This is a genomic window from Varibaculum vaginae (assembly GCF_900604285.1).
Classification (GTDB): Bacteria; Actinomycetota; Actinomycetes; order Actinomycetales; family Actinomycetaceae; genus Varibaculum; species Varibaculum vaginae.
On the sequence record NZ_UWNY01000001.1, the window covers coordinates 1,267,603 to 1,325,273 of the forward strand.

At 50.6% G+C, this 57,671-nt stretch carries 50 protein-coding genes and 1 other RNA gene (1 of these 51 running past the window's edge); 42 read left to right on the forward strand and 9 right to left on the reverse strand.

Annotated elements, in window-relative coordinates:
- From EFB02_RS05440 to EFB02_RS05470, 7 genes are all read left to right on the forward strand, one after another.
- Window positions 1-411, forward strand: partial view of a DUF5692 family protein gene (locus tag EFB02_RS05440; RefSeq protein ID WP_122820508.1) — the 3' end only. Its footprint begins 930 nt before the window's first position; only the last 411 of its 1,341 coding nucleotides appear in the window; its start codon lies beyond the left edge, outside the window; the stop codon is at window positions 409-411.
- A gap of 52 nt (window positions 412-463) precedes the next feature.
- Window positions 464-3,298 carry an excinuclease ABC subunit UvrA gene (uvrA, locus tag EFB02_RS05445; RefSeq protein ID WP_122820509.1) on the forward strand — a complete coding sequence of 945 codons (2,835 nt, stop codon included), beginning with the start codon at window positions 464-466 and terminating at the stop codon, window positions 3,296-3,298.
- Between the two features lie 445 nt (window positions 3,299-3,743).
- On the forward strand, window positions 3,744-4,997 hold the full coding sequence (locus tag EFB02_RS05450; RefSeq protein ID WP_234992744.1) for an MFS transporter: 1,254 nt from the start codon (window positions 3,744-3,746) through the stop codon (window positions 4,995-4,997).
- Between the two features lie 108 nt (window positions 4,998-5,105).
- Entirely contained in the window at window positions 5,106-6,134 is a 1,029-nt protein-coding gene (locus EFB02_RS05455) for a LacI family DNA-binding transcriptional regulator (protein ID WP_122820511.1), read from the forward strand.
- Between the two features lie 18 nt (window positions 6,135-6,152).
- Window positions 6,153-7,226 carry a nucleoside hydrolase gene (locus EFB02_RS05460; protein WP_122820512.1) on the forward strand — a complete coding sequence of 358 codons (1,074 nt, stop codon included), beginning with the start codon at window positions 6,153-6,155 and terminating at the stop codon, window positions 7,224-7,226.
- Between the two features lie 47 nt (window positions 7,227-7,273).
- Entirely contained in the window at window positions 7,274-7,978 is a 705-nt protein-coding gene (locus EFB02_RS05465; RefSeq protein WP_122820513.1) for an MgtC/SapB family protein, read from the forward strand.
- 358 nt (window positions 7,979-8,336) lie between these two features.
- Entirely contained in the window at window positions 8,337-10,154 is a 1,818-nt protein-coding gene (locus EFB02_RS05470; RefSeq protein WP_122820514.1) for an AMP-dependent synthetase/ligase, read from the forward strand.
- On the opposite strand, the gene rnpB is transcribed toward EFB02_RS05470, so the two are convergent.
- An RNA gene (gene rnpB / locus EFB02_RS05475) (RNase P RNA component class A) lies at window positions 10,155-10,505 on the reverse strand.
- Between the two features lie 111 nt (window positions 10,506-10,616).
- Here rnpB and EFB02_RS05480 point away from each other — a divergent pair.
- From EFB02_RS05480 to hisG, 27 genes are all read left to right on the forward strand, one after another.
- A complete protein-coding gene (locus EFB02_RS05480; protein ID WP_122820673.1) occupies window positions 10,617-11,240 on the forward strand; it encodes an L-threonylcarbamoyladenylate synthase in 624 nt (207 codons plus the stop codon).
- Window positions 11,240-12,592: a replication-associated recombination protein A gene (locus tag EFB02_RS05485; protein ID WP_122820515.1), complete on the forward strand. Its 1,353-nt coding sequence runs from the start codon at window positions 11,240-11,242 to the stop codon at window positions 12,590-12,592. The genes EFB02_RS05480 and EFB02_RS05485 overlap by 1 nt, the downstream gene beginning before the upstream one ends.
- Window positions 12,593-12,705: 113 nt before the next feature.
- The gene (rpsD, locus tag EFB02_RS05490; RefSeq protein ID WP_122820516.1) at window positions 12,706-13,329 is read left to right on the forward strand and encodes a 30S ribosomal protein S4; all 624 of its coding nucleotides are present in this window, start codon (window positions 12,706-12,708) and stop codon (window positions 13,327-13,329) included.
- Window positions 13,330-13,457: 128 nt separating this feature from the next.
- The gene (locus tag EFB02_RS05495) at window positions 13,458-13,808 is read left to right on the forward strand and encodes a DUF948 domain-containing protein (protein WP_122820517.1); all 351 of its coding nucleotides are present in this window, start codon (window positions 13,458-13,460) and stop codon (window positions 13,806-13,808) included.
- 2 nt (window positions 13,809-13,810) lie between these two features.
- Window positions 13,811-13,987, forward strand: coding sequence for a hypothetical protein (locus EFB02_RS08715; RefSeq protein WP_160115376.1), 177 nt, complete (start codon window positions 13,811-13,813; stop codon window positions 13,985-13,987).
- A gap of 50 nt (window positions 13,988-14,037) precedes the next feature.
- On the forward strand, window positions 14,038-16,719 hold the full coding sequence (alaS, locus tag EFB02_RS05500) for an alanine--tRNA ligase (protein ID WP_122820518.1): 2,682 nt from the start codon (window positions 14,038-14,040) through the stop codon (window positions 16,717-16,719).
- Window positions 16,719-17,195 carry a Holliday junction resolvase RuvX gene (gene ruvX / locus EFB02_RS05505; protein ID WP_122820519.1) on the forward strand — a complete coding sequence of 159 codons (477 nt, stop codon included), beginning with the start codon at window positions 16,719-16,721 and terminating at the stop codon, window positions 17,193-17,195. The genes alaS and ruvX overlap by 1 nt, the downstream gene beginning before the upstream one ends.
- Entirely contained in the window at window positions 17,195-18,457 is a 1,263-nt protein-coding gene (gene mltG / locus EFB02_RS05510) for an endolytic transglycosylase MltG (protein ID WP_122820520.1), read from the forward strand. The genes ruvX and mltG overlap by 1 nt, the downstream gene beginning before the upstream one ends.
- A complete protein-coding gene (locus EFB02_RS05515; protein WP_122820521.1) occupies window positions 18,445-19,278 on the forward strand; it encodes a shikimate dehydrogenase in 834 nt (277 codons plus the stop codon). The genes mltG and EFB02_RS05515 overlap by 13 nt, the downstream gene beginning before the upstream one ends.
- An 11-nt stretch (window positions 19,279-19,289) precedes the next feature.
- The gene (locus tag EFB02_RS05520; protein ID WP_327395337.1) at window positions 19,290-19,934 is read left to right on the forward strand and encodes a prepilin peptidase; all 645 of its coding nucleotides are present in this window, start codon (window positions 19,290-19,292) and stop codon (window positions 19,932-19,934) included.
- A gap of 84 nt (window positions 19,935-20,018) precedes the next feature.
- Window positions 20,019-21,230 (forward strand): chorismate synthase, encoded by a 1,212-nt coding sequence (gene aroC, locus EFB02_RS05525; protein WP_122820674.1) that lies wholly within the window; start codon window positions 20,019-20,021, stop codon window positions 21,228-21,230.
- Entirely contained in the window at window positions 21,227-22,936 is a 1,710-nt protein-coding gene (gene aroB / locus EFB02_RS05530; RefSeq protein WP_122820523.1) for a 3-dehydroquinate synthase, read from the forward strand. The genes aroC and aroB overlap by 4 nt, the downstream gene beginning before the upstream one ends.
- Entirely contained in the window at window positions 22,929-23,450 is a 522-nt protein-coding gene (locus EFB02_RS05535) for a shikimate kinase (protein WP_160115377.1), read from the forward strand. Before aroB ends, EFB02_RS05535 begins: the two co-directional genes overlap by 8 nt.
- Before the next feature lie 90 nt (window positions 23,451-23,540).
- Window positions 23,541-24,104: an elongation factor P gene (gene efp, locus EFB02_RS05540; protein WP_122820675.1), complete on the forward strand. Its 564-nt coding sequence runs from the start codon at window positions 23,541-23,543 to the stop codon at window positions 24,102-24,104.
- Window positions 24,105-24,110: 6 nt separating this feature from the next.
- Window positions 24,111-24,563 (forward strand): transcription antitermination factor NusB, encoded by a 453-nt coding sequence (gene nusB, locus EFB02_RS05545; protein WP_122820525.1) that lies wholly within the window; start codon window positions 24,111-24,113, stop codon window positions 24,561-24,563.
- A gap of 65 nt (window positions 24,564-24,628) precedes the next feature.
- Window positions 24,629-25,927: a dihydroorotase gene (locus EFB02_RS05550; RefSeq protein ID WP_122820526.1), complete on the forward strand. Its 1,299-nt coding sequence runs from the start codon at window positions 24,629-24,631 to the stop codon at window positions 25,925-25,927.
- A 10-nt stretch (window positions 25,928-25,937) separates the two neighbouring features.
- Complete coding sequence (gene pyrF / locus EFB02_RS05555; protein WP_122820527.1) at window positions 25,938-26,792, forward strand: orotidine-5'-phosphate decarboxylase; 855 nt, start codon at window positions 25,938-25,940, stop codon at window positions 26,790-26,792.
- Window positions 26,793-26,892: 100 nt separating this feature from the next.
- Window positions 26,893-27,204 (forward strand): integration host factor, actinobacterial type, encoded by a 312-nt coding sequence (gene mihF, locus EFB02_RS05560; protein ID WP_122820528.1) that lies wholly within the window; start codon window positions 26,893-26,895, stop codon window positions 27,202-27,204.
- Between the two features lie 87 nt (window positions 27,205-27,291).
- Entirely contained in the window at window positions 27,292-27,849 is a 558-nt protein-coding gene (gmk, locus tag EFB02_RS05565) for a guanylate kinase (RefSeq protein ID WP_122820529.1), read from the forward strand.
- A gap of 53 nt (window positions 27,850-27,902) precedes the next feature.
- Window positions 27,903-28,178, forward strand: coding sequence for a DNA-directed RNA polymerase subunit omega (gene rpoZ / locus EFB02_RS05570; protein ID WP_122820530.1), 276 nt, complete (start codon window positions 27,903-27,905; stop codon window positions 28,176-28,178).
- A 7-nt stretch (window positions 28,179-28,185) separates the two neighbouring features.
- Entirely contained in the window at window positions 28,186-29,397 is a 1,212-nt protein-coding gene (gene coaBC / locus EFB02_RS05575; protein ID WP_122820531.1) for a bifunctional phosphopantothenoylcysteine decarboxylase/phosphopantothenate--cysteine ligase CoaBC, read from the forward strand.
- Complete coding sequence (locus EFB02_RS05580) at window positions 29,394-31,475, forward strand: primosomal protein N' family DNA-binding protein (protein ID WP_122820532.1); 2,082 nt, start codon at window positions 29,394-29,396, stop codon at window positions 31,473-31,475. Before coaBC ends, EFB02_RS05580 begins: the two co-directional genes overlap by 4 nt.
- A 42-nt stretch (window positions 31,476-31,517) precedes the next feature.
- Window positions 31,518-32,480 (forward strand): methionyl-tRNA formyltransferase, encoded by a 963-nt coding sequence (fmt, locus tag EFB02_RS05585; protein ID WP_122820533.1) that lies wholly within the window; start codon window positions 31,518-31,520, stop codon window positions 32,478-32,480.
- Entirely contained in the window at window positions 32,471-33,994 is a 1,524-nt protein-coding gene (locus EFB02_RS05590; protein WP_122820534.1) for an RsmB/NOP family class I SAM-dependent RNA methyltransferase, read from the forward strand. Before fmt ends, EFB02_RS05590 begins: the two co-directional genes overlap by 10 nt.
- 2 nt (window positions 33,995-33,996) lie before the next feature.
- On the forward strand, window positions 33,997-34,656 hold the full coding sequence (gene rpe, locus EFB02_RS05595) for a ribulose-phosphate 3-epimerase (protein WP_122820535.1): 660 nt from the start codon (window positions 33,997-33,999) through the stop codon (window positions 34,654-34,656).
- A 126-nt stretch (window positions 34,657-34,782) separates the two neighbouring features.
- Complete coding sequence (locus EFB02_RS05600; RefSeq protein WP_122820536.1) at window positions 34,783-35,046, forward strand: phosphoribosyl-ATP diphosphatase; 264 nt, start codon at window positions 34,783-34,785, stop codon at window positions 35,044-35,046.
- A gap of 7 nt (window positions 35,047-35,053) precedes the next feature.
- Window positions 35,054-35,896, forward strand: a complete 843-nt coding sequence (gene hisG / locus EFB02_RS05605) for an ATP phosphoribosyltransferase (protein ID WP_122820537.1) — start codon at window positions 35,054-35,056, stop codon at window positions 35,894-35,896.
- A gap of 71 nt (window positions 35,897-35,967) precedes the next feature.
- Here hisG and EFB02_RS05610 read toward each other — a convergent pair whose 3' ends face one another.
- Window positions 35,968-37,098: a DUF3866 family protein gene (locus tag EFB02_RS05610; RefSeq protein WP_200831543.1), complete on the reverse strand. Its 1,131-nt coding sequence runs from the start codon at window positions 37,096-37,098 to the stop codon at window positions 35,968-35,970.
- Window positions 37,099-37,160: 62 nt separating this feature from the next.
- Between EFB02_RS05610 and EFB02_RS05615 the strand changes: the two genes are divergently transcribed.
- From EFB02_RS05615 to EFB02_RS05630, 4 genes are read left to right on the forward strand one after another with little or no spacing between them, the layout of a single operon-like run.
- Window positions 37,161-37,487: a 6TM ABC transporter family protein gene (locus EFB02_RS05615; protein WP_122820538.1), complete on the forward strand. Its 327-nt coding sequence runs from the start codon at window positions 37,161-37,163 to the stop codon at window positions 37,485-37,487.
- Entirely contained in the window at window positions 37,488-40,292 is a 2,805-nt protein-coding gene (locus EFB02_RS05620; RefSeq protein WP_122820539.1) for a DEAD/DEAH box helicase, read from the forward strand. It begins immediately after the preceding gene.
- Window positions 40,277-41,884: an apolipoprotein N-acyltransferase gene (gene lnt, locus EFB02_RS05625; protein ID WP_122820540.1), complete on the forward strand. Its 1,608-nt coding sequence runs from the start codon at window positions 40,277-40,279 to the stop codon at window positions 41,882-41,884. Before EFB02_RS05620 ends, lnt begins: the two co-directional genes overlap by 16 nt.
- Window positions 41,881-42,630: a polyprenol monophosphomannose synthase gene (locus EFB02_RS05630; RefSeq protein ID WP_122820541.1), complete on the forward strand. Its 750-nt coding sequence runs from the start codon at window positions 41,881-41,883 to the stop codon at window positions 42,628-42,630. The genes lnt and EFB02_RS05630 overlap by 4 nt, the downstream gene beginning before the upstream one ends.
- On the opposite strand, the gene EFB02_RS05635 is transcribed toward EFB02_RS05630, so the two are convergent.
- Window positions 42,627-42,989 (reverse strand): RNA polymerase-binding protein RbpA, encoded by a 363-nt coding sequence (locus tag EFB02_RS05635; protein ID WP_122820542.1) that lies wholly within the window; start codon window positions 42,987-42,989, stop codon window positions 42,627-42,629. The two genes, EFB02_RS05630 and EFB02_RS05635, sit on opposite strands and share 4 nt — an antisense overlap.
- 123 nt (window positions 42,990-43,112) lie before the next feature.
- Window positions 43,113-45,212: a transketolase gene (tkt, locus tag EFB02_RS05640; protein WP_122820543.1), complete on the reverse strand. Its 2,100-nt coding sequence runs from the start codon at window positions 45,210-45,212 to the stop codon at window positions 43,113-43,115.
- Window positions 45,213-45,513: 301 nt separating this feature from the next.
- Between tkt and EFB02_RS05645 the strand changes: the two genes are divergently transcribed.
- Window positions 45,514-47,499, forward strand: coding sequence for a solute carrier family 23 protein (locus EFB02_RS05645; RefSeq protein WP_122820544.1), 1,986 nt, complete (start codon window positions 45,514-45,516; stop codon window positions 47,497-47,499).
- Between the two features lie 20 nt (window positions 47,500-47,519).
- Here EFB02_RS05645 and EFB02_RS05650 read toward each other — a convergent pair whose 3' ends face one another.
- The 4 genes from EFB02_RS05650 to EFB02_RS05665 form a co-directional block, all read right to left on the reverse strand.
- Complete coding sequence (locus EFB02_RS05650) at window positions 47,520-49,085, reverse strand: alanine/glycine:cation symporter family protein (protein ID WP_122820545.1); 1,566 nt, start codon at window positions 49,083-49,085, stop codon at window positions 47,520-47,522.
- A gap of 151 nt (window positions 49,086-49,236) precedes the next feature.
- Window positions 49,237-49,788, reverse strand: a complete 552-nt coding sequence (locus tag EFB02_RS05655; RefSeq protein ID WP_200831544.1) for a MerR family transcriptional regulator — start codon at window positions 49,786-49,788, stop codon at window positions 49,237-49,239.
- Between the two features lie 103 nt (window positions 49,789-49,891).
- Complete coding sequence (gene ftsR, locus EFB02_RS05660; RefSeq protein ID WP_160115378.1) at window positions 49,892-50,659, reverse strand: transcriptional regulator FtsR; 768 nt, start codon at window positions 50,657-50,659, stop codon at window positions 49,892-49,894.
- A 2-nt stretch (window positions 50,660-50,661) separates the two neighbouring features.
- Window positions 50,662-51,090: an FHA domain-containing protein gene (locus EFB02_RS05665; protein ID WP_122820547.1), complete on the reverse strand. Its 429-nt coding sequence runs from the start codon at window positions 51,088-51,090 to the stop codon at window positions 50,662-50,664.
- Window positions 51,091-51,247: 157 nt separating this feature from the next.
- Between EFB02_RS05665 and purU the strand changes: the two genes are divergently transcribed.
- A complete protein-coding gene (gene purU / locus EFB02_RS05670) occupies window positions 51,248-52,102 on the forward strand; it encodes a formyltetrahydrofolate deformylase (RefSeq protein WP_122820678.1) in 855 nt (284 codons plus the stop codon).
- Window positions 52,103-52,158: 56 nt separating this feature from the next.
- Here the strand turns inward: purU and EFB02_RS05675 are convergent, their stop codons facing one another.
- Complete coding sequence (locus EFB02_RS05675; RefSeq protein ID WP_122820548.1) at window positions 52,159-53,019, reverse strand: Fpg/Nei family DNA glycosylase; 861 nt, start codon at window positions 53,017-53,019, stop codon at window positions 52,159-52,161.
- A 62-nt stretch (window positions 53,020-53,081) separates the two neighbouring features.
- On the opposite strand from EFB02_RS05675, the gene EFB02_RS05680 reads away from it, so the two are divergent.
- Together EFB02_RS05680 and pepN are read left to right on the forward strand one after the other, a co-directional pair.
- The gene (locus EFB02_RS05680; RefSeq protein WP_122820549.1) at window positions 53,082-55,061 is read left to right on the forward strand and encodes a M13 family metallopeptidase; all 1,980 of its coding nucleotides are present in this window, start codon (window positions 53,082-53,084) and stop codon (window positions 55,059-55,061) included.
- Between the two features lie 48 nt (window positions 55,062-55,109).
- A complete protein-coding gene (pepN, locus tag EFB02_RS05685) occupies window positions 55,110-57,668 on the forward strand; it encodes an aminopeptidase N (RefSeq protein ID WP_122820550.1) in 2,559 nt (852 codons plus the stop codon).
- Window positions 57,669-57,671: the final 3 nt, after the last annotated feature.

A 57,671-nucleotide genomic window follows, 5' to 3' on the forward strand; every position in this document is an offset into this window, starting at 1 on the left:
ACTAACTATGCGACGATGAACCCGCTGGCAAACATTATTTGCGCTTGGCTGGCACTAATTTCTAACGTGCTGCTGTTTATATATTGGCTATATAAGATGCTTAAGCATCACCGCAATCCTTGGACAAACTGCTTGTTCTTCGAGTTGGGGGCCTTTAGAAAAGTAGTAAAGCTCTATGCAGATGACAAAGACAAGTATTTCCTAACCGACTTCATCCCCGAAACTCCTACTCAGCTTGGTTTCGAACCGGAATCCACATTGCCACCAGCGGAAGGATACGTAGGATGGATGCCCTGGTGGAAGCAGGATAAACGCTATCCGAAGCCCCGCACTCCACTCTCGGCTGACCCTAAACTGGTAGAGAAAGGGGTTAAGTCTGATTCTAGCTGGGACGTCAGCAAGTCTGAGTAAATATATCCGCCGCTAAAATGCGAAATAGAACGTTTGTTCGTAAGATAGGGGTGTGGATGAAAAACTGGTAGTTAAAGGAGCAAGGGAACACAATCTACGTAATGTAGGCATTGAGATTCCTCGCGACAAAATGGTGGTGTTCACGGGGCTTTCAGGCTCAGGAAAGTCTTCGCTTGCCTTCGACACGATTTTTGCCGAAGGGCAACGGCGCTATGTTGAGTCGCTGTCCTCCTATGCTCGCCAGTTCCTGGGGCGCCTGGATAAGCCGGATGTGGATTTTATCGCGGGGCTGTCTCCGGCGGTTTCTATCGATCAAAAATCTACCTCCCGGAATCCCCGTTCTACAGTAGGTACTATTACCGAGGTCTACGACTACTTACGTTTGCTTTTTGCCCGCGCTGGGCAGGCTTACTGCCCGGTGTGCGGGGAAAAAATCCAAGCCCAAACTGCGCAACAAATCGTAGATCGCCTGCTTAAGCTACCAGAAAAAACTCGATTCCAAATTTTGGCTCCGGTGGTGCGCGGACGCAAAGGCGAATACACCGAGCTATTTGCGGATCTAGTAACCCAAGGCTTCTCGGCAGCAGTGGTGGACGGGGAAACCGTGCGTCTTACCCAGCCTCCCAAGCTGGAACGCAAAATTAAGCATGATATTTCCGTGCGGGTTGATCGCCTGGTAATGAAAGCAGGGATACGCACTCGGCTTTCCGACTCAATAGAAACCGCGCTCAAACTGGCAGATGGGTTAGTGGTGGTTGATTTCGTGGATCGAGATGAATCTGATCCCCAGCGTTACCAGCGTTTTTCTGAAAATCGCGCCTGTCCCAATGACCATCCGCTGCTCTTAGAAGAAATCGAGCCGCGTACTTTTTCCTTCAACGCCCCCTATGGGGCTTGTCCAGACTGTTCCGGCCTGGGATCCCATCTGGAGGTTGACCCGGAACTGGTGGTTCCCAACCCGGAGCTCTCTCTTTCCGAGGGCGCGATTCGTCCCTGGTCAACCAAAAATAAATATCTAATGCATATGCTTTCTGGCTTGGGCGAGGAACTAGGATTCGACCTGGACACTCCGTTCCGTAAGCTTTCGGCCTCCCAACAGACGGCTCTTTTGCGCGGTCGCGACTACCAGGTGAAAGTGAAGTTCCGGAATCGTTGGGGGAGGATGCGTACTTATTCTTCCGGATTCGAGGGGGCTATTCCTTGGATTATGCGCAAGCGCGAAGAAACTGAATCCGAGGTGATGCGCGCGCGTTACGAGGGGTATATGCGGCAGGTTCCCTGCTCAACTTGCAACGGGGATCGCTTAAAACCTGAGGTTCTGGCGGTAAAAATCGGAGAATTAAATATCGCGCAGCTAACTAAACTATCAATTACCGCCAGTTGCAAATATTTGGCGGAAGTAGAACTGACCGGATCGGCCAAGAAGATCTCCGAACCGATTTTAAAAGAAGTCCAGGTGCGTCTGCAGTTCCTGCAAGATGTGGGTTTGGGATATTTAACCCTAGCTCGGGGAGCAGCTACGCTTTCCGGGGGGGAAGCTCAGCGGATCCGCCTGGCTACCCAGATAGGATCGGGACTGGTTGGGGTGCTTTACGTACTCGATGAACCCTCAATCGGGCTACATCAACGTGATAACCACAAGCTAATCGAGACTCTAAAAAAGCTGCGCGATTTAGGGAACACTTTACTGGTGGTAGAACATGACGAAGACACTATCCGTGCTAGCGATTGGATAGTCGATATCGGTCCGGAAGCGGGCGAACATGGGGGAGAAGTTCTCTACTCGGGGCCGGTAGCAGGGATTGCGGATTGCAAGCGTTCGCTGACTGGACAGTATTTGTCCGGAAAAAAACAGATTGCAGTCCCTAAAAAACGGCGCAAGATTGAAAAAGATCGGCAGCTAAAGATCATTGGTGCGCACGAAAACAACCTCAAAAATTTAAACGTTTCTATCCCCTTAGGTAAGTTAGTTTTGGTTACCGGGGTGTCGGGGTCGGGCAAATCTACCCTGATTAACCAGGTAATGTACGAAGCTTTAGCGGCAAAGTTACAGCGGAAAAGAGTCGTTCCTGGTCGCCATAAAGCTATCGAGGGCATTGAGCAACTAGATAAGGTCGTGCACGTAGACCAAAGCCCGATTGGACGTAATCCCCGCTCTAACCCGGCTACCTATACCGGGGTGTGGGATGCAGTGCGCACCCTATTCGCACAAACCCCAGAAGCACAGTTGCGTGGCTATGGGCCTGGACGTTTTTCCTTTAATGTGAAGGGGGGACGCTGCGAGTCTTGTAAGGGGGACGGCACCCTGAAGATTGAAATGAACTTCCTGCCGGATGTGTATGTACCCTGCGAGGTGTGTGCAGGAGCCCGGTATAACCAGGAAACTCTAGAGATTAAATATCGGGGCAAATCGGTAGCTGAAGTCCTGGATATGCCCATTAGTGAAGCGGCAGAATTTTTTGCTCCCATAAATAAAATTTCTCGCCACCTGAATACCTTGGTTGAAGTGGGATTGGGGTATTTGCGGCTAGGGCAGAGCGCTACCACTCTTTCCGGAGGGGAAGCCCAACGGGTAAAATTAGCTAGTGAACTACAGCGTCGCTCTAATGGACGCACCATCTATGTGCTCGATGAACCCACCACTGGGCTACACCTGGAAGATATCCGCAAACTAATGCTGGTATTGCAGTCCTTGGTTGACAAAGGTAACTCCGTAATTGTGATCGAACATAATCTGGATGTAATCAAATGTGCTGATTGGGTGATTGATTTAGGTCCCGAGGGCGGAGACGGTGGGGGAACAGTGGTGGCGCAAGGTACCCCGGAGCAAGTGGCAAAGGTACAAGCCTCCTACACCGGGCAGTATCTGCGCGCAATGCTGAAGTGATGTTCTCTTTGGTGTCAAAATCATTCTGGTAATTCTTGACATTTTTTGGATACAGTTAGCGTGAGAGAGTCGAACCTGCAGGTATTCTCCATCTGTGATTCTGACAGTTGTATTAAATTCTTAATAGCATGCTTGACAGTCGCAGCAGATAGCTAAGATCAATCGGCGCTGATTCCAGTGACGTTTATTTTTTAGCTACATCTTCTGCTTTCTTAGTCATATTCGTGTCCTAGACATTAATGCTCGAGCTTTGTGTAAAAGTGCTTGCACTTTTTATATCTATACGTATAGACTTTCATTGTTGCTTCAAAGAGGAAGACGTTATATTGGAGGAAATATGAGACGTAGCCACAAGACAGAGCAAGTTACGGACGAACATTTCGCAACTAGCCACGGAAAAAAATCTTTTTGGTCCGCAGTCGTATCCATTTGGCTCGGTACCACTATGGAGTACGTTGATTTTGCGCTATATGGTTTAGCCGCAGGCCTAGTATTTAGCGATGTGTTCTTTCCTGAGCAAACAAAAATAATTGCTCTACTCTCTTCATTTATTACCTATTCTGTTGGATTTTTGGCAAGACCTGTTGGAGCGTTTGTATTAGGCCGCTTAGGAGATCGTCTCGGGCGGAGAAAAATACTAATTTTTACTGTTGCTCTGATGGGAATAGCGACCTCTGGGATTGGCCTGATTCCCTCCTACGCTGCTATTGGTATTTGGGCACCGATTACTTTGGCTGTTTTGCGGATATGCCAGGGATTCGGTGCAGGAGCAGAATTGTCTGGAGGTGCAGTAATGCTTGCGGAATATGCTCCTACTCGGCATCGAGGATTGGTGTCTTCTTTGATCGGGGTAGGATCCAATAGCGGCACCTTACTTGCGTCAATAGTATGGCTTTTGGTGTTACTGCTTCCGCATGACCAGGTTATCGCTTGGGGATGGCGTATCCCATTTCTTTGTTCTATCTTGGTAGCCTGTTTGGCTTTATTACTTCGTCGTACAATGGACGAAAGTCCGGTCTTCCGCTCTTATCAGGATAAAAAAGCTCAGGAACTATCCGAATTGGAATCTGCAGATGCTGCTTCCACGGTGTCAGGGTTTGGATGGAAAGCCTTTTTCGTGATGCTTGGGTTGCGTATCGGTGAAAACGGACCTTCATATATGGCTCAGGGATTTTTAGTTGGATACACAGTTAACGCCCTGGGTATGAATAAAGGAGTTCCGACTACTGCTGTATTGATAGCATCGATGCTCGGGTTCGCGGTTATTCCATTTTCGGGCTGGCTATCAGATAAGTTTGGCCGCCGAATCACATACAGAGTCTTTTGTGCTTTGCTGGTGCTATATGGAGTTCCTGCATTTGCCTTGATGGAGAGCCGAAATGCCGTATTAGTTGGTGCGGTAATCGTTGTTGGAATGTGTATCGGCTCATTGGGGATCTTTGGCGTGCAGGCAGCCTATGGTGTGGAACTCTTTGGAGTAGGGCACCGTTACTCAACTATGGCAATTGCAAAAGAACTTGGTTCTATTCTTTCAGGCGGGACTGCACCTATGGTAGCGTCAGCGCTTTTGGCGGCTACTGGTTCGTGGATTCCCCTAGCCATATATTTCATTGTTACTGCCGGAATTGGTTTTATAACCACGTTCTTTGCTCCTGAAACCCGCGGGCGTGACTTAACTTTGCTTGAAGACGCTATCTAGGTGACAGTATAGTGATCTGCGTTAAAGGGTAAAATGAAGACATTTCTAGCTGCACCCCGTATTGTTTTTAGTTGAAGGATTATTTTCCCGGATGAAAAGCTTATTGTCATGTCGTCAAGGTTAGCTACGCAATCTGATGTCGCGAGAGTGGCTGGTACCTCAACAGCAGTCGTCAGCTATGTGGTTAACGGAGGTCCGCGACCAGTGGCGTCCAAAACCAGGGAACGCGTCCTAGCCGCGATAGAAAAGACAGGCTACCGCCCGAATAATGCTGCGAGAACATTACTAACCGGGAAGAGTTCGACGCTGGGAATGGTTATCCCGGATCTTACAAATCCATTTTTATCGCATATGGTTCAATGCATCGAAGACAAGTTTTTCGAGCTTGGGTACTCTCTTTTAATTGCTGACTCACATGACGATTTAGCTCGTGAAAAACGCATTATTGAGACGATGATAAGTCAACAAGTAGCGGGTCTCATCTGGTACTCAGTAGATCAGCCTTCTCCTGTTGAATTAGTCAAAGACATGCGCCAACCTGTAGCTTTCATGAATGCTTGCTACCCCGTTAAGATGCTTGATGCTGCTGGGAAACGGATAAGTGTGCTAGAAGATGAGTGTGGAGCTGCAGCAGAACTGACTAGTGAGTTGATTGAACGCGGGTGCACCACCATAGGGCACCTTGGCGGACCTAAAGGTCGCATTAACTCCGCGGAACGTTCACGGGGGTGGTTGCAGGCCTTAGGAGATGATGGTAGCCGAAATCCGGATAGTCATCCACTGCATTTGACTGCGCCTTACACTCATGAAGGTGGTTGGGATGCGGCAGAAGAATTTTTGCGATTAGGATGCGACGGAATAGTCGCCTCTAATGAGATGCAGGCAGTCGGCTTAATGGCGCATATAGCCGCTCTGGGACATCGTATCCCTGAGGACGTAAGCATTGTTGCTATGCACGGCACTCCGCATGCTGCCTTCTACGTACCATCGTTATCCGCAATGCATATTGATATAGAAGGCTTGGTGAATAAACTGAGTATTTCTCTTTTGAAAAAAGACACTCCTGACACGATTGTTCCATCTTTGTATTTTGTGGAACGGGCTAGTTGCTTCAGTCGAGATATTTCTAAATGTTAACGAAAGTAGTGAATCTGGATGCCCCTAATTATTGATTGTGATCCCGGAAATGGGATTCCTGGTGCAAATGTAGATGATGCTCTAGCCCTTTGCCTGGCTTGGTCAGCCTCGCAACTTGAGGTTAGCTCAGTTTGGACCGTTTTTGGAAATGTTACCGCTGCAGAAGCCGTTAACTCAGCTCAGTTCCTCGCAGATACCTTCCGTGTTAATACGCCGATACTTAAAGGTTGTGATCGTCCTCTTGATACTTATAGGGCGCCATCGAAGTGGCGAGAAAAGTTAGACGCTCCGAGATTTGATTCGGAGATTCTTAAGCTGTGGGGAAAATCTGATTGCTTTAAGAGCGGGACAATCTCAGCACAAGAAGATACATCGGTTTCCGAGGATGAAAAATGCGAACCTCCAGAGCAAACTGCTCTTAGACTAGCAAAGGATATATTACGAAATGATTCAGAAAGCTCTATAACTATTGCAGCCTTAGGACCCTTAACCAATATTGCTGCTCTAATTCGTTTCCAGCCAGATGCGGCAAAGCGGATTAAGGAAATTTTTCTTATGGGCGGTTGTCTGGGGTATGGAGATTTAGTGGATACTAATTTCGCTATTGATCCGTTAGCGGCCTCAATAGTTTTACGATCTGGAATCAAAGTGACGATTGTACCTATTGATGTTACGCGCACTACTCATATGTCACTAGAATATTGGTTAAACACCCTGGAGTGGGCATGTAAATATTCACAAAACGTAGATCGCGCTATGACAATAGACTCCTGGCTGAGACCGTGGATTAAATACAGTGATAGAACTCGTCCTGTAGATGGAATGTGGGTACACGATATGGTGGTTATTGCTCACTTGCTGTGCCCTGATATTACTCAGGTAACATCAGGATTTTTTAAACTTTCTCCTCACCCCAAAGGTAAATTAATACAAATTCCTAATGATGGCCCTGCTATCAATCAAAATTTCGGTTCAAGTAAGCAACTGAAAAAGAAGCTTTCGAAGGCACAAGTCATAACATCAGTAGATAATGATCGGCTCCTTTCGTTGTGGAAACGGGCAGTATTTAGCTGCGATATCCCACCGGTTTAAAAACCGACGCTATTTGTCCACGACGTAATTTTACGAGGCTTTTTACCATGTATATTTTTAATGCTTCATCGCCACGAAACCAGGTGCTATTACTCCTCGTTGCACTGCTATTTTCTTCATTAATCGGGGTCGAAAGGCAGTCTCGTGGTAAGAGTGCAGGTATTCGTACCCAGGTGATAGTGGGGGTAACTGCATGTTCGATGATGATCGTATCAAAGTATGGATTTATGGATGTGCTCGCAGCAGGAACTATTCGGCTTGACCCCTCACGTGTAGCAGCACAGATTGTCTCTGGTATTGGTTTTCTGGGTGCTGGGATTATTCTTACCCGTCACGGAACAATTAGTGGTCTGACAACTGCTGCAACCATTTGGGAAACAGCTGCAATAGGAATGGCTTGTGGTGCAGGTATGTGGTGGTTAGGAGCAGCTGGCCTGTTCTGTCACTTTACTGCAGTCTGGATTTTGGCGCCTTTAGCAAATTACTTGCACGGATTACTAACTGGACAGGAAGAACTGCTTAGAGTTACTTATTCACAAGGGTTTGGAGTTTTACGGTCGGTAGTTTCAGAAGCAACTGAATTAGGTTGGAGCGTTAATAAGTTACATTCCTATTCTGGTATTGACAGCGATAATAAGGTTGCAATCGATATAACAGTAAATTCAAATAAACACCGGAGCATCAATGATCTAATCGTAGCAATATCTGAAATTAAAAAAGTTGTCAGTGTCCAAGATCTAGGTGATACATAAGAGTTAATTATCAGTTCTGTCTACGAAGGGACAAAAGAATTCGAAAATCGCCACAGGTTATCCAGGACAAGAAGATTCGCATGCCGGAGCAAATTGTTAAAGCCATGTGTGTTACAGGCATAAATCCATATGGGGACCAGGTGAGCGGCTTTATTGAAAGAGATATTGCTCGATATTTTTCCTGAAGTAGATAGCCGGATCAAGATTCCGATATGAATCAGACCAATCTTTTAACACGACTAAAGGAGGATAGTAACTCTCCCACGCAATGCAACGCAAGGGAATTAACGGCTTATATCTTTTCCGCTGTGCTAACCTACGGAAAAGAGAAAATCTATTTTGAATTGGAGATTCGCCAATGGGAGCACCCCTTATCGATCTAATGCAATTCACTTCGGTGTCCGCAGCAGTGCTGGATCGCGCTCGCAGGCGTCCACGGCAAATAGCAGTAGAACGTCCCTCTGTACTGGGGGCAGCCTGGGAAAAGATTTCCGCCTCGTCATTGGGAGCTGATATTCGCGCCGCTGGATTAGGGTGGATAGGTCTGGGACTTAAACCGGGAGACGCGGTGTCTATCCTCGGATCCACCAGTTACGAGTGGATGATCATGGATCTAGGGGCGCAAGCAGCCGGTTTGGTCACTGTCCCGATTTATGAAACGGACTCTTATGAACAGGTAAAGTGGATTACGCACAAAGCTCAGGTAAAAGCAGTAATCACCGATTCTACGGCGCAGGCGAATATGGTGCGCCAATTGGATAAGGAACCTGAACTTGCCGGACAAATTGCGGTAGTGTTCTCCCTAGATGATTCAGGATTAACTCGGCTTTTAGAACACGGACGTACTATTCCTGCTGCGGAATTGGATACGCGTCTTGAACAGATAAAAATTGATGATCTTTGCACCATCGTTTTTACTTCCGGAACCACGGGTCGTCCCAAGGGAGTAGAAATTACCCATGGGAACCTCCTTCGCCCCATGAACGCAGTAATTAAACGGGGTATCTGGAACGATTGGATTTTTGAACCTAGCGCGCGGGTGATTTACTTCTTGCCGGTAGCTCACGTATTGGCTCGTTTCCTGGGATATCAACACCTGGTAGGTAACGGTACCGCTGCTTTCTTGCCTAACGCCAAAAATATTGTTAAAGATATTCAGACTTTCAAGCCCAATGCTTTACTAGTGGTGCCGCGGGTACTGGAAAAAATCTATAACGCTGCTGATGCCACCGCAGGCTCAGGGATAAAACTGCGAATCTTCCGTTTGGCTGCCCATGCCGCGGAACAGTGGGCGATCGCGCATGAGTCTGGGAAGGAAATTCCTTTTGGGCTAAAAATAAAAATAGCGTTAGCTAGGCGTCTGGTACTTAACAAGATTCAGAAGCTTATGGGGGGAAACCTACAGGGAATCGTATCTGGGGGAGCGCCGATGGCTGAAAGGTTGGGGCGGTTCTTCATCGGATGCGGAATTGAAGTTTTACAAGGCTACGGTGCCACGGAAACCACAGGGCCGCTGACGATGTCAGAGCGAATTGGGAATAAAACCGGATACGTGGGACAACCGCTGCTATGCAACGAAGTGCGCCTGGGTGAGGGGGGCGAACTGCAAGCACGTGGTGGCTCGATTATGCGGGGCTACCATGGGGAACCCGAGCTTACTCGAGAGGCGTTCACCGAGGATGGCTGGTTCAAAACCGGGGATATTGCGCAAATCGACTCCGACGGAAACGTTAAAATTACTGGGCGTGCCAAAGAAATTATTGTCACTGCCGGTGGGAAAAACGTGGCTCCTGAGTTCCTAGAGGAACGTTTGAAAGGCCACCCGCTAATCTCACAGGTGATGGTAGTGGGGGATAATAAACCCTTTGTGGCTGCCCTGGTCACCCTCGATAAGGAAATGCTGCCTACCTGGTTGAAGAATCACGGGATGGAACAAATGGATATTACCCGTGCAGCCAGGGATCCGCGGGTGTTGGAGGCGTTGCAGCGGGCTGTCAAACGTACTAACCGCGCCGTATCGCGGGCAGAATCTATCCGCAAAATTAAGGTGATTACTACTGATTGGACCACCGAAAACGGGATGTTGACTCCCTCGCTGAAGATAAAACGGAATCGAATTCGTGCTGTTTACGGAGAGCAAATCGAGGATTTATTTTCCAAGCGGGAAGAAAGATAACAGATCAGTCGGCCTATAAGCCGGGTTCTGTACTGGCTAAGCCAGCGGCGACCATCTATCTACAACGTGCGTTACCGCACGCCTTAAGCAACCTACCCGCAAGTTAAAGGCGGACCACCCAGCTTGCTGCTTGGTCTTGCTCCGGATGGGGTTTACCTAGCTGGCCAAGTCACCTTGACCACTGGTGGTCTCTTACACCACCTTTTCACCCTTACCAACGCGAGTGCGTGGCGGTTTGTTTTCTGCGGCACTAGCCCGCGGGTCACCCCGGGTGGCTGTTAGCCATCATCCTGTCCTGTGGAGCCCGGACTTTCCTCGACTATTATTAGCCGCGGCCGCCCGGCCGACTGATCCTGGTTAATAATACCCAAATCCTCCCTGTGTCGAAAACAAAGCATGAGTTTACAAAATCGCAAAGACAAGGGAGAAACTGATTCTTTTAGGGTTGCTAGACTGGGAGACATGGTTGCCTATATTGATATTCACCCAGTTAATCCGCAAGCACGGCTAATTACGAAAGCCGCTGATATTATTCGTGATGGGGGCGTAATTGCCTATCCTACTGATTCGGGATATGCCCTGGGATGTAAACTTGGGAATAAGGCGGGATTAGAACGGATTCAAACTATCCGGAAACTGCCCAAAACTCACAATTTCACCCTGATCTGCCATGATTTCAAGCAGCTGGGGAAGCTGGTGATCGTCGATAATTCGGCGTTTAAGCTGATAAATCGGCTCACTCCCGGCCCCTTTACCTTCATTATGAAGGGGGATAAGGCGGTGCCACGAATTATGCTTAATCCCAAGAAAAAGACAGTAGGGGCACGGATTCCTAATCACGTAACCACCCTGGCGCTGGTGGAAGAATTGGGGGAGCCTCTAATGTCTTCGACGCTAATTTTGCCGGATAAAGAAATTCCAGAGGCTAATGGTTGGGAAATTCGCGATGAAATTGGTTACCTGCTAGATGCGGTTATTGAAGGCCCGGTAGAAGAAGCTCGCCCCACTACGGTGATTGATCTTACTGGAGATGTTCCCGAGGTAGTACGCCAAGGGGCTGGCGACCTTGCGGATGTATTGCGGTAGTGGATCTTTTTCAACAAGTTTCGCTTAGCGAACAAGGAACCCCCACATTTTCGGATTCGGCACCGCTGGCAGTTCGTATGCGGCCACGTAGCATAGACGAGGTGGTGGGACAAAGCCATTTGCTGAAACCTGGCTCGCCTTTGCGTAGGCTGCTAGAGCCCCAAGGCAGTGCGGGGGCGGTAAATTCCATTATTTTTTGGGGGCCGCCTGGTACCGGCAAAACCACACTCGCCTATTTAGTGGCCACTACTTCTAGGAGAAATTTTATTGAGGTAAGTGCGGTTTCAGCTGGAGTAAAAGAGGTGCGGGCAGTTATCAAAAGTGCACGCGAAGAGCTGCGCACAACCGGTAAACAAACCGTGCTATTTGTGGACGAGGTACATAGATTCTCGAAGTCCCAACAAGACGCCCTGCTGCCAGCCGTAGAAAACTCTTGGGTAATCCTGGTGGCAGCTACCACCGAGAATCCTTCCTTTTCAATAGTTTCGCCTTTACTTTCGCGATCTTTGCTGTTGACTTTAAATCCGTTAAACAGCAAGGATGTGAAGCAACTGCTGCGTCGTGCCCTAAGTGATGAACGGGGGCTAAAAGATAAGGTGACGGTGGACGAAGAAGTGCTTACCCACCTGGCTGATTTGGCGGGTGCAGATGCCCGTAAAGCGCTGACCTTACTTGAGGCGGCTTCCGAAGGCGTGCTATCGGCGGGGCGCAGCGCCCTCACTACTGAAGATATTGCCCGTGCCGCTGATACCGCAGTAGTGAAATATGACCGTGACGACCACTATGACGTGATTAGTGCTTTTATTAAATCCATGCGCGGCTCCGATGTAGATGCCACTTTGCATTATTTGGCGCGCATGATCGAAGGGGGAGAAGATCCCCGTTTTATTGCCCGCCGAATAATGATTTGTGCCAGCGAGGACGTGGGAATGGCGGATCCAGCTGCTTTACAAATGGCGGTGTCCGCCGCACAGGCAGTCCAGATGGTTGGAATGCCCGAGGGGCGGATTATCTTGGCTCAGGCCGCGGTGGCAGTAGCTATCGCTCCAAAATCTAATGCCTCTTATTTGGGAATCGAAGCCGCGATTAAAGATGTGCGTGCGGGGAAAAGTGACGCGGTACCCGCCTCTCTGCGTGATTCTCATTACTCTGGAGCTGAAAAAATGGGAGTGTCGGGATACAAATATGCGCACGACTATCCGCACCATATTGTGAAACAAACCTATCTGCCTGCATCTTTAGCTGGAGTTCACTATTACCATCCCACTGATAATGGCTATGAACAGTTAGTGTCGAAACGGCTGCGCACCATTCGCGCTATCTTGTCCGATAGCAAAGGTAACCAAAAATAGGTTACTCTAAAACCTGTTGTCGTTAGGCAACCCTGGGGTCTTAGCCCGCGTGGTGACCCCACCGGCGTCGCTGGTGAAATGAAAAATAAAGAACACATACAGGAGAAAATTTAATGGGAAATAAGCGTTCACGTAAACAGGTTCGTCTATCACGTGCTTTGGGAATTGCACTAACTCCCAAGGCTCAGCGTTACTTTGATCGGCGCCCTTACGGCCCAGGCGAACATGGACGGGCTCGTCGTCGTAGCGAATCTGACTATGCCATCCGTTTGAAGGAAAAGCAGCGTCTGCGCGCTCAATACAATATTCGCGAGGCTCAGATGCATCGCCTATTCGAAGAGGCACGGCGAATCAAAGGCATGACCGGTGACAACCTGATCGTGCTGTTGGAGTCGCGTCTAGACGCGCTGGTGTTGCGCTCGGGGTTTGCTCGCTCGATGCCGCAGGCTCGGCAGACGGTAGTTCACCGCCACGTTCTGGTAGATGGCAAACCGGTCGATCGTCCTTCCTATCGGGTAAAGCCGGGTCAGGTTATTCAGATTTGCCCCAAGTCCCAAACTAAAGATCCCTTTATTGTGGCAGCCGCTGGTTCTCACCGGGATGTGCTGCCGGATGTTCCCGCATATTTAGATGTGAATCTGGAACAGCTGCAGGCAACTTACGTGCGCCTGCCCGAACGCGATGAGATTCCGGTTGTCTGCGACCTGCAGATGGTCGTGGAGCACTACTCACGTTAAGCTTAGAAACTCTTTAGCTGATGCCTCCCGGTTTATCGGGAGGCATCAGCCATATTTACCTCAGTTCGGGGCTGCGCGCTCGGTAGGGTAAATTTAGCGATATAGCATTTCTTAGGGAAGGAAGAACTATGAGCGTCGGTGAGATAGCTTCACTAATCGCGGCGGTAGCTTTTTTGTTACTTGTACTGTTCCTGGCAATACCGCTTTGGAAACTAGGCAGAGTTTTCGACCAGTTACAAGGTTCCATCAAAGAGGTGGCCGCTGACGCCGGAGATACCGTGAAAGAAGTTTCGCAAACGGTACGGGATGCCAACGCTCAGCTGGTGCGGGTAGACGCGGTAACCACTTCGGCTGCGCAAGTTGCTCAAGACGTATCTGCGGTTTCCACCCTGGTCTCTTCCACCTTTGCCGGTCCGCTGATTAAGTTGTCGGCTTTTTCCTATGCGGCTCGTAAAATGTTCAACCGGAAAGGTCAGTAAACATGAAGAAGCTGGTAAAACTGGGGATTGCCGTAGGCGTGGTAGGCGCGATTGCCTGGTCGATTCCGCCGGTGCGCGAGCGGATTCATACCGCTTGTCAGGGTTTTCAAGAAGACTTTGAAAATCGGGAGACAGAGCTGCGTGCGGCTTTAATGCCCGAAACCACCCCCTTAAGTTAATCGCTTTTCCACTAGGAGGTAGCTCCTCCTCATACAGATTTAGAGGCATCATGCAAACTTCCGAAATTCGTTCCCGTTGGCTTAACTATTTTGCTGGGCAAGGACACCACCTGGCGCCCTCGGTTCCTTTGGTATCTCCCGATAAGTCAATTCTGTTTACTATCGCGGGAATGGTGCCCTTCATTCCCTATATTGTGGGCACCGAACCGGCGCCTTGGCCGCGGGCGGCCAGTGTGCAAAAGTGTATTCGCACTAACGATATTGATGAAGTGGGTAAAACTACCCGGCACGGTACTTTCTTCCAGATGTGCGGAAACTTCAGCTTCGGTGACTATTTCAAACAGGGTGCCTCTAAGATGGCCTGGGATTTACTTACCGGTTCTATTGAAGAAGGTAAATACGGCTTGGATGGGGATAAGCTGTGGGTAACGATTTGGGAACAGGATACTGAGGCCGAGGATGTATGGCTAAACCAAATCGGTCTCGATCCGCTACACCTACAAAAACTACCGCGAGAAGAAATCTTTTGGGACACCGGGCAGCCGGGACCGGCTGGACCTTGCGCGGAAATCCATTATGATCGCGGCAGCGCCTATGGGCCGGAGGGTGGCCCAGAAATAGATACCGGTGGAGATCGCTACCTCGAACTGTGGAATCTGGTATTTGACCAGTATCTGCGGGGGGAAGGACGCGGAAAAGATTATCCTTTGCTCGGCGAGTTGGACAAGAAATGCATAGATACTGGGCTGGGACTAGAAAGACTCGCGTTCTTGCTGCAAGGCAAGGACAATATGTATGAGATTGACCAGGTGTTCCCGGTGATAGAGAAAGCCCAGGAATTATCGGGGAAACAGTACACCCAAGGTAAAACCTCGAAAGACCCTGATGATATTCGCATGCGGGTAGTCGCTGATCACGTACGCAGCGCTTTAATGCTGATTGGGGATGGGGTACGACCCGGTAATGATGGACGTGGATACGTATTGCGCCGCCTGATTCGCCGGGTAGTGCGGGCTATGCGTCTGCTGGGAGTAACTAATCCGGTGTTTCCTGATTTGCTGCCGGTATCAAAACAAGTGATGGCAGCTTCCTATCCGGAACTCGAACAGGATTGGAAAACTATTTCCACAGTTGCGTACGAGGAAGAAGACGCTTTTAGACGCACACTCGAGTCGGGAACTTTGATTTTTGACCAGGCCGTAGCGCAGGTGAAGAAGCGCCAGGAAACCCAACTTTCTGGTAAAGATGCGTTTACTTTGCATGATACCTATGGGTTCCCGATTGATCTCACGATTGAGATGGCCGAGGAACACGGTATCCAGGTTGATCGAGAAAAGTTTACCCAGTTGATGCAGGAGCAAAAGAACCGTGCCCGCGAAGATGCCCGTGCTAAAAAGACTGGGCATGTCGATGCCCGTATCTATCATGAGCTAGAGGCGGAACTTGGTCATGAAGTCGAATTCGTGGGCTATACCGAAGATAGCTGTAATGCCAAGGTTATTGGACTGCTAGCTGATGGCCAGGCGGTACCCACTGCTTTCGCAGGCAGCAAGGTTGAGGTTGTCTTAGATGCCACCCCGTTTTATGCGGAAATGGGGGGACAGCTAGCTGACCACGGCGTAATTCGTTCCTTCCAAGGCGCGAAGTTTAAAGTCGAGGACGTTCAAAGCCCGGTTGCCGGTTTGCGGGTACATCGGGGAATCTTGGAACAGGGGCAACTAACAGTAGGCGATGAGGTAGTAGCAGCTATTGATACCGTCCGCCGGAAAGCGATCGCTCGTGCCCATACTGCCACCCATATGTTGCATAAGGCTTTGCAAGAAAACCTGGGGGCGCAGGCTACTCAGGCAGGTTCAGAGAATAATGAAAATCGGCTTCGCTTCGACTTTCACCACACTCGCGCCTTGAGCGGAGAGCAAATGTCGGCGATTGCAGATCGTATCAACGATCGTTTACGGGATAACTTGGAAGTAAATACCGAAGTTATGCCGATTGAAGAGGCCAAGAAATCTGGTGCTACCGCTCTGTTCGGAGAAAAATATGGCTCTATGGTGCGAGTTGTCGATATTGGTGACGGCTGGGATCGGGAGTTTTGCGGCGGAACGCATATGCCGACAACCGGATACCTGGGACAAGTAGTGCTGATGGGAGAAAATTCCATTGGTTCCGGGGTACGCCGGATTGAAGCTTTAGTTGCTGATGAAGCTAATGAATTCCAGGCTAAGGAACACGCTCTGATTTCTCAGGTAGCTTCCATTATGGGAACTAAGCCTGAAGAGATTCCGACACGGATTGATGATGCTTTGACGCGTTTGAAACAGGCACAAAAGCAGCTGGCGAAATTGCAGGAACAGTCACTACTGTCACGAATTGGGGAAATCGCAGCTTCGGCGAAAGAAATTCATGGAGCTCGTGTGGTTACCTTTAATGCAGGAGAAGTTTCTGCAGAATCCCTGCGTACTCTGGCGCAATCATTAAGGCAGCGGCTAGAAGATACTACCGCCGTAGTTAGCGTGGGCGGGGTTTCTAAGAATCGCCCACAGGTAATCGTAGCTACCACTCAGCAGGCTCGGGATAAGGGAATTAAAGCTGGAGAACTGGTTAAAATCGCTGCTAAAATTATGGGGGGAGGCGGAGGCGGTCGTCCCGATTTGGCACAAGGTGGGGGCAAAGATGCGGGTAAACTTGCCGCCGCCCTGGAAACTATCGCTGAAGAGATAGCCAAAAAATAATGCGTCCCGGGGTACGGATTAGTATCGACTTAGGTACCCGTCGGATTGGAGTAGCTCGCTCCGATGCGGCGGGAACTTTAGCCTTTCCGGTGGAAACCGTTTATCGCGATGGGGGACAAGAACTGTTCCGTATCGCGGAAATAGTCTCCGAGTATAAAGCAAAGGAGATTATTATTGGCTTGCCACGTTTGCTGAGCGGAAAAGAAGGCAAAAATGCTGCTGACGTGCGGTCTTGGGGAGCCGAGTTGGAACAGCTGTTACCAACTTGTAATATAAGACTTGTAGACGAGCGTCTTACCAGCGTCAGCGCTCATCAACAGTTACGTTCTGCCGGGCTCGGTGGAAGGCAACATAAGAACGTCGTAGACCAACAGGCTGCGGTACTGATACTGGAGCAAGCACTGGAAACCGAAAAACGAACCGGGCAGATTCCCGGGGAGCCACTGGGCAGCGGAACTGAAAGCGAGGAAGCCTGATGAGCCGGGAGCCTAACACCACCCGTCCACCGCGACATTTTCCCTCCCGTCGCGTTGATAAATCAGCGGCTGCCAATCCTATACCAGGCGATGGCCAGTCTAGCCTCGATAACTATTGGCAAGAGGACGACGGCCTGCAAGCTAACTCCTCCGCGGGCGCGTCTTCTTCAGGACGAGCTGCACGGCGTAAAGCTCGCCGGAAGAAGCGTACGATTACAGCGATTGTTATTCTGGTGGTCATTGGGTTAATTACCGGAGCCTCGGTAATTGCAACTCGTGAACTGGGGGGAGTCAGTAGTATTTTCTCTGGTGGAAAAGATTATGAAGGCAAAGGGTCCGGGGAAATAATTATCGAGATTCCCGAGGGAGCTTCAGGGAAAGCGATTGGCTTAATCCTTCAGAAAAAAGGAGTAATCGCAGATGCAGAAGTATTCGCTGATATTTTCAAAAAGAATTCTTTAGCGCAAGGAGTTCAGGCGGGACGTTTTAGGCTACATAAGCGCATGTCTTCTCGTGAGGCTCTGGCGATGCTACTAGATCCTGCCTCAAAGGCAGATATTAAGGTCACTATTCCTCCGGGGTTTACCGTTAAACAAATAAAGGCTCGTTTTCAAGAGACCATCGGCTTTAGCGCGGATCAGGTGGCAGAGGCCTTTGCTGACCCGGCAGATTATGGGATTCCTGGTCAAAGCGAAGAGAGCTTCGAGGGATGGCTAGCCCCTGACACCTATACGGTTGCCACTAATCAGAGTGCTAAAGATCTGGTGAAAACCATGGTAGATACCCAGATTAAACGACTAGACAATGCCGGGGTAGCCGCTGATCAGCGTGCCACGGTGATAATTAAAGCTTCCATTCTGGAAAAAGAAGTCAATGTTGAAAAATATTATCCGCAGGTAGCGCGGGTGATTGAAAATCGCTTACAAGATAATAGCGATACCCACGGGTACCTGCAGATGGATTCCACCGTTGTCTACGGACAGGGGCGCTCAGGCGGGATTCCGAGTTCCGAAGATTTAGAGGAAGACACCCCCTATAACACTTATAAGCATAAAGGGCTGCCTCCTACCGCTATCGGTACGGTAGGAGAAGCCGCCTTGAAAGCGGTCGCGAAACCGGCAGAGGGCAAATGGCTCTACTTCACCACGGTGAATCTGGACACCGGTGAAACCAAGTTCGCTCTCACTTTAGAGGAACAAACCAAGAACGTGGAAGAACTAAAACAGTGGTGCCAGCAGAACCAAGGCAAATGCAAACGCTAAATCCCTGGGCTGCGGTAATCGGATCACCAATTGCCCATTCCCTTTCTCCGGCTCTGCACCTGGCTGCTTACCGGGACTTGGGAATTAAACTTGACTATCGCCGGATAGAGATTTCGAAGGAAAGTGTGAATTCCTTCCTTGGTTCCTGGCCAGAGACTCTGGTGGGATTATCGGTGACTATGCCTCTAAAACAGGTAATTATTCCGCTGCTTTCTCAGGTCGATGGGTTAGCCAAGGCAGTAGGGGCGGTAAATACTGTGGTGCCGTTTCCCGGGGGAGCTACTGCCGGATTCAATACCGATGTATATGGGATGGTGGCGGCAATTAAAGAAATAAAGGGGGGTGACTGGGAACCTCAAAATGCAGTGATTGTCGGGGCAGGAGCTACTGCCTCCTCGGCTCTGGCTGCTCTGGTAGAAGTGGGAGCTAGGCAGATTAACTTGCTGGCGCGGCGAGTCTCGGGAGCTGGTAACGCACTACAGGCAGCTACCCGGCTAGGGATTGATCCTGGCTATGTGCCTTTAGCTGCTTATGAACAGGCGCGGGAAACCCTTCAAAAAGCGGATCTGATTATTTCCACTGTTCCTCGGGAAGTCCTAGATAGCTTTTATAAAACTATTTCCTTTAACACTGGTCAAACTGTTTTAGATATTGTTTACGACCCCTGGCCAACTCTACTGGTAAAAATGATTACTGCGGCGGGAGGTTGTATCATTCCTGGAAAGCTGATGTTGTTACACCAGGCAGTAATGCAGGTACAACTATTTACTTCCCGTACCCCGAACCTGGAAGTAATGCGGGCAGCAATTAGTAACGAATAAAGTCGGTGATTATGCAAATTCTAGTATGTTTAGCAGCGCTGTTATTTGCGGGGGTAGGAAACCTGCTTTACGGTATGCCAAAAGTAGAGAAATATTTTCGCCTATCTGGAAGACAGCGGGCTCTGTGGAATCAGCCCTGGGCAATCGGGGTATTTTCCGCTCTGGCAGTGTGCACAGCCGTGCTCGTTCGTTTCGGATCTATTAACTTATTACTAATGTTTCCACTATTGACGCTGGGTACGGCGCTAATGGTAATAGATGCGGGTACCCAAAGACTTCCTCGTTCAATGACCGCCGCATTTCTGATTCTGGTGATCGTGGCAGTAATTTTAGCAGGTTTTATCACGGGGCAGTGGGTAAAACCGGCATACGCCCTAATCGTAGCTTTAGGCGCCTTCATTTTATTGTTACCAGGAACGTTTGTCCGCCACGGTATCGGGGTAGGTGATTTGCGACTAGCTCCCCTAGTAGTTGGTCTAGCCACTTGTTCTTCCTGGCACTGTCTGCTAGTTATGGGGATTTTGACAGTTCTGGGTGCCGGGTGCTGGGCACTTTACTTGGTAATAGGGGAAAAAGCTAGTGGCAGTACCCGCTTAGCTTTTGGACCGTGGCTCTTAGCCGCTACCTATATCGCACTTCTGGTCGTTCCCCGCTAAATTCCAAAATACAAAACATATAAGGGTTTTCCCTAGAAGTGGAAAGCTAGACCGTAAATGATTTTTCCATGGCACAATAAAGCCATGTTGAAATGGATGAGCGCGGGAGAATCCCATGGACGTGCGCTGGTGGGAATCTTAGAGGGAATGCCTGCCGGAATAGAAATTAGCACCGCCAAAGTAGCACAGTATCTGGCTTCCCGGCGTGCCGGATATGGACGCGGGGCACGCCAAAAATTCGAGCAGGATCGAGCTCATGTGCTCGGCGGCGTAATCAGGGGAAAAACCACCGGAGCCCCGATTGCTCTACTGATCGAGAATAGTGAATGGCCAAAATGGGAGACGGTGATGAGCCCCGATCCGGTACCTCCGCAGGATTTAAAAATTAATGCCGGTAAGGGCGATGAACGGGAGATTGCCCGCAACCAGCCGTTAACCCGTCCTCGCCCCGGACATGCAGATCTGGCGGGAATGCTTGCCTATGACCTAGAAGAAGCGCGCCCGGTGTTAGAACGTGCCAGTGCCCGAGAAACCGCGGTGCGAGTTGGTCTAGGAGCTTTCGCTCAAGAGTTTCTAAAGCAAGCGTGTGGAATTGAACTTATTTCTTATGTCACGCAAATTGGAGAAGTTTCCCTCGCGGCTGGTCACCCAATTCCGGCTTTAAGTACGCAGGAAAAACTGGCTGAAAACCCGGTTAGGTGCCCGGATGAAAAAATTAGCGAGCAAATGATCTCCCAGATCGATGCGGCGAAGAACAATGGAGACACTATTGGGGGCAGTGTTGAAGTAGCTGCCTATGGGGTTCCGATAGGACTAGGTAGCCACGTAGCTGCAGATCGGAGGCTAGATGCGCGTCTGGCTGCCGCGTTGATGTCGATTCCGGCGGTAAAAACCGTGAATATTGGGGATGGTACTCAGCCGTATTTGCCGGGTTCAGCAGCTCATGACGAGATTATTCGAGGAGAAGACGGGGAAATAATTCGTGCCTCTAATCATGCAGGCGGGATTGAAGGTGGCATGTCGAACGGACAAATAATCCGGGTCAGCTGCGGATATAAGCCAATCTCTACCGTGCCTCGTGCCTTGCGCACAATTGATCTGGCTAACGGAGAGGAAAGCTGTGCTAATCATCAACGCTCCGATACCTGTGCGGTGGTGCCGGGAGCAGTAATTGCCCAGGCACAGGTAGCATTGGTGCTCGCCGATGCCCTCTTAGAACACGTAGGTGGGTATTCGCTGGCGCAGGTGCGAGAAAATCTGCAGGGATACCAGAAACGAGTGGGGGCGAGGCTATGAGTGTGCAAAAGCAAATAGTGTTCATTGGTTTGCCAGGCAGTGGGAAAACCTCTGTGGGACGTCTTGTTGCCGGGCGGCTCGGACGTTCTTTTAGCGATGCCGATCAGGAAATTTCTCGCCAGGTTGGGATGAACATACCGGAGATTTTTTCTGCCCATGGCGAGGAATATTTTAGAGATTTAGAAGTGGAAGTGATTACTAAGCTACTTCGGGATGATATCGGAGTGATTGCCCTGGGGGGAGGGGCTCTTACCCGTGAAGAAACGGCCGCTGCTCTCGCGGATAAAGAGGTAGTTTTCCTGGATGTTTCTCCCGTGGTAGCCGGGGCAAGAGTAGGGGAGGAATCTGGGCGCCCCCTCTTGGAAGGAAGTGAGAATCCCCGCAAACGAATTGCGAAATTAGAACAGCAGAGACGTGCAGGTTACCTGGCAGCTGCAACTTTAAGTGTCCCGGCAGATGGTAGCCTCAGTGAGGTGGCTACCGCGGTAATCCGGGGCTTAAAACTGGAAGAAACCCGACCGGTATCTCGCTATGATTTAAAGTCGCTGGGTACTTTGCCGGTGAAAACGTCGGAAAAAATTCGGATGATTCCGGTGACTTCCGGCAGCGGATACCAGATTAGCGTAGGTGAGAGTCTGAGCTCCCAAATCTGCCAGATGTTGCAAGAACGTCCCCGGAAAGTGTTCTTAATCTGCCCAGCGCCTCTGGAAAAAGAGGCTCGCCAATTGGCGCAAGCCTTGACCCAAACTGGACAGGTAATCAAAGTTTTTCCGCACCCCGATGGGGAAGCAGCCAAGAATATTAGGGTAGTAGAAGATGCCTGGCGAATCCTGGGGGAGAACCATTTTTCTCGCGAGGACGCAATAATGTCGTTGGGCGGGGGAGCCACAACGGATATGGGAGGTTTCGTCGCCGCTACCTGGCTGCGAGGAATTGAACTAATTAATGTCCCTACCTCTTTACTTGCGATGGTGGATGCGGCAGTGGGCGGAAAAACTGGGATAAATACTTCCCTGGGAAAAAATCTAGTAGGGTCTTTCTATCCACCGAGCGCGGTTATCTGTGACCTCGCTTATTTACGTACTTTACCCCGGCGGCAACTGTCTACCGGTTTGGCGGAAGTCATAAAATGCGGGTTTATAGCTGACCATCAAATCTTGGAGTTATTGGACAAGGCTAGTGCGCAAAATCTACTCGCCTCGCCTTCGGTATTAGAAGAAGTAATTAGCCGGGCGATTCAAGTTAAAGCGGTAGTCGTAAGCCAAGACCTGCGTGAAAGTGGCCTACGGGAATGTCTTAATTATGGACACACTCTGGCTCATGCTATCGAAAAAGCCTCTGGCTATCAGGTACTGCATGGCGAAGCAGTAGCAATTGGGATGGTATTTGCTGCCCAGGTAGCAGTGGAAATGAAGCTACTAGACTCCGCGAAAATGGAAAATCAGCGGCGCCAAATTGCGGCGCTAGGTTTGCCGACCAGCTGTCCGCAATATTCCTTTGACCAGCTAGTTAAAATTATGGCTTCAGATAAGAAAGTGCGTGGGGGAATAATCCGGATGGTACTTACCACTGGTGACGGGCAGGTGTGTGTTGTTCCCATTAGTGATTACCAGGTACTGCGAAGAGCTTTCCACGCGATAAATCAATGCCGGGGTGCTGGTGTTTCCACTGGAAATCCCAGTAGTGGGATGGATAAAGTTGGCTAGGAAAGTTTTCTTAATTGGGCTACCAGGTAGTGGAAAATCCAGTATTGCCGCTGCCCTAGCTAAAAGATTTGCTTGGAAACTGGTTGATACGGACGTGCTGGTAGCCTCCAAGTTGGGGGTGCCGCTCGCTACTGCGGTGATTAGTGCGGGGGAAAAAAGGTATCGGCAGGTAGAACAGGAAGTAGTGAGATCCCTTCTAAAAGCAATGCCCGCCGAAGACACTATCGTCGCGATGGGTTCCGGGGCGCTAGATAACCCGCAAACCCGGCAAGAACTAAATGAACTTCCCGCCAGAGAAATAATCGAACTGGTGATTGACCTATCGACTATGGCTGATCGTGCCGGACTTAACCGTCCCCGTTCTCTGGGATTGGGAATGCCCAGGGCATGGCTGCGGCAAATGGGGGAAGAACGACGCCAACGCTGGCAAACTTTGAACCCACATGCAGTTACAGTTTCAGATTTGTCATTAGCGGCAGCATGTGAGGAAGTCGCCCATACTTTGGAAGCGTGACAAAAAGCGCAGGCGGGTGGAACTTATTTTCATGCATAGCTTGATTAAAGTAAAGTAGAAGCGATTTATTTTGACTTGGGGGTATTAAAGTTGGCGACAACGAATGATTTGAAAAACGGTCTGGTACTAAAACTTGATAACCAGTTGTGGCAGGTGGTTGAGTTTCAGCATGTTAAACCGGGTAAAGGCCCGGCTTTCGTGCGTACCAAGATTAAGAATGTACTTAGCGGTAAAACTGTCGATCGTACCTTTAATGCCGGAGTGAAAGTGGAAACCGCAACGGTTGATCGTCGTGATATGACCTATCTATATCAAGATGGTACAGATTTTGTGTTCATGGATGATGATACCTACGAGCAGGTCACAATCACTGCGGAAATCGTGGGAGACGCTAAGAACTTCCTGATTGAGAACCAACGCGCGGTAGTTGCTTTCCATGACGGCCAGGTGCTTTTCTTGGAATTGCCTGCTTCGGTAGTCATGCAGATCACTCACACGGAGCCGTGGCTACAGGGTAACCGTTCTTCTGCGGGCACCAAACCGGCTACGGTAGAGACCGGATATGAGGTACAGGTTCCCCTGTTTGTAGAAGAGGGCGAAAAGATTAAGGTCGATACCCGCAGCGGCGATTATATATCTCGGGTTAAGGAATAACCGGCGGTGTCAAAAAATCGGCTTTCGCGGCGTACTAAAGCGCGGCGGCGGGCAGTTGATACCCTTTATGAAGCTAATCTTAAAGGTCTAGATCAGGATCCCGAGGATTTACGCGAACTGGTGGCGCAGCGACGGTGTTTGAGTACTGCGCAAACCACCTTGCCTGACTACGCGGCAGAAATTGCAGAGGGAGTGGCGGAGCATCTTTTCGATATCGATATGACTCTAAGCCAGTATTCTCGATCCTGGGCGCTTGATCGCATGCCGAAAACGGATTTAGCTATTTTGCGCTGTTCCATCTGGGAAATCCTCTACAATGACGATGTTCCTTGGAAGATTGCGGTAAGTGAAGCTGTCGGTACTGCGCGTGCGATTTCAACACCGGAATCTCCGGATTTTGTTAACGGAGTGCTAGATGCCATCGGGCGCTCCAGCGAAAATAAAGCAAGCGAGCAGTAGTCGAGGCCGAGAGCTTTCGGCAACGTCCTCGCCATTGGCTGCTCATAGTTTCATAGGAGGCAGTCGTGAGTGCAATCGTTTTTCGTGGTGCAAAAATTCTGGGGGAAGCGCCCGCTGATATCTGGGTGGAGGATGAACTAATCCGCCAGGTAGGTACAGATTTGCCATTAACAGCTGGTAGCGGAATCAAAGAAATAGATGCCTGCGGTCTGGTGGCATTACCGGGATTGGTGGATTTACACACTCATCTGCGAGAGCCTGGCGGGTGTGACGCGGAAACAGTGGATACCGGCACGGCTGCAGCGGCTAAAGGTGGATATACCTGTGTTTTCGCGATGGCAAATACTACCCCCACTCAAGACTGTCCCGCAGTAGTGGAGCAAGTGCTAGATTTGGGACGTCATGCGGGTCGGGTTGAGGTACATCCGGTTGGAGCCGTCACTAAGAACCTTGCGGGTAAAGAGCTCTCTGATCTGCGCGGAATGCATACCTCGCGGGCAGAGGTAAATGTGTTTAGTGACGACGGGAAATGTGTTTTTGACCCCCTGTTAATGCGTCAGGCTTTAGAGATCATCCGCGATTTTGATGGGGTTATTGCCCAACATTCGCAAGAGCCGCGCCTAACCGCAGACTCACAAATGAATGAGTCCTATTTGGCGGAGGAACTGGGGCTAAAAGGTTGGCCAACGGTTGCGGAAGAAATGATTATTGCCCGCGATATTTTACTTTCCCTCTATCTGGACGTGAGGGTTCACGTGTGTCATTTATCAAGTGCGACGGCAGTGGAACTAGTACGTTGGGGAAAGTCTCAGGGTGCCCGCATTAGTGCTGAGGCTACTCCTCATCACCTGTTCCTTACCCAGGAAGAAGTAAGAGGACGGGATCCGCTCTTTAAGGTTAATCCTCCGTTGCGTTCAAAAGAAGATGTAGCAGCCTTGCGCGCGGGATTGGCTGATGGCACGATTGACCTGGTGGGAACGGATCATGCTCCACATCCCCGTCGCCTGAAAGACTGTGATTTTGAGTGTGGTGCTTTTGGGATGATTGGACTGGAAACTGCGCTAGCGGTGGTCGCTACCGCCATGGTACAGAGCGGGAAAATGACTTGGCGCGATTTGGCGCGAGTTATGTCAGTTACCCCAGCAAAAATTGGGAAGGCGAAGCAGCAAGGAGAGGAAATTGCTCCCGGTTCCGCGGCTAACCTTTGTTTCGTATCTCCCGATGCTACTTGGCAGGTTTGCCGCGAAACCCAAGCTTCTCGTTCGGATAACACTCCCTTCGTAGGGAAGGAACTGGTGGGGCTGATATGTCACACCATGTATCGGGGAAAGCTTACGGTTTTATCTGGGCAGCTACAGTTTTAAGGAGGATATAATGCGCCGCTACGGATTACGCTTAGCGCAAGCGATGAATCAGCTAGGTAATGTTTGTGTAGGTATTGACCCGCACTCTTCGCAACTGGACGCCTGGGGTTTGAGTGATAATGTCCAGGGGCTACGTACCTTTGCTTTAACTCTAGTAGAGGCGATGGCTGGTCAGGTACCGGTAGTTAAACCACAATCTGCATTTTTTGAGCGGTTTGGATCGAGCGGAATCAAAGTTTTGGAGGAAGTTCTGACGGCCTGTCGTCAAGCGGGATTGCTCACTATTTTGGATGTAAAACGTGGTGATATTGGCTCGACTATGGCTGGGTACGCGCAGGCGTATTTGGCTTCAGATTCTCCGCTGTCCGCGGATGCGATCACTGTTTCTCCCTACCTGGGTTTTGGTTCGCTCGAACCTGCCCTTGAGCTGGCAAAGGTGAACGGTAAAGGAGTATATGTATTGGCGCTTACCTCTAATCCACAGGGATACGAGGTGCAGCATGCCAAGGGAAGAGATGGTAAAAGCGTGGCGGCAAGCATAATTTCGCAGGCAGAACAGGCAAATAACTCAAATGGTGACGAAGGTCATATTTCCGATATTGGGTTGGTTGTCGGTGCCACCACCGGAAATGCCGCCAGGGAGTTAGGAATTGATTTTTCGACATTCTCCGGTTCGGTTTTATCTCCAGGAATTGGGGCGCAGGGTGCGAGACCAGCGGATATACAACATATCTTTGGTGAAAGTGCTTGCCGGGTGTTGGCTTCAACCTCGCGTGGAATCTCCTCTGCCGGTCCGGAGCTGCCTTCATTGCAGGCCGCGGCAAGGCAAATAACCGAGCAAATGAGTGATATTTTTCGCAACTGAACTGGCGAAACTAAGTTGATGGGTTGGCTTAAATAGAAGAAAACAACTAGTCTTTTTCGTGTTGTTAACCCGTAAATCTAGATGAAGAGGTAAATACTAAATGGCACTTCCTTCTTTAACTCCCGAACAGCGCGCACAGGCTTTGGAGAAAGCCGCTCAGGCTCGTAAGGCTCGTGCAGAAACTAAAGCGAAGCTGAAGAACCGGGAATTGACCCTCTCTGAGGTTATCAAGAACGCTCAAGACGATCCTTACTTGGGCAAGATGAAGGTTCAGGCTCTACTAGAGGCTTTGCCTCGCGTAGGCGCCACCACTGCCGCTGCGGTAATGGAAGAGATTGGCATCGCTAAGTCTCGTCGTATCCGCGGTCTGGGCGAGCATCAGCGTGCTGAGCTGATTCGCCGCTTCGGCTAAATAAAACCGAAAACTATAAATACAGTATGGGACCTGAGAAATTAGGTCCCATACTGTTATTTTCTACTGGCCTAAAAGGTGAAGACTTTGCCCAATTCACGTTTATTTGTACTAGCCGGCCCCTCTGGGGTAGGTAAGGGGACGGTAGTTAACGCCCTCAAGAAAATGTATCCGCAGGTAAAAGTGGCAGTTTCGGCTACCACCCGCCTTCCGCGTCCCGGTGAACGTAACGGCGTTGATTACTATTTCCTCAGTGAAGAACGCTTTGATGAACTGCTTGCTGCCAACGGCTTTCTAGAGTGGGCTCAGGTTCATGGACGGGCTCGCTATGGCACTTTACGTTCGGAAGTAGCTGCCCATTTTAACCGGGGCGAAGACGTGATTTTAGAGATCGATCTAGCTGGAGCGCGACAGGTTCGGCACACTCATCCGCAGGCACATTTTATTTTTCTGCTTCCTCCCAGCCAGCAAGCCTTGGAAGCACGGTTACGTGGTAGAGGTACCGAGGGAGAAGCAGAAGTCGCTCGCCGTCTAGAAACAGCGAAAACCGAGATGGCAGCGGCAAAAGAATTCGAGTATCAGATAGTAAACAACCAACCGGAACAGGCGGCGCGTGAACTAGCAGCCTTAATGGGAATAGCGTAAGCTTTTTGTGAAGATGTGGCACCGAGCCGCTATATGAGAAATGAGAGGACAATATGTCGGGTACTGTTGCAATCCCGGAAGGCATTACCAACCCCCCAATAGATGAACTATTGGAGAAAGTGGAGTCCAAATACGCGCTAGTGGTCTACGCGGCCAAACGGGCACGGCAAATCAATACTTATAATCTGGAAATCGCCGAGGGAATGTTTTCCACTCCCGGACCATTGGTCGACTGCAATCCTGAAGATAAGGCTTTGAGTATTGCTTTGCGGGAAATTGACCAGGACGCCCTCAATCTGAAAGAGCATGACGAGTCAGTAAAGGACTAACCCCATCATGTCTAAGCGCCGCCGGGTTATTATCGGGGTAGGTGCCGGAATAGCCGCCTATAAAACAACTAACGTGGTGCGTGCCCTGGTAAAGTCGGGCTTCGATGCTTGGGTGATACCTACTCCTGCTTCCTTGAAAATGGTAGGGGAAGTTACTTGGCGAGCACTCTCAGGTAATCCGGTTTATTCACAGGTAGATGAGCCTAAAAGCGGGGTTGGCCATATCGAACTGGCGCGTGATGCTAGTGCTATCTTGGTGGCTCCGGCTACCGCTGATCTGCTAGCGCGAATCGCGCACGGCATTGCCGACGACATGCTAAGCAATGTGATTTTGGCAGCTAACTGCCCCTTACTTCTGGCTCCGGCGATGCACACAAATATGTGGGAAAATGCGGCAACCAGAGAGAACGTTCAGATATTACGGCAACGGGGAGCGCGGTTTGTCGGTCCGGTAGCGGGAGCTCTTTCTAGTGGAGACCAGGGAATCGGGCGGATGGCAGCGGAAGATGACGTCATATCCCAGATGCTGGGGATACTGGATTCTGGCACATGGAATGATCAACAAGTCATGGTGAGCGCTGGAGGTACCCGAGAACCTTTAGATCCGGTACGTTTTTTAGGGAATCGTTCCTCCGGACGCTTTGGAGTAGAAATTGCTCGTCAATTCGCCCTCCAAGGCGCAAATGTGACCTTGTTAGCAGCTAATATCGACTCAGCTTTGTTAGCGTCCTTGTCAGAAAAAGTTGCGGTTATTTCTACCCCTACTGCCGCCCAGATGCATAGGGTTGCCTTAGAGCTATTCCCCAAAATGCAGGCAGCCGTGATGGCGGCGGCAGTTGCTGACTATCAGCCAGTGGAATTCCAATCCCAGAAAATTAAAAAAACTATGGAAAAAGGGGAGTTTTCTTTGCGTTTGCGTCCCACTGCCGATATTTTGGCAGATTTGGCCGCAAAAAAACATGACAATCAGTTTTTAGCGGGGTTTGCTGCCGAAACTGGATCTTGGGATCAGGTTGTGCAATTAGGGCGGGAAAAGGCACGTCGTAAGGGTGCCGATATTATTTTCATTAACCAGGTGGGGGAGAGTAGCGGGTTTGGGGATGTAACCACCCGGGTAAAAGCAGTGGATCAGCAGGGCAGAGAAATTGGGCAATTCGCGGGGGCTAAAACGCAGATAGCTGGCCAGATAGTGGCGCTGATTCGCCAACAAATATCGTGAATGACCAAATGCCGCGTTGGAGCGGTAGGGATCCTTTAGCAGAAATTCGTTCCCTCAAGCAGGGAGAATCTCCGCACGGTCAGCAGCAAGAACTGTTGGCGATTCCCGAAAAACCGTTGGCTAATTGGCCAAATCAGGATTTGATTGCCACCGTTATTCTCGATACGTCTGTCTTTCACCTAGCTCGAGGTTTAGACTATACGGTTCCTTCCCACTTGGTTAAGAAAGTTCAGCCAGGGTGCCTCGTTAGCGCAAAAATCGGGGATCAGCTCGTGCGCGGTTGGGTAAGAAGTATTCGGCCGGGCGAACCTACCCGGCAACGATTACGTCCTATTAGCAGGGTTCTTAGTTCCCATCCTTTAGTTTCTGCCGCTAGTTTTGAACTAGCTGAGCAGGTGGCCTCCCGTTATGCGGGTAACGTTTCCCAGGTTTTAACTCACGCGATTCCTAAACGCCATGCCGGTTGCGAGAAAGGGTTTTTCGCCACCACTAATGAAAAATCTGTACCTAATGAGACGCAGAATGTTCTGGAGGATCTCACCGCTGCTTTCACCAGGACGGAACCGCTGATAGCCAGCTATCCGAGCGGCAAGAAGCTTCTTGATTCACTCGAGCAGGCACAAGCTTGCAAAGTGGTGTGGTCAGCGCTTCCTGAACCTGATAAGCCGGCACCTTTTAACCAGATTGCCCAGCTAATCACCTGCTCCCTGCGTACCCCGGGCTCTGTGCTTTGTTTGTTTCCTACCGGTAAATTAGCGAGGAAGTTCAGCTCCTATTGGGAGAAAACTTGCTCACCAGCCGCGCCCTCCGCCCTGGAATACCACTTTGATCTTGGAGCTCGCGAACGCTACCGTGCCTACTTACAGTGTCGTTTCCGCCAGCCGCGTCTGGTAGTAGGAACCCGGTCTGCTGTGTTTGCCCCCCTCAACAAACTATCCTTGTTACTAATTTGGGATGAGGGTGCCGAAACCTTTCAAGAAAAATCTGCCCCCTATTGGCATACTCGGCAGGTGGGAATGCTGCGTGCCGGAAGTGAAAAATGCTCGTTGGTTTTAGGAAGTTTTTCCCGGTCTCCACAAGCCCAAGCTTTACTAATGTCTAGTTGGGCTCGAGAATTAACTCCAAGTAAACATCAAGTGCAACTGCCAAAAATTTTCACTCCCGAATACGAAAAGCGCGATGACCCCACCATCGGGCGAGTCGGGCTATCCTCTACCGCGATACAGTTCATGCGGGGTGCCCTAGCGAAAGGCCCGGTATTAATTCAAACTGCGCGTAAGGGCGGTCGTCTGGGATTGAGTTGTGCTAGTTGCCTGGCGCCGGTTCGTTGTCCACAATGTTTTGGTACCGTACAGCAACTGCGCGGGGAATTTATTTGCAATAGTTGTGCGCATCATTTTCAGTTCTCTTGCGCGCGTTGCGGCACGCAAGAAACCAGGGCAGTATCACGCGGAAATATGCAAATTAGTAAAGAAATAGCAGCAGCTTTCCCGCAAATACCAGTGATTAATTGTGATGCTGATAATCCTTTGAGTGAGATTGGTTCTCAGCCTGCATTGGTGGTGGCTACCAATGAACAGGAACCGGTTGCGGAAGCCGGGTACGCGGGAGCATTACTACTGGATACCGGGATGCTGCTGAGTCTGGATCAAATCTGGACCGCGGAAGAAGCCTTACGTAGGTGGGCGAACGCTGCCGCCAAAGTGGCTCCCGGCGGTGGAGTAATGCTTAGTGGGGATCCCGGGGAGCGATTGGCCTTAGCGTTTAAAAGGCGTGCTTTTAGCCAGTGGGCAAGTCAGGAACTGCAAGAGCGAGCAGAAGTGGGAATTCCCCCTACCGCGGTCTTGGCTACTGTACGCGCTGACCAGCTGACGCTGCATAAAATCCAGCAGGTAGCGAATTTTGCATACGCGCAAGTGATTGGCCCAGCTAAAAACGACCAACAGTTTCAGTTGCTAGTACGTTCGCGACTAGATCAAGGTGAACAACTACGTCAGGAATTACAACGTATTCAAGCGATATCTTCGCGGAAAAAGTGGGGATCTCTAAAAGTGCAGGTAGACCCAATAGATCTTTAAGATGGCAGTTGGTAATAATGCTTAACTGCTAGGATTAACCATATGCGTGTCCTATTTGCCGGTACCCCCGATTCAGCGGTACCAGTTCTGAAATATCTGCTGGAATCTGAGCATCAAGTAGTTGGGGTACTAACTCGCCCTCCTGCCCGCTCTGGTAGAGGTCGTCGGCTTTGCCCTTCACCGGTAGCCCAGGTAGCTGAGCAGGCTGGTCTACAGGTTTTTACCCCTTCTTCTTTAAAGGATACGCAGCGGCGCCCAGATTTTGCAGCACTCCATGCCGACTTGGCGGTAGTGGTAGCTTACGGCTTGTTGATTCCCAAAGATTTACTAAATGTATTTCCCCATGGCTGGATTAACCTACATTATTCGCTATTGCCCAAATGGCGAGGAGCCTCTCCGGTACAACATTCCCGCATTGCCGGGGAAGAGATTACTGGAGTTAGTATTTTCCGTATCGATGAAGGCATGGATACCGGGCCGATTTATGCGGTTGACCCTATCCGCGTCGCTCCCCAAACTACCGCTGATCTACTGTTAAAGCGCCTAACAGACGCCGGGATTGGGCTGTTGCCTCACGTCTTAGGAGCATTAGAAGCCGGGCAGGTAAAAGCTCATACACAGGCTAACGAAGGTGCCAGCTACGCTCCCTTACTAACGAAGGCAGATGCTCAGATCCCTTGGGAAAAAAGTGCTGAAGAGGTAGCTAATCTTATTTGCGCGTTTACCTCCCAGCCGGGGGCGTGGACGCTGCTTCCAGATGGTAAGCGCCTGGGTATCTATCCGGTAATTGAAATGCACGATCATGACACGCTGCAGCCCGGGCAGGTAGTAGTGACTAAACACGAAGTCACCGTGGGAACCGGTAGTAACGATGTAAAACTTACTTTTGTTACTCCAGCTGGTAAACGAGAGATGGCGGCTGATGCCTGGGGTAGGGGACAACGCTATGGCGCAGAATTCTTTTTTGGATTACCCCGCCAAAAAGAGGAGAACCAGTGCGAGTAGAACGTCCACGAAAAAAACATATGTCTCCAAAATCACCTCGCTCAGATCAACGGCGAGGTCGGGGAAATAAACGCGATGAAAACCAACAGTGGCGGCCGCAAACTGATCGGGTACGCACTTTGGTTTTTCAGGTACTGCTGGCGGTAGAAACCAAAGAGTCCTACGCTAATTTGCTGCTTCCTCCGCGGCTAACTCGTGCGCATCTTGGGGGGCGGGACGCTGCTTTCGCCACTGAACTTACCTATGGGACGCTGCGGGCTCAAGGCTACTATGACTGGTTAATCGACCAGTTTTCATCCCGACCAGTGGCTGCCCTGGAAAAAGAAGTATTGATTATTTTGCGGATGGGGCTGCATCAGCTGCTAAATATGCGGGTACCTACGCATGCGGCAGTAAGCGAGTCGGTTAACCTCACTAAGCAGGAAGCTAATGAGGGGGCAGCCGGTCTGGTTAACGGAGTTTTGCGGCAGGTAGCACGATTGGGGGAGGTGCAGCTTGCCGAGCGCCTAAATCGCCTCAGTCCCCAACGTCGCCTAGCTATTAAATATTCGCATCCCGCCTGGATTATCGCTGCCTATCGCGCCGCACTTAGCGAACAAGAAAAACTGGGGGCTCAAATCCCGAGTGATGATGATTCTTTGGCGGCACTGCTGGCAGAAAATAATCGTGCTCCCTATATAAATCTGGTGGCCAGACCGGGTCTTATTGACCGGGAGGAACTTGCCGATGCAGTAGAAGAAAACGGGCAGAACGTCGCCTATTCCTCTCTCACTCCCTGGGGTTTGATTGTTTCCGGAGGTGACCCCGCTACTTTAGAAACGGTTGTATCAGCTCGCGCTGGGGTGGAAGATCAAGGATCCCAGCTAGTGGCGGGATTAGCCGCGCAGTATCCCCTGGAAGGTAGGGATAACCTTTGGCTGGATTTATGTGCCGGTCCGGGGGGTAAAGCAGCCTTACTGGCGGCCTTGGGGCAAGATCGGGGTGCACAGTTGATTGCTAATGAGATTAGTCCTCACCGGGCAAGACTGGTACAGGACTCGGTTAAAGCACTAGATAATGTGCAGGTGGTATGTAAAGATGGCACCGAGTTTCCGCAGCGCAAGGGCGGATACGACCGAGTACTAGTAGATGCTCCCTGTACTGGGTTGGGGGCGCTTCGTCGTCACCCGGAGTCGCGTTACCGTTCCCGTAATGAAACCATTCCTGATATCACCGGGTTGCAGGCCAAGCTGCTACAGCGTGCGCTAGAGTTGTGTCGCCCTGGTGGGCTGGTTATTTATGCCACTTGTTCTCCGCATCCAGCAGAAACTACTTTCCTGGTGCAGCGGGTGTTGCAGGAATGCCCAGAGGCGCATTTGATGGATTTGTCTGGAACTCTGCAGCAGTTAATTGACACTGAATCCTGGCCCGATGGTTTGGGCTGTGCTAATAAATACCTACAACTTTGGCCTCATATCCACAGTTCGGACGCGATGTTTGCTGTGGTGATGAGCAAGGAGCAGAAAGGAAACTGATTATGGGAGTAACGATTTCTCCTTCGATTCTTAACTGCGATATCGCTAACCTAGCCAGTGAAATCAAAAAGGTTAGGAATGCCGACTATGCGCATGTTGACGTGATGGATAACCATTTTGTCCCTAATCTTTCCTGGGGTCTTCCGGTGGTGGAAGCAGTGATTCGCCAAGATATTTTGCCGGTCGATGCCCATTTGATGATTTCGGATGCTGATCGTTGGGCACCCGCCTACGCAGAGGCGGGATGTGCCTCGGTCACCTTCCATGCCGAAGCGGCGGTAGCACCGATTCGTTTGGCGCGCGAGATTCACCGTCAAGGAGCAAAAGTGGGGATGGCGCTGCGGCCGGCTACTGACATTACTCCCTATATTGATTTGCTACCTGAAATCGATATGTTACTGGTTATGACAGTAGAACCTGGTTTTGGCGGACAAGCGTTCCTAGAATCTATGATGCCGAAAGTTCGGCGTACCCGAGAGGCCATTTCTGCGGCAAACTTACAGGTAGCAATCCAAGTGGATGGGGGCATCAACCGAGAAACAATTTGCTTAGCGGCTGAAGCGGGGGCAGATGTATTTGTGGCTGGCTCGGCGGTCTATAAAGCTGAAGATGCCTATAGTGAAGTGGAGGCGCTACGCGAACTTGCGAAAGCGCATTGTTAAAACTGATAGCGATTTTCTTACCAGATAGTGCTGCTCTTTCTGCTGTCCGCATAGGTTTTGGGTTAGCGGCATTCCAGAAGAGGAGCGATACGGAAAGATTTTTCAAAACCAACTAACCTTAAGGCTATGAAGAGTTTTGAAGAGTTATTTGCGGAGCTGCAGGAAAAAGCAGCTACCCGCCCGCAAGGTTCTGGAACTGTGAAGGAACTAGAGGCCGGAGTCCACAATATTGGAAAGAAAATTGTAGAGGAGGCAGCGGAAACCTGGATGGCCGCCGAATACGAAAGCCAGGATGATTTTTGTTTAGAGGTGTCCCAGCTGCTGTATCACGCCCAAGTGATGATGATTGCTAAAGGGGTCAGCCTGGAAGATGTCTACCGTAAACTCTAGGAGAATAATGTTAAGAATCGCGATTCCAAATAAAGGTGGTCTCTCGGATCCAGCGATAAAGATGCTTTCTGAAGCGGGATATCGCACTCGGCGGCATGGACGAGAACTTTATATCACCGATGAAAACAATCAGATAGAAATATTTTTTCTCCGTCCGGCTGACATAGCCCAATATGTGGGTGCCGGATTCATTCAAGCGGGGATTACTGGCAGAGATTTACTGGCTGACTCAGGCGTAAAAGCTAATGAAATTCTGTCACTAGAATTTGGTAAGTCCACCTTCCGTTTTGCGGCTCCCCAGGATTCTATCAACTCCCTTCAGGATCTCGAAGGCAAACGAATCGCCACCTCGTTTGAGCGAATTGTGCAAGATTATTTAGCGGGGCAGCAGATCAAAGCAACCACAGTTCACCTAGAGGGAGCAGTGGAGTCTGCAGTACGTTTGGGAGTAGCAGACGCAATTGCGGATGTGGTAGAAACCGGGAATACTTTGCGGGCAGCCGGCCTGGAAGTTTTTGGGGAACCCTTGATGCATTCAGAGGCAGTCCTGATTGCTAACCCGCATGTATCTAACCGGGGGCTAGAAGTTCTCGAACAGCGTTTAAGGGGGGTACTTAATGCCCGTAACTATGTGTTACTGGACTACAACGTGCATCGTGACCTGCTAGAGCAAGCGGTGCGCTATACACCGGGAATATCTTCTCCCACGATTTCTTCACTGCAAGATAGTCGCTGGTTAGCAGTGCGAGCCATGTGTAAACGGTCTCAGGTTCATGGGGTAGTTGACACTCTCCACGCCCTGGGGGCTGAAGGAATTTTAGTTACGCAGCTGTTGTCAGCTCGTATCTAGGTGAAGGCTACCTATGAGTTTGCCTAGAAACCTACGTAACCATCGGAAGCTATGGTCTTTATCAGGACAACCTAAAGCATTTGTGCTGCTAGGCGTCCGGCAACCGCAGCTGCCAGGAAGGGGGCAGCATCTTCTGCGAGGGAACGGCGCATCGTCGATAGCCTGACTGGGCATTGGCTTAATGCCTGGTAAAGCCCGGTGGTTTCACATTTTTGCACCCGGTGTCGAGAACTAATCTGCTTCAGCTGCGAATCCACTAACTGGCTAAAACTATTGTTTAAAAGGGGTTTTTGTCCTTCACCCTCCGCGGTAAATTCTGGAATTGGAACCGTAAGCGGCACAGGAATAAAACCGGAGAGAATGCGCAGGCTATGGTGGGATATTCCCTGGTGGCGGGGACGGAAATCTGCTGCTGACATCCGCAAAGCGCAAATGGCTTTGCCACCTCCTATAGCTGCTTGAGTTAAAAAGGCACCTAAATCAAAACCGGAATAACCATAGGGGGTTCCAGATCCTGCGTTTCCAGGGCCTTGTCCCATGATGGTGATATCCGCTTTGAGTACTCGCCGGGCAGCCAATAATCCGGAAAAAGTATTGATGGCTTCCAAATCGCCTCCGAAGGCTTGACCAGCGGTAATCACCGCATCGAGCCATCCTTGCTCGCGTAGAGTAGTAATATTACGCGAGAAAAATGCGGGTAAGGCTCCGCCATCCGTATACACGTAGACAACTTTCGCTTCCGGCTTTTCCGTCCTAATTCCGGCGATTACCGCTGGAAGCTGGGAATGTAGATCAATACCTACTACCGGCATACCATCTAAATCCTCTGCCTGCCGCATCTTTTCGTGGAAGGGAGATTCTTGTTCCTCAACTGCGGAAACCATGTATTGGCTAGGAGTATAGCGCGCTTTCATAATGTGACCGTCATCGTTGGGAAGTACGTCTTCAGGTAAACGTCCACAAATTGCCGTTACGAGTGCAAATCCGCCGGTACCCAGATTTTTCTGTAGGGGAGAACAATCAAAACGTACTGTTTCCCCCTCTTTAGCTTCCCCATTTAGGGGAGGATAGTTTAAAGCGCGTAGGGTTTCTCCCGCTAAAAACTGCCCTGCTCCAGCAGGATGAGCAGTGATGGTTAGCGTAAGCTCTTGTGTGGACTCAAAACTGCGGACAGCTACTACTTGTCCTTCCCGTAACATCATGTCTTTATTCTAGCCAAAGAGTGAGGGTGACCACCGGGCGAATAAACAGGTAGTCTAGAGGTATGTATTGGTTTTTGTTTACGCTATGGACACTGGGGATTCTTGCGGCTGTTATTTGCCCAATCGTGATGTTCATTTGGCTGTTTCGCAAAGCCCATGCAACTTTAAAGGTTTTCGGTCAGCAGGCAGCGGCCGTAACCATCCCGCTTGATAGCATAGGGGAGGCTTCGGCTATTCCAGAGCTCCGCCCGGCAGGTGCCAGCGGAGATCCTCAGGTATTAGCGCAGGCTCGGCAAGTACGCGCTCAGGTGGCTGCACAACGACGCTTTCGTCGTTATGCTCGGCTAGCGGCTGCCAAGCAACGCTGGGAGAAACTGGGGTTGGTATAGGTGCCGCGAAGGCGTAAACGTAAAAAACCTGTCGTTACTGCTAGTGAACGTGATTGGGAATCTCTATCAGCGGCGGAAAAGTTAGCTACTTTCAAGCGAAATCAGATAACTGGCGAGGCAGGAAGGTTTGCTTCCCGTTTTGATTTTCCCTTTGATAATTTTCAACAGCGTGCACTGGCGGATCTAGAGAGCGATAAATCGGTATTGGTGGCTGCCCCCACCGGATCTGGTAAAACTTTAGTTGGTGAATTCGCTCTTTTCTTAGCGTTAAAACGCGGAGTAAAAGCCTTTTATACCACTCCAATTAAAGCTCTTTCGAATCAAAAGTTTCGGGATTTTTGCGCTGCCTATGGCAGTGAGAATGTTGGACTTTTAACCGGGGATGTTTCGGTTAATCCGGCAGCCCCCCTAGTAGTAATGACTACCGAAGTGCTCCGAAACATGTTGTATCGCCGTGATCGGCGCTTAGCTGATTTAGGGTTCGTGGTTCTCGATGAAGTGCACTACCTGGCTGACCGCTACCGTGGACCGGTGTGGGAAGAAGTTATTTTGCATCTGGATCCGGCGGTGAAAATAATTGCCTTGTCAGCTACGGTTTCTAACGCGGAGGAGTTCGGGCAATGGCTACGGCAGGTGCGTGGGGACGTCGCGATTGTGGTTTCCGAAAAACGTCCGGTTCCGCTCTACCAACATCTGTTGGTAGGAGGGCGATTGTACGACCTGGAAGTGAAATCTTCTGGCGGTAAAACGAAACTTAACCCGGCGTTGCTGGCACAAACCCGACGCTTTCTGGGGGAGCCCCGGCGCGGTCACTATACTTCTTTACCTGCTGCGGTGGGGGAATTAAACGCTAAAGGTTTACTGCCAGCGATTGTATTTATTTTTTCTCGCGCCCGCTGTCAAGAGGGGCAACGGCAACTGGTGGCAGCAGGAATTGACCTAACTAGCGCGGAGGAAAAACGTCAGATTCAGGCGTGCCTCGATGAAATCAGTGAAAATCTTCCTGCCGCTGACGTCTTCACTTTGGGATTCGACTCCCTGTTTGCCGGGTTGCGGCGCGGAATTGCGGTGCATCACGCCGGGTTATTACCGGTAGTTAAAGAAGCAGTCGAAAAAATGTTCGCAGCTGGTTTGTTAAAAGTCGTTTTAGCGACAGAAACCTTGGCATTAGGGATTAATATGCCGGCGCGTTCAGTAGTGATTGAATCCCTGCGCAAATGGGATGGGCACGAATTTGTCATGCTTTCACCGGGTCAATATACCCAGCTGACCGGGAGAGCTGGGCGGCGGGGAATCGATACTTTAGGTCACGGAATTGTTATCTTCCGTCCCGGTATGGATCCGGCTATGGTGGCAGCGCTAGCCTCAAAACGCACCTACCCCCTGAAATCAGCTTTTAGCCCCACCTATAACATGGCGGTTAATCTGTTAGAGCGCGGCTCTCTAGCGGAAACCCGCGATATTTTGCGGCGCTCCTTTGCCCAGTTCCAAGCTGATCGGTCAGTTGTCGGAAAAGCCCAACAAGCAGCAGAAAAGCAGCGCGCCGCCGACGAAATAGTAGCGACGAAAACCTTGGAATGCTCCCTTGGGGATATTTACGAGTATGTGCGTCTTAATAGTGAGCTGGAGGTACGCGATGCACGCCGTGCACAACTACTTGCCCGTGAACAGGCTCGGCAGAGAAATGAACTTTTAAGTTGTCTAAAACGTGGCGATGTTTTGGCTTATCAAGACGGACGGCGAGTTCGTCATGGGATTGTGATGAAAAAATCGGGTACTCGTACTGGGGAAATCACCCTGACAGTGCTGGCAGATAACGCGAAGCTCCGCGAGTTTTCTAGCAAGAGCCTTAACGGCAGTCTGGCGCTGGTGGGGCAAATGTGGGTAAAAGATTATTCGGAGCGCAAACCTCGTGACCGGCAACGCCTAGCCTCTAAACTACGTACAGCTCTAAGTGAGGGGATATTTACCGATCCGCAAACCTGCTCAAAAACCCGGGCGCAGGCGGCGCCTGTTCCCGAAAAACCTGCTGTTTTAAGTCAAAAAAATAAGTTACAGTTATCTGACATTAGCGGGCGTGAGTTGAAAGAGCTTAGTGAACTGGAGTTAGCTGAGCTGCTGACGTCGCATCCCGTAAACAACTGCCCGCATCTAAAAAGTCATTTAAAGCAGGCTTCTCGGTGGACGCGTTTAGAGCGGCAGGCTGCCAGGCTGCGTAGGCAAGTTGATATTTCCGAGGGGGCATTAGTAGATACTTTTGACCGGGTAGTTTCGGTTCTAACACGGCTAGGGTATCTGCATGAACATGGCCAGGTAAGTGAGTCCGGGGAGGTACTGTGCCGGATTTACAGCGAATATGATTTATTACTTGCCCAATGCGTGCTAAAAAATATTTTCTCGGGACTAACTCCGGCGCAACTAGCAGCAGCCTGTTCTGCGGCCAGCTATGAAGCAAGGAGAGAGGAAACTGGCCCCCCGGTGCCGTCCTCACTTAAATCGGTGGTTAGCCAGATTGAGCATTTGTCTACTGATTTGCGTCAACTACAAACTCAGTTGAGAGCCCCCGAAATTCCCGAGTCTTCTTCTGCGCTAGTAGCAGCTACTTACGCCTGGGCAAAGGGTAAACCGCTAGCGGTGGTCTTAGAAGCTGCTTCCTTAGAGGCCGGCGATTTTGTGCGAGCTATGAAGCAGCTACTCGATGTCTTGCGGCAACTCGAAATGGTCGCTAATGTGGAAACCTCCGCCATCGCCCGGAAAGCTCAAAAACTTATATTGCGGGGAGTGGTGGCATGGTCGGAAGTTTAATCAAAGCGTTTTGGGCGGCAGTGGCTGCTGCCACCATCGCTACCGGATTGCTGCTATCTTTCCCCTCGGCTTGGGGATCATATTGGTTCAGCGCCTGGTTAGCTATGGGGATGTGGTTACTGATTCTACGGCGGGTGCGAAGACGCTACGCTCTAGCTATCTCCATCCTCACTGCCTTGATATTTTTCCTCTTGTTGTTCCGTTGGGTGCCTATCTCTCTTGGTTTTTCTATTCCCTGGATTGCTCTAGCTCTTTGTGAAACTTTGTTTTTAACTCTGTGGGCAGGGGCGGTACTGGCGGTGCGACGCCTTACTAGTCCCCTCTGGACTTTGTGGACGGCGCTTTCGTTTGCCGGAATCGAGGCTTGGCGTGCCACTTTTCCCTGGACGGGTATGCCTTGGGGAATGTTGGGGTTTTCCCAGGTAGATAGTCCCTTAAAAGGATGGATACCGCTCTTAGGGGAAAATGGGATGGCTTTCTTGATGGTCGGGATATTAGCCGCGTTGGTCAGCGTCACCTGGAAGATCTCTATACCCAATCTGGTAACTGCCGGCCTGGCTCTACTGGTGGTGATAGCCTCGGGGGCAGGTTTACCTACCCTCCCCAATTCGAATAAGTCTCCAAAAATACAGGTAGCAGCGATACAGGGGGGAGTAGCTTGGCCAATTGAAGCAACCTATTCACATCCCGGTACTATTTTGGCAGGTCACCTGGCGCAGACGCGTAAAACTGATTTAAACGGTACCCAACTGATTCTATGGGGGGAACAAGCCGGCGATATTGATCCACGTTCAGACGCACACTGGGCAGCGGAACTCCAAAGCTGGCAGGTAAAACAGCAAATCCCCCTGCTATTTGGCACGCTGGTTTACCAAGAGAAAACTACCTCTAACCAGGTGCTAAAGCTGGAGGGAGGTAAAATCACACAGGTTTATTCCAAGCGGGAACCAGTACCCTTTGGGGAGTACTTGCCGGCACGCCCACTGCTTTCTAAAGTTTTTCCAGAGCAAGTCAAGATGCTTCCTCGCGATATGATAGCGGGTAAAACCCCAGGAATAGCCCGATTTGGTCCGGCTCGCGTGGGTGCAAATATTTGTTTTGAGGTAGCAGTAGATTCTCTGGTACGCGATACCATAAAAACCGGGGCAAATCTTCTTTATTTTCCCACAAATAACTCATCGTTCGGATATTCGTATCAGTCGCTGCAGCAGCTGCAAATAGCGCGGTTTCGCGCCCTCGAATATGATCGTTCCTCCGCCCAGGTCGCAGTCGGGGGAGTGAGCGCTCTAATCACTCCCGAGGGCGAAGTTTTAGCCCAATCGGGTCTTTTTCGGGCTGATACTTTAAAGGCGAAGTTGCCGCTGCGAAATACTCTCACCTGGCAGGCACGCTTTGGTTCCAGTGTGAACGCTTTCTTCCGATTTGGGATGCTAGTTGGGGTAACGCTTATAGGGGGAGTGCTAATCTTGTTAAAAGTTCAAGAACTCAGATTCCAACACTCGGATTCCTTCGTCCATAAGGGAAGAAAAAATTCCGTTACATCTGGACGAGCTGGCAGGAGTCGCAGGTTAAAAAGAGAAGGCAAGAAATGACAGACACGGTAATCGCCATTCCCACCTATAACGAGGCGGAGACTTTGCCGCGTCAGGTTCAGAAACTGCGCCGAGAAATTCCGCAGGCTGATCTGGTGATTGTAGACGATAACTCTCCGGATGGTACCGGGCAGCTAGCCGAAGAGCTAGCAGCAAAAGATAGGGGAGTTAAAGTACTGCATCGCGCAGAAAAAGCCGGCCTCGGACCGGCCTACCTGGAGGCGTTCTCTTGGGCCAGTCAGGCTGGATATACCTGGGTGGTGCAGATGGACGCAGATGGTTCTCACCGGGTGCGCGACCTAAAAAAACTGTTAGCGCGGCGAATATGGCCCAGTCAACCGGATTTAGTAATCGGTTCACGGTGGATTAGGGGAGGTCGTCTACAGGGCTGGTCAAAGTTGAGGGAAGCACTTTCTCGGGGTGGTAACGCCTATATCGGCGCGCTACTACACCTAGGCATCAGCGATGTCACTGCGGGTTTTCGGGTTTATAGGATAGACTTCCTTAGCCGTTTAGCGCTAGAGGATCTGGATTCGCGCGGATATTGTTTCCAGATTGATATGACTCGCCGTGCGGTTAATGCGGGAGGCAATATCGTGGAAGTTCCGATCACTTTTCAAGAGCGGGCTGCCGGAGCCTCCAAAATGTCGAGTGCTATTATTTTGGAAGCCCTGGCTAAAGTTACCCGTTGGGGTCTACTTGATCTGGTAAATCCACAGAATATCCGGGGTGAAGCGCTGTCTTAGCGGTAGTGGACTCCGTCCATAAGTGCACCCGAGTGAAGTGTCTCAAGCTGCTCTTTTAGTAGTTCCTGTAGCTCTTCTTCACTGCGGCGTTCCAAGAGCATATCCCAGTGAGTGCGCTGGGGACGTATCGGTTTCACGTCTTCTTCTACTGCAGGTTCTTCGTACTGTAGTTCCCCGATTTCCCCACATTTACATTCCCATTCGGCGGGAGCGGGAACTTCGGCAGCAAAAGTCATGTGAAAACGATGTCCCTGGGGGCAAACGTAGAGGCTCTCGCGTCTTTCCGCGAATACTACGCCGTCTTCTGTTTCTAGACTCTTTGAACCGATACTTGTTCCGCGTAGTGCCCGCTCTGCCATATTAATACCTCTTCCTTGCCGCCCGGCTTAATGTCAAGCAAATACCGCCTTATTCTAACAGGTGGCCGCCCAGAGTTCGACTTGTATACCCAATACTGCGCCGGTAGATTAGCAAAAATCGTATTAGGAGTTTACCCGCGCGAGAGTACGTTTAGCAGCAGCCACTACATGCTCACTGTCCAGCCCGTAATACGTGAACAGTTCGGTGGCTGCACCTGGAACACCGAAATAGTCTAAACCGACACTTTCTCCGTTGTCACCCACCAGGTCGCGCCAGGAATCTATTAAACCTGCCTCAATCGAAACGCGGGCTTTTACCGCAGAAGGAAGAACCTGTTCACGATAGGCAGCATCTTGTGCTTTAAACCATTCCATACAGGGGACTGAAACCACCCGGGTAGCAATCCCTTCTTTTATTAAGGTAGTGCGTGCTTGTAGGGCGTATTGCACCTCGGAGCCTGAGGCTAGCAAGATTACCTCGGGTTCGCCTTGGCAATCAGCTAAAACATAGGCGCCTTTATGTACATTCTTGGTGCTAGCCAAAGCGTCGTCATCTGCGCCTTCCATATCTTCGCGTTGGAAAACAGGAACGTTTTGGCGAGTCAAAACCAAACCGGCAGGTCCGCGCTGACGCAAAATCGCCAGCCAGCAAGCTGCGGTTTCGTTAGCGTCCATCGGTCGTACCATCGCCAGATTAGGAATAGCGCGATACGCGCTTAAATGCTCGATTGGCTGGTGTGTGGGGCCGTCCTCGCCAACCCCGATGGAATCGTGACTCCAGACATAGGTGACCGGAATATTCATCAATGCAGCCAGGCGTACTGCTCCTCGCATATAGTCGCTAAACACAAAGAAGGTTCCCCCAAAAACTCGGGTTAACCCGTCAAGAGCAATACCATTCATGATTCCGCCCATGCCGTGTTCGCGTACCCCGAAATGCAGAACTCGCCCGAAAGGATTACCTTTCCACATATCTGTTTGTGCTGATTCGGGAATGAAGCTAGCTGCCCCGGCAATCGTGGTTTTATTGGATCCTCCCAGATCTGCGGAGCCACCCCAATATTCGGGCATTACCTGACCAATCGCGGAAATAACTTTTCCAGAGGCCGCGCGGGTAGCTAAAGGTTCTCCCGCCGGAAATACCGGCAGTGCCTCCGCAAGGCCTTCGGGAAGTTTACCCGCTAGGATCCGTTCTAAAAGCTTATGTTTATCTGGATTTGTTTGTTTCCACTGTTCAAAGCGAGCATCCCAATCGCTATGAGCTGCCTGGGCGCGTGCAGCTGCATTATCGCGGGTGTAGTTGACTACTTCTTGATCAATATCAAAGGTTTTATCGGGATCCGCGCCCAGAGCTGCTTTTAATCCTTTCAGCTCCGCTGCTCCTAACTTTGCTCCATGAATGGCGCCGGTATTTTGTAAAGTGGGCGAGGGCCAACCGATAATTGTGCGCAAGGCGATAATTGAAGGACGGTGGGTTTCTGCCTTTGCGGCATTTATTGCCTGGTCTAAGGCTTCGACATCCTCGTGGTAACCGCCATCTTTCTGTAGCCAATTTACTCGCTGAGTGTGCCAGCCATAAGCACGATAACGTGCGAGAACGTCTTCTTGGAAGGAAACGTTAGTGTCGTCCTCAATTGAAATATGATTATCATCCCAAATCACAATGAGGTTACCCAGGTCTTGCAAACCCGCTAGCGAGGAAACCTCGCCAGAGATACCTTCTTGCAGGCAGCCGTCACCAGTAATTACATATATATTATGGTCAAAGGGACTTTCACCTAGGGGAGTGTCTGCATCTAACATTCCATGGGCTCGTCGTGAAGCCATCGCGAATCCAACGGCAGCTGCGAAGCCGGAGCCCAGCGGCCCGGTAGTTACCTCTACGCCCTTAGTGTGTCCATACTCGGGGTGTCCGGGAGCATATGCACCCAGGGTACGAAAATTCTTTAGGTCTGCCAGTTCCATGCTTTGGCCAGCCAAGTAAAGCTGAATATATTGCAACAACGAGGCGTGTCCAACCGAAAGCACAAAGCGATCCCGTCCTAGCCAATTAGAATCCTGAGGATCAAAACGTAAGTGTCGCTGATATAGCAGATAGGCGGCTGCGGCCAAAGAAATCGGAGTTCCCGGATGTCCGTTACCTGCTTTTTCTACCGCGTCACCAGACAGTACCTTAGCCATGTTTACTGCGCGTTGATCAAGCTGATTCCACTCAAAGGCCATTCGTTATTCCTTCTAACCTTAGTTAACTCGGGTTTTAGATACTGTCGATGCTAACAGCTTGTCTTAAAAAACGTGTACTTGTGCAGGAATATTTAACAAACGTGCAGAGCGGATTCTGAATTGTGCCGTAAGTACAATCCGATAATGTACATTATGTCAACTAAAGGAATAGAGAGCGAAACTAGTACTTTTGCCTTGCCCCTCTCTTAGCTAAGCACCTCGTTGCTATTTTGAGTTTAGCGCTAGCAAGCGTTTGAATTGCTTTGGAAGTATTCCGAAATTACAAAGGAGAATATCCACGATGGCAGCTGACGAGCCGCTAAACCCGCCACTAAAAGCACTAGGTGAAACCCTAGAGGCGGAAATAAAGCAGAAAGATACTAAGAAACATCCGGTCGAACAAATCCCCTCGGTTCCACGGACGGCGTTGCTGTCAGTACAGCACGTTTTAGCGTTTTACGCGGGTGCAGTGGTTGTTCCCCTGATTGTTGCGCACGGATTGAAACTAGACCCCACCACTACGGTACATCTCATTAATGCCGACCTATTTACCTGTGGGATTGCTACCTTGATTCAGTCAATTGGCTTTTGGCGGATCGGGGTGCGCCTACCGATCATCCAAGGCGTAACTACCATGGCAATCTCCCCTATGATTGCCATTGGTTTAGCTGTAAACCAACATGGCGGCACCGAGGTACTACCGACCATTTACGGGGCGGTTATCGTGGCTGGACTATTCACTTTCTTTGCGGCACCACTTTTTGCCAAACTGATTCGATTTTTCCCGCCTCTAGTTATCGGAATTGTGCTAACCACTATGGGTACCACTTTGCTGGGAGTGTCCGCAGCGGATGTAATTAATCACGTTGAACCTGGGCAACCGGTGCTTGGTCGCGACTTAGGTTATGCCTTGGGAACCCTGGCAATAATCGTGTTGATTCAACGCTTCTTTAAAGGATTTATGGGTACTCTGGCCGTGCTAGCGGGCTTAGTAATTGGTACCGGTGTGGCAGCCGCCCTCGGTGATACCTCGTTTGCGGAAGTCGGGCATTCGTCTTGGATTGCGGTCACTACCCCATTCTATTTTGGCTGGCCCCAGTTCTCTTTGACTGCCTGCATTTCCATGATTGTGGTAATGCTACTGACTATGGTGGAAACCACTGGCGACGTCTTTGCCACCGGCGAAATCGTGGGCAAACGTATTGGCAAGAAAGAAATAACTGCCGCCTTGCGTGCCGATGGTCTTTCCACCACTTTGGGTGGAATCCTCAACTCCTTCCCCTACACCTGTTTCGCGCAAAACATTGGACTAGTAAGACTAACTAAAGTACATTCTCGCTGGGTAGTAGCAGTTGCTGGTGGAATTATGATCATCCTGGGAGTCATTCCCAAGGCCGGCGCAATCGTAGCCTCTATCCCCTCTCCGGTTCTGGGGGGAGCCTCTCTGGCTTTGTTCGCTAACCTAGCGTTAGTAGGGGTGCAAACTCTTTCGCGCGTTGACCTTTCAGACACCCGAAATGGGATTATCCTGACTACCTCGATCGCTTTGGCTATGCTGGTATCCTTCCAGCCTTCAATCGCGGATGTTTTCCCAGCTTGGGCACAGATTTTCTTTGCCTCCGGTGTAACCCTAGGTTCGATCACCGCGATTCTACTTAACCTTCTGTTCTTCCACGTAGGCCCGCATTCTAAAGGCGAGGATGTGGCTCTGGGAACTACCGGCAAGCGGCGTTCTTTGCGGGCAGTTAATAAGATGAGTTCCGAGGAGTTTGTAAGTACCTTTGCCCGCTTGTTTAATGGGGTAACGTGGCCGTTACAGGCAGCAGCCGAGATGCGACCCTTCAAAGATGCTGGCCAACTTAAAGAGGCCTTCCAAGATGCGGTAATGGTGGCAGATAAAAAGGCGCAAGATCAGCTGATTGCTTCCTACCCGGATGTAACCGCGATGCTAACCGCCAGCGAGACTGAAGCCAAGGAAATCTCTCAAGATGTGGGATCACTAGCCTTGGGACAACTCACGGAAGAGCAAAAAACGCAGCTGCACACCTTGGAAAATTCTTACCACGAGAAGTTCAATCTGCCGCTAGTGGCGCTACTTTCACGGATGGATAGCGTTGATGAGATTATCCAGGATGGCCTTCACCGCCTAGAGAATTCTCCGCGACATGAACGGGTAGTCGCCTTGGGGCAGGTGGTAGAGGTAGCTAATGACCGTCTGGAGATTATGATGGCGGACGCCAACCCAATCCGTTCGGCGTGGAGCCGCAAATTTGAACAGCTCGATTAAGAAGAGCGAACCTTCAACGGCTATTTAGCCTGGCTTGCCGGGGAAGCAGCAGTATCCCAAGTAGGATCAAACCCGCCCGGGGTTTTCCATACCCGGGTGGGGAGCTCCCCCGGCAAGTATTGATTATTATCCGAACAGAAAATTGGCCCCTCGGGATCATTGGTATTCATTTGTGCCCGATAGTCGCGCAAAGCACCAACTGCCCATTTCCCGAGGAAAATTAAAGCTACCAGGTTAACCAGTGCCATCAGAGCCGTCGCCCAGTCGGCAATTGACCAAACCGATTTCAAGGGGAGAATCGCACCAATCGCGGTAGAGGCAATTACTAGTAATTTGAGGGGTAAAGCCGAGCGGTCTACTCCCACGATGAACTTGTAGTTAGTTTCCGCGTAAGTGTAATTACCCAAGATAGTGGAGTACCCGAAGCAAACCATCATCATCATTACAAACACAAACACAACGTTTCTGGTGGTGCTATTAGATCCCAAAGAAGTCACTATTGATTCCATAGTGAGCACTGCCCCATCTTCGTGAGTTTGTTTATCCCAGAATGGCACTGACATCAAAATGATGAAGGCAGTGGAGGTACAAACCAACATGGTGTCCACGAATACGCCCAAGGCTTGGATCATTCCCTGAGTGGCGGGGTGACGCACGGTGGCGATAGCAGCAGCATTAGGAGCTGATCCCATCCCGGCCTCATTGGTAAACAGACCGCGTTTAGTACCGGTAGTAATCGCGGCGATAAATGCACCCCCGGCTCCGGCAACTGCCGGCGGCATATAGGTATCTGACTGCCCGAAGGCTCCCATAAAGATTTCTTTGAAAACGAAGGGAATCCGCTCGTAGTTCAGGATAATTACCAGGATTCCCATTCCTACGTAGAGCATTGCCATCGCAGGTGCTAGATACTCGGAGAATTGCGCGATTTTACGTACTCCCCCTACTACCAGCGGCAGGGTTAACAACACCAGGATGAGGGCGGTTGCCCAAACCGGAAACCCAAGATAATCAGAGTTGGCTAACTGGGAAATAGAATTCGCCTGGATCATTTCGAAGCTAAATCCATAAGCGAAAATTAGTAGCACCGCAAAGACTATTCCCCAGGAGCGCGACCCCAGACCACGTTGAATATAGAAGGCAGGCCCGCCTCTAAATGTGCCATCTCCGTTGCGAACCTTAAACAACTGCGCCAAGGTAGCCTCGACAAAAGCGGTGGCCATACCAACCAGAGCCACTACCCACATCCAAAAAACTGAACCGGGACCGCCGGCGACTACCGCCAGGGCTACTCCGGTTATCGAGCCGGTACCGACCCTATCGGCGAGACCAATAGCAAACGCTTGGAAGGAAGAAACCCCACCTTCAGAGCCTGTTCGGGAACGGGTAATCACCTTGAGCATGTGAGCGAACATGGTTATCTGCATGCCTTTGGTACGTACCGTGAGCCAGATGCCCACCCCTAGTAGGGTGATCATTAGCAGCCATACTACGGAGTTTGCATAGGCAAGATCTAGCAAACCGGAAATAGTCTCATTCCACTGATCGAATGCACTGAGAGAATCTTTAGCGGCAGTAATCGGCATAGGTTGCTCCTTTATGGTGGGTTGATAGGCAGCCTACTCTGGCTGTACAGCCGGCGGCTCACTCCCAAAACTTGTTCAAATATACTCGCCGTTGGCCTAAAGTACCTAAAGCTCCAGTAAATATGCCGGTTGAAAAATAGAATTTTCAGCCTTACCCAGCATTTCTCCGAGCCCGAGCGGCAGCTAATTCATCGGGAACTCTTAACGGTTCTGTTGCTGATTCCACTGGGAGCTCTGCCAAGGTGCCTTCAATTTCTCGCCACACACGCCCTACGGCGATTCCAAATACGCCCTGTCCCCCCTGCACCAGGTCGATAACTTCATCTGTAGAGGTGCATTCATAAACGGAAGCACCATCCGACATTAGGGTAATAGAGGAAAGCGAGTCTACTCCCCTCTTTGAAAGGGCCTCTACCGCTACACGAATCTGTTGCAGCGACACGCCCGTATCTAGCAGGCGTTTTACAATTTTTAATACCAGAATATCGCGGAAGGAATAAAGCCGGTGCGAACCGGAACCTTTCGCGGAGCGAATCGTGGGTTCCACCAAACCGGTGCGTGCCCAATAGTCTAGCTGCCGGTAGGTTATCCCCGCCGCTTTACAAGCAATCGGGCCGCGATAGCCGGTTTCGGTATCCAGATCCGCCAAGGTATCTCCAAATAACATGCCTTGCGAACGCTGCGGGCGCGGCTGCCTATCCATGGACAACTCCCTGATTATTGAGCTAACTTCTCCCTTAACGGTATTTTTTTTAACCGAACCGGTCAAGAACCATCAACGGAAAGTCTAAAGCTTTACTTGAGGTTTAATTCAGCTTTTCTGCAGAAACTCGCACCATCTGCAAGAACATTTGAGCAGCAGCTTCGGAAAGTTCTCTAGTTTCTGAAAGGTGTCGCGCTTTCGCCACGGGAGTGGCGCGATAATTCACCGGACTAGCCGCCCGTTCAACCAAATCCAGCAAGCGTAGTGCCGAGGTTTTTAAAAACCGTAATTGGCGAGGGGGAATCCCCTGCTCTACCAAGATGCTGGCCAGCTTAACAATCTGGTGGCTACGAGCGGAAAAACGCCCCGAAAGATCCGGGGAAACCAGTCCAGCCTGCACAAAAGTATCTAGTTCTTCGGTGGAAATCCCGCTTAAATCTAGCAGTTCGCGAGTTGTAAGCGTCCCATCGGGCGCTGAGGAAGCCACCAGCTGTCCCTCGGAAGCCACCAGACGTGCAGCTTTAGGCTCTGTTTGTACTTCCTCTAGACTACGTCCTGCATCTAGCTGCGCTAAATTTTCTCTAATAACCCGCAGGGGCATAAAAGAATCACGTTGACGGGTAAGACAGTAACGCACCCTCTCGATATCGGCTGCCGAATATTTGCGGTATCCCGAGGCAGTACGAGCCGGAGAAACAATTCCTTGTTCCTCTAGGAAACGCAGTTTAGAAACAGAAATAGTGGGGAATTCGCTCTTTATTCGCTCTACCACTTTCCCGATAGAGAATACTGCCTTATCCGAAACGCCCGGAGGCCAAGCTATGGGGCTAGCTGCTGGCACCGAGCGACGTTGTGCCGCTCCCGTCTGCAACTCTATGAGTCCTTGCGCGAAGAATAGTAAACCATCCGGTATTTACCAATCTGGACAATGTCACCGGTTTTTAGGTGGGCAGAATCCACTCGTTCGCGATTAATATAGGTGCCGTTGAGGGATCCGGCATCACGCATCACATAACCGGTATCATCTCGAACAAAGACAGCGTGTTTACGGGAAACAGTTACATCATCTAAGAAAATATCGCAGTTAGGTTTCCGGCCTACTGAAACTTTTTCAGCGTTAAGTAAGAAACGGGCTCCCAGATTCGGGCCGCGCACAACCACTAGCAGAGCAGAGCCTTCAGGAAGCTGTGCAATCGTTTTGCGGGCATCTTCCGAAAGAGAGCTGTTACCCGGCAAATCATCATCCCTGATAGCGCCAATAATCGCGGTGGTTAAGGGATCTGCCAAGTCATTTTCGCTCATGGAGTCCTCCTCTTGCTAGCTTCATATGTCGCTTGCCCTAGCGGGTGTTTCAATGTTAGCGCAAAAAAACATTAAGCTCATCGGTTCATCACATCTTGGTAACGTAAAGTTTGGGGCAAAAACGACTCTTGGCGCTCCCGCTGGTATAGTTTGCGCCATGACTGAAGCTAGAGCTCATCTTGTTTTGACCCTTTCTTGCCCTGACCGTCCGGGCATTGTTTATGAGGTCACGAAAGTAATTGTCGAGCAACAGGGCAATATCGTTGATTCTCAACAGTTCGATGATCCGGAAACTGATCGTTTCTTTATGCGAGTGGAGATTCACACTTCTCGCCCACTTTCGGAAGTGCGTACGGCCTTTGCTCCCCTAGCGAAACAGTATGCAATGCAGTGGAACATTAATGAAGTCGGGAAGAAAATTCGCACCATCATTATGGTTTCTAAGGAGGGGCATTGCCTTACTGATCTGTTATATCGTCGCCGCAATCTGAATTTGCCGCTCGAAGTGGTGGCGGTGATTGGTAACCATCCTGATTTAGCTCCCCTCGCTCAGTTCTATGACGTGCCGTTCCTTTGTATCCCGGTCAGTAAAGAAACCAAGGCTAAGGCTGAGGCGGAACTGCTGGAGCTGATAGAGGCGGAAAATGTAGAGCTGATTGTCCTGGCGCGCTATATGCAGATCCTTTCCGATAAAGTTTGTCAGCGCTTACACGGAAAAGTGATTAATATCCATCATTCGTTCTTGCCCTCCTTCAAAGGGGCGCGCCCCTACCATCAGGCGCATCAACGCGGAGTGAAACTGATTGGGGCTACTTCTCATTTTGTAACTCCCGACCTAGACGAAGGACCGATTATTGCCCAAGAGGTAATCCCGGTTTCACACCGTGATTCCACGGCCTCCATGATTCAAAAGGGGCAAGATGTCGAGCGAAGGGTGTTGGCGCAGGCCGTTACCTGGTATTGCCAACGCCGAATCCTGCTTAATGACAACCGCACGGTAGTTTTCGAATAGGACGTTGCTGCGGCCAGCATCAGGGTGGGCAAATCGCTGAGCCCTGGCAAAAGTTTTTACTTTTGACACTGTGGACACCAGTAACTGCGCCTGCCGGCCACTATCTGATCGCGAATAATTCCCCCGCAACGTCGACAGGGCTCACCAGACCGCTGATAAACCCAAAAACGTCCCTGAGAGGGATCATCGGTGGTGCAAATTAGACCTTCTTTGAGGCCGCGCCGCATTTGCGAACGTAGATCTTCCCATAGCACCTGTAGGCGTGTCACTGACACTTTAGCTGCCTGCCGGTTAGGATTAATTCCGCAGCAAAATAGGCATTCAGCACGGTAAATATTACCGGGGCCGGCAATGAAGGATTGATCCATAACTACTTCCCCGATTCGGCGCGTAGTTTTGCGGGCGCGGGCAATAAAACCTTGAGAATCGCACGAGTCCACTAGCGGATCAGGGCCTAGGCGAGCCAAAATTTTCTCTACCCCTGTTTTATCGAGCAGTTCACATTGGTTAGGGCCAGACAAATCCGCTACCGCCCGAGAAAACTCTAGCCGGAGCCGCACATTTTCTCCGGGAGAATCCGGCTGGAACTGTCCGGAAAAATGTTTATAGGTGTCTCCGGGGTGCTCTCCCGCCATCCGGGGAGCTCCGATATGTCCGGGTAAAACTATTCCCTGCCCTGCTTGAAACTTCCAGGAACCATAAAGTCCTAGATGCACATGCAAAGTTGCTGGCTGCGGAATATCAAAATCGAGGAAGAGGTGTTTGCCCCAAGCCCAGGGGCGAGTAATTTTTGCGTTATCAAGAGCGGCCGCGCCCGCAGCAAAACGCCCCTGAGGGGAAGATGCGCGGGCAATCCCTAGTTTCGATAACTCACTAAAAGCTATGGCTAAACGGTGAATAGAATGTCCCTCTGGCATAAGGCAATTCTTACTGAGGGCGCTATGTTTGCCAAACCGCCGGGAATATCTAGGCTTAAAGCATGAGCGAAAATTCCCTGGGGCAGACCCCGCGTATTCAAGATGATCTTTATCGCCATATTAATGGCGCCTGGCTAGATAGCTATGAAATTCCAGCTGACCGCGCTGTTGATGGAGCTTTCCGGGAGCTGGTAGAGGGTGCGCTGGCTCATTGTCGCACTCTGTGTGAAGACGCAGCTGCCGGTAAACTGGAGCGCCCGGATGGCTGTGAAACCAGCAGCGAGCGTTGGGATTTTGATGCTAGCCGGATCGGACAACTCTTTCAGGCTTACCTAGATCAAGAAGCACTCGCCGCGCAGGGAACCACCCCAATCGCGCCTTTGCTTGGAAAAATCAATGATTGCCAGAACCGCGAGGAGTTAGCCAAAACCCTTGGGGAATTAGAGCGAGAAGGCATCGATTCTCCAGTAGCTTTCCTGGTTAGTATCGATGCCGAAAATCCGCAGCGCTATATTGCCCAGTTCTACCAGGCGGGGCTAGGACTGCCCGATGAATCATATTACCATCAGGATGAACACCGCGAGATTCGAGAAAAATACCGGGAATTTTTAGCGGAAATAGCGCTGGAAAGCGGGATTGCTACCGCGGGCGAGGAATCCGCCTTCGCCCGGGAAGTATTCGATTTTGAAACTGCACTAGCGGGAAACCATTGGGATGCGGTACGTAGCCGCGACGCGCAAGCCACTAATAACCCGACTACTTTCCACGAGTTCATCGGTAAAAATCAGGGGTTTGCCTATACTGCTTGGGCGGAGGGTCTAGGGTTAAAACTAGAGAACGGAGCAGACCCGATTAATGTGTATATGCCCTCCTATCAGCAGGGGTTTGCCCGGCTATGGGCTGACACCGACTTAGTAATCTTAAAGCAATATCTGCAGATGAAAGTAGTATTGGCTTTCGCTCCTTATCTTGATCCGAAGCTGCAAGAGCTACGTTTTAAGTTCTACGGCACTACCTTGTCGGGGACACCGCAACGGCCAGAACTATGGAAACGTGCGGTGGGAACCGTGGAATCGGTTTTAGATGAGGCTCTCGGGCGCGCCTATGTGGCCTATCATTTCCCGCCCGAACACCGCGCGGCAATGGAGACACTGGTAGAAGCACTTTTAAATGCCTATCAAGACGCGATTAGTAACCTGGATTGGATGGGGGCTGAAACCCGTGCGCGCGCCCTCGAAAAACTTTCCAAATTTACCTGCAAAATTGGGTATCCGCACTGTTGGCAAGATGACTCCGGTCTGCGGTTCGGTGCGCAAGACACCTTGGTAGATATGATTCGTGCCTCCAGTGCTTTTGAAACCGACTTCCAGCTGGCACGGATCTTAAAACCAGTGGATAGAGAAGAATGGCATATGAGCCCGCAAACGGTGAACGCCTACTACTCTCCGTTGACTAATGAAATTGTTTTTCCGGCCGCGATTTTACAGCCCCCGTTCTTTGATCCTAAAGCGTCAAACGCCGCCAACTTTGGGGGCATCGGCGCGATTATTGGCCATGAAATCGGCCATGGTTTTGATGACCAGGGTTCTCACTATGATGGTGATGGCAAATTAACCGAATGGTGGACCGAGGCTGACCGGGAAGAATTCACTAAACGAACCGCTGCTTTGATTGCCCAATACGATGTTTACTGTCCCAGCGAACTAGCTGACGAGGACGTGCATGTCAACGGTGCCCTAACTATCGGGGAAAATATTGGGGACCTGGGAGGATTAGCAATTGCTTTTAAAGCTTGGCGCACAACCCACCCGGAGGAAAGCGAACTTGCGAAAGAGTTTTTCTACTCGTGGGCACGAGCCTGGCGCACCGCAATCCGTCCAGAAGCCGCTCGTCAACGCCTGGTAGTGGATCCGCACTCCCCCGCCGAATTCCGCTGTAACGGAGTGGTTCGCAACCTGGACGCTTTTCACGACACCTTCCAAACCAAATCCTCGGATAAGCTATGGATGGAGCCGGAGGAACGGGTGAAAATCTGGGAATAGGAAGCCGCCGATACAAGCATTAAAATAGGTCTAAAAACAGGAGAGGTCATGCCGGGTACAAATCTGACAAAGATTGAGGCACAAGCACGCAAGAGCGTTATTGGAAAAGTTGCTTACACCATTCAGGTGGAACTATCAGAAAATGGAGAAACTTTTCCTTCCCGCACGGTAATTGATTTTGAGGCTAAAGCTGGAGCCAGCACATTTGTAGATTTAATCGCCCCGGAAGTGCTCTCTATCCAGTTAAACGGACAAGACTTGGGTACCGCTTGTTACCGCGACAGCCGGATTGAACTTAGTGATCTAGCTGAGAAAAACCGCCTAGAAGTTGTTGCTAACTGTGCCTATATGCACACCGGCGAGGGCGCGCATCGTTTTACTGATCCCGCCGATGGCCTCACCTACGTTTATACCCAGTTCGAGGTGCCGGACGCACGGAGAGTGTTTGCCTGCTTTGAGCAGCCAGATTTGAAAGCTACCTACCAGTTCTCAGTGACAGTACCGGAAAGCTGGACGGTGCTATCCAATATGGATACTCCCTGCCCACAGGCTCTGAAGGTGGAACGAGCCGGAGAACCCCAGCGGCACCGCTTTGATTTCCCGGAAACTCCCCTAATTTCGACCTATATTACCGCTTTGGTGGCTGGCCCTTACCATAAGGTGGAATCCGTGCTTACCAGCATTGATGGACGCACTATTCCCCTGGGGGTTTACTGCCGCCAATCCCTAGCCGAATACCTGGACGCGGATTTTGTGCTGGAACAAACTATTGCTGGTTTCCGTTTTTACGAATCCCGCTATGCCCGTCCTTACCCCTTTACCAAATATGACCAGATTTTCGTTCCCGAATACAATGCGGGGGCAATGGAAAACGCGGGCTGTATTACTTTCCGGGATGAATATATTTTCCGCACCAAACCTTCTGGAGCCCAGCTCGAGCAGCTTACCAACACGATTCTGCATGAGCTCGCCCATATGTGGTTCGGGGATCTGGTCACCATGAAATGGTGGGATGATCTGTGGCTAAATGAATCTTTCGCCGAGTTTATGTCATATTGGTGCATGGCGGAAGGTACTCGTTTTAGTGACGCTTGGACCGGATTTACTATGCGTAAAGTGTGGGGGGTTAACTGTGATCAGCTGCCCACTACCCATCCGATTGTGGCGCCCATCAGCGACTTAGCAGATGTGGAAGTCAATTTCGATGGCATTACCTATTCCAAAGGTGCTTGTGTTCTACGGCAACTGGTGGCCTATGTGGGAGGCGGAAACTTCCTGCTGGCCTTACGTAACTATTTCGCCAGCCATGAATACTCTAATGCCACCTTGGCAGATTTCCTGGCGGAACTGGAAAAGACTAGCGAGCGCAACCTGGACGAATGGAGTAAGGTTTGGCTACTAGAGTCAGGGATTACCCAACTAGAATCCCAGATTGAACGGAATGAGGACGGAAAGGTCACCAGCTTCCAGATTGTGCAGTCTCTGCCCCAGGAAGGTACCAGTTTGCGCCCTCATGCCACCAGTGTAGGGGCTTATGATTTTGATTCCCGCGGGAAACTGGTGTTGGCGCGTCGGGCAAGTGCGGATGTTAAAGGCAAGGTAACTGCGGTTCCGGGTTTGGTGGGAACCAAACATGACGTTTATGTGCTAAACGACCAGGATCTGGCCTACGCCAAGATTCGTTTCGACGCGAAATCTTGGGAGATTATCCGCGCGCGGGTGGGAGATTTCGAGGACTCTTTGCCGCGGGCAGTCATCATGTGTGCCGCCTGGGATATGGTGCGCGACGGCGATTTGAGTGCTTCTAAATACCTGGACATGGCGTTGGAGGCGCTCAAACACGAAACTAACTCTTCGGTTTTGAACGGAATTTTGCGTCATATTCAAGGGGCGTTGGCTTATTATGCTGCCGATCCCGATAGTGCGCATCGCCTGCTGGCGCCGGCACTTTTAGCTCTGGCAGAGGACGCGGAACCAGCCTCGGATCGTCAACGTCAGTTAGTACGAGCATTCTTGCAGGTAGCTGGACCAAAAGAAGCAAAAGAAATCAAATGCTGGTACCAGGATGGTAATGTGATTGATGGGGTCAGCGTCGATACAGATCTGCGTTGGGATATGCTCTTCGCTTTAGCCGCTAACGGTCTGGCTGATGCGGATACGATCCGTAGAATGGCGGAAAGTGACGATACTATTACTGGCCGCGAGAACGCTTTCTTAGCAGGTGCCGCGCTGCCAGGGCGGGAAAACAAGGCGGAGTGGGCGCAGCGAGTTCTCACTGACACCACCCTAACCAACGGGCAGATTGATGCTTTGACTGCCGGGATTGCACGTTCCCTTTGGCTGCAACCTGCAGATGCGGCTGATATGATTGAGCCTTATTTTGCTGCTCTTAACGATATTTGGGCGACCCGCACTCTGCATATGGCAGAATCGCTAGTCGGAGGCCTTTACCCCTTAGCTATTCAAAGCCGGGAAGGCTTTGACCTGGTGGAGCGAACTGAACGCTGGCTGACAGAAAATCCGGATGCCGATAAAGCGCTGCGCCGCCTGGTATTAGAGGAACTCGATGGGGCGCGGCGTTCGCGGAGGGCTCGCACCGGGAAATAAATA

Bases quoted from the DNA above. Each gene is read 5' to 3' on its own strand.
- EFB02_RS05450 (WP_234992744.1), top strand. From the start codon at position 3,744: ATGGAGTACGTTGATTTTGCGCTATATGGTTTAGCCGCAGGCCTAGTA.
- EFB02_RS05455 (WP_122820511.1), top strand. From the start codon at position 5,106: ATGTCGTCAAGGTTAGCTACGCAATCTGATGTCGCGAGAGTGGCTGGT.
- EFB02_RS05460 (WP_122820512.1), top strand. From the start codon at position 6,153: ATGCCCCTAATTATTGATTGTGATCCCGGAAATGGGATTCCTGGTGCA.
- EFB02_RS05465 (WP_122820513.1), top strand. From the start codon at position 7,274: ATGTATATTTTTAATGCTTCATCGCCACGAAACCAGGTGCTATTACTC.
- EFB02_RS05470 (WP_122820514.1), top strand. From the start codon at position 8,337: ATGGGAGCACCCCTTATCGATCTAATGCAATTCACTTCGGTGTCCGCA.
- EFB02_RS05480 (WP_122820673.1), top strand. From the start codon at position 10,617: ATGGTTGCCTATATTGATATTCACCCAGTTAATCCGCAAGCACGGCTA.
- rpsD (WP_122820516.1), top strand. From the start codon at position 12,706: ATGGGAAATAAGCGTTCACGTAAACAGGTTCGTCTATCACGTGCTTTG.
- EFB02_RS05495 (WP_122820517.1), top strand. From the start codon at position 13,458: ATGAGCGTCGGTGAGATAGCTTCACTAATCGCGGCGGTAGCTTTTTTG.
- EFB02_RS08715 (WP_160115376.1), top strand. From the start codon at position 13,811: ATGAAGAAGCTGGTAAAACTGGGGATTGCCGTAGGCGTGGTAGGCGCG.
- alaS (WP_122820518.1), top strand. From the start codon at position 14,038: ATGCAAACTTCCGAAATTCGTTCCCGTTGGCTTAACTATTTTGCTGGG.
- ruvX (WP_122820519.1), top strand. From the start codon at position 16,719: ATGCGTCCCGGGGTACGGATTAGTATCGACTTAGGTACCCGTCGGATT.
- mltG (WP_122820520.1), top strand. From the start codon at position 17,195: ATGAGCCGGGAGCCTAACACCACCCGTCCACCGCGACATTTTCCCTCC.
- EFB02_RS05515 (WP_122820521.1), top strand. From the start codon at position 18,445: ATGCAAACGCTAAATCCCTGGGCTGCGGTAATCGGATCACCAATTGCC.
- EFB02_RS05520 (WP_327395337.1), top strand. From the start codon at position 19,290: ATGCAAATTCTAGTATGTTTAGCAGCGCTGTTATTTGCGGGGGTAGGA.
- aroC (WP_122820674.1), top strand. From the start codon at position 20,019: ATGTTGAAATGGATGAGCGCGGGAGAATCCCATGGACGTGCGCTGGTG.
- aroB (WP_122820523.1), top strand. From the start codon at position 21,227: ATGAGTGTGCAAAAGCAAATAGTGTTCATTGGTTTGCCAGGCAGTGGG.
- pyrF (WP_122820527.1), top strand. From the start codon at position 25,938: ATGCGCCGCTACGGATTACGCTTAGCGCAAGCGATGAATCAGCTAGGT.
- mihF (WP_122820528.1), top strand. From the start codon at position 26,893: ATGGCACTTCCTTCTTTAACTCCCGAACAGCGCGCACAGGCTTTGGAG.
- rpoZ (WP_122820530.1), top strand. From the start codon at position 27,903: ATGTCGGGTACTGTTGCAATCCCGGAAGGCATTACCAACCCCCCAATA.
- coaBC (WP_122820531.1), top strand. From the start codon at position 28,186: ATGTCTAAGCGCCGCCGGGTTATTATCGGGGTAGGTGCCGGAATAGCC.
- fmt (WP_122820533.1), top strand. From the start codon at position 31,518: ATGCGTGTCCTATTTGCCGGTACCCCCGATTCAGCGGTACCAGTTCTG.
- rpe (WP_122820535.1), top strand. From the start codon at position 33,997: ATGGGAGTAACGATTTCTCCTTCGATTCTTAACTGCGATATCGCTAAC.
- EFB02_RS05600 (WP_122820536.1), top strand. From the start codon at position 34,783: ATGAAGAGTTTTGAAGAGTTATTTGCGGAGCTGCAGGAAAAAGCAGCT.
- hisG (WP_122820537.1), top strand. From the start codon at position 35,054: ATGTTAAGAATCGCGATTCCAAATAAAGGTGGTCTCTCGGATCCAGCG.
- EFB02_RS05610 (WP_200831543.1), bottom strand. From the start codon at position 37,098: ATGATGTTACGGGAAGGACAAGTAGTAGCTGTCCGCAGTTTTGAGTCC.
- EFB02_RS05615 (WP_122820538.1), top strand. From the start codon at position 37,161: ATGTATTGGTTTTTGTTTACGCTATGGACACTGGGGATTCTTGCGGCT.
- lnt (WP_122820540.1), top strand. From the start codon at position 40,277: ATGGTCGGAAGTTTAATCAAAGCGTTTTGGGCGGCAGTGGCTGCTGCC.
- EFB02_RS05630 (WP_122820541.1), top strand. From the start codon at position 41,881: ATGACAGACACGGTAATCGCCATTCCCACCTATAACGAGGCGGAGACT.
- EFB02_RS05635 (WP_122820542.1), bottom strand. From the start codon at position 42,989: ATGGCAGAGCGGGCACTACGCGGAACAAGTATCGGTTCAAAGAGTCTA.
- tkt (WP_122820543.1), bottom strand. From the start codon at position 45,212: ATGGCCTTTGAGTGGAATCAGCTTGATCAACGCGCAGTAAACATGGCT.
- EFB02_RS05645 (WP_122820544.1), top strand. From the start codon at position 45,514: ATGGCAGCTGACGAGCCGCTAAACCCGCCACTAAAAGCACTAGGTGAA.
- EFB02_RS05650 (WP_122820545.1), bottom strand. From the start codon at position 49,085: ATGCCGATTACTGCCGCTAAAGATTCTCTCAGTGCATTCGATCAGTGG.
- EFB02_RS05655 (WP_200831544.1), bottom strand. From the start codon at position 49,788: ATGGATAGGCAGCCGCGCCCGCAGCGTTCGCAAGGCATGTTATTTGGA.
- EFB02_RS05665 (WP_122820547.1), bottom strand. From the start codon at position 51,090: ATGAGCGAAAATGACTTGGCAGATCCCTTAACCACCGCGATTATTGGC.
- purU (WP_122820678.1), top strand. From the start codon at position 51,248: ATGACTGAAGCTAGAGCTCATCTTGTTTTGACCCTTTCTTGCCCTGAC.
- EFB02_RS05675 (WP_122820548.1), bottom strand. From the start codon at position 53,019: ATGCCAGAGGGACATTCTATTCACCGTTTAGCCATAGCTTTTAGTGAG.
- EFB02_RS05680 (WP_122820549.1), top strand. From the start codon at position 53,082: ATGAGCGAAAATTCCCTGGGGCAGACCCCGCGTATTCAAGATGATCTT.
- pepN (WP_122820550.1), top strand. From the start codon at position 55,110: ATGCCGGGTACAAATCTGACAAAGATTGAGGCACAAGCACGCAAGAGC.